The 54,479-nt window shown below is 70.3% G+C and carries 44 protein-coding genes, 1 other RNA gene and 1 pseudogene; 32 read left to right on the top strand and 14 right to left on the bottom strand.

The window, feature by feature from the left end; genetic code table 11:
• Positions 1 to 63: 63 nt before the first annotated feature.
• From MZTS_RS12245 to MZTS_RS12235, 3 genes are all read left to right on the top strand, one after another.
• A complete protein-coding gene (locus MZTS_RS12245) occupies positions 64 to 447 on the top strand; it encodes a hypothetical protein (RefSeq protein WP_210329255.1) in 384 nt (127 codons plus the stop codon).
• 63 nt (positions 448 to 510) lie between these two features.
• Complete coding sequence (locus tag MZTS_RS12240; RefSeq protein ID WP_009866346.1) at positions 511 to 1,638, top strand: carboxylate-amine ligase; 1,128 nt, start codon at positions 511 to 513, stop codon at positions 1,636 to 1,638.
• 86 nt (positions 1,639 to 1,724) lie between these two features.
• On the top strand, positions 1,725 to 2,267 hold the full coding sequence (locus tag MZTS_RS12235) for a DUF4142 domain-containing protein (protein ID WP_009866347.1): 543 nt from the start codon (positions 1,725 to 1,727) through the stop codon (positions 2,265 to 2,267).
• Between the two features lie 55 nt (positions 2,268 to 2,322).
• Here MZTS_RS12235 and MZTS_RS12230 read toward each other — a convergent pair whose 3' ends face one another.
• The gene (locus MZTS_RS12230) at positions 2,323 to 3,366 is read right to left on the bottom strand and encodes a threonine aldolase family protein (protein WP_192284053.1); all 1,044 of its coding nucleotides are present in this window, start codon (positions 3,364 to 3,366) and stop codon (positions 2,323 to 2,325) included.
• Between the two features lie 299 nt (positions 3,367 to 3,665).
• Between MZTS_RS12230 and MZTS_RS12225 the strand changes: the two genes are divergently transcribed.
• Entirely contained in the window at positions 3,666 to 4,343 is a 678-nt protein-coding gene (locus tag MZTS_RS12225; RefSeq protein WP_192284052.1) for a GntR family transcriptional regulator, read from the top strand.
• Positions 4,344 to 4,393: 50 nt separating this feature from the next.
• Here MZTS_RS12225 and MZTS_RS12220 read toward each other — a convergent pair whose 3' ends face one another.
• Entirely contained in the window at positions 4,394 to 5,218 is an 825-nt protein-coding gene (locus tag MZTS_RS12220; protein ID WP_192284051.1) for an enoyl-CoA hydratase, read from the bottom strand.
• A gap of 22 nt (positions 5,219 to 5,240) precedes the next feature.
• Positions 5,241 to 6,461: a CaiB/BaiF CoA transferase family protein gene (locus tag MZTS_RS12215; protein WP_009866343.1), complete on the bottom strand. Its 1,221-nt coding sequence runs from the start codon at positions 6,459 to 6,461 to the stop codon at positions 5,241 to 5,243.
• A 435-nt stretch (positions 6,462 to 6,896) separates the two neighbouring features.
• Between MZTS_RS12215 and MZTS_RS12210 the strand changes: the two genes are divergently transcribed.
• Positions 6,897 to 7,364 (top strand): hypothetical protein, encoded by a 468-nt coding sequence (locus MZTS_RS12210; RefSeq protein ID WP_009866342.1) that lies wholly within the window; start codon positions 6,897 to 6,899, stop codon positions 7,362 to 7,364.
• A gap of 69 nt (positions 7,365 to 7,433) precedes the next feature.
• The gene (locus MZTS_RS12205; RefSeq protein ID WP_192284050.1) at positions 7,434 to 7,856 is read left to right on the top strand and encodes an FKBP-type peptidyl-prolyl cis-trans isomerase; all 423 of its coding nucleotides are present in this window, start codon (positions 7,434 to 7,436) and stop codon (positions 7,854 to 7,856) included.
• A 221-nt stretch (positions 7,857 to 8,077) separates the two neighbouring features.
• Here the strand turns inward: MZTS_RS12205 and MZTS_RS12200 are convergent, their stop codons facing one another.
• The 3 genes from MZTS_RS12200 to MZTS_RS12195 all read right to left on the bottom strand — a co-directional run bounded on the left by MZTS_RS12200 (position 8,078) and on the right by MZTS_RS12195 (position 9,640).
• Positions 8,078 to 9,091, bottom strand: a complete 1,014-nt coding sequence (locus MZTS_RS12200) for an adenosine kinase (protein WP_192284049.1) — start codon at positions 9,089 to 9,091, stop codon at positions 8,078 to 8,080.
• Between the two features lie 76 nt (positions 9,092 to 9,167).
• Positions 9,168 to 9,290, bottom strand: coding sequence for a hypothetical protein (locus tag MZTS_RS25205; protein ID WP_343068731.1), 123 nt, complete (start codon positions 9,288 to 9,290; stop codon positions 9,168 to 9,170).
• 29 nt (positions 9,291 to 9,319) lie between these two features.
• Positions 9,320 to 9,640 (bottom strand): hypothetical protein, encoded by a 321-nt coding sequence (locus MZTS_RS12195; protein ID WP_192284048.1) that lies wholly within the window; start codon positions 9,638 to 9,640, stop codon positions 9,320 to 9,322.
• A 131-nt stretch (positions 9,641 to 9,771) separates the two neighbouring features.
• Here MZTS_RS12195 and ligA point away from each other — a divergent pair, with 131 nt between their 5' ends.
• The 9 genes from ligA (at position 9,772) to murD (ending at position 22,268) form a co-directional block, all read left to right on the top strand.
• Positions 9,772 to 12,216 (top strand): NAD-dependent DNA ligase LigA, encoded by a 2,445-nt coding sequence (gene ligA, locus MZTS_RS12190; RefSeq protein ID WP_192284047.1) that lies wholly within the window; start codon positions 9,772 to 9,774, stop codon positions 12,214 to 12,216.
• Between the two features lie 44 nt (positions 12,217 to 12,260).
• Positions 12,261 to 12,664: RNase P RNA component class A (rnpB, locus tag MZTS_RS12185), an RNA gene on the top strand.
• Between the two features lie 508 nt (positions 12,665 to 13,172).
• Positions 13,173 to 14,228: a 16S rRNA (cytosine(1402)-N(4))-methyltransferase RsmH gene (rsmH, locus tag MZTS_RS12180; protein ID WP_192284046.1), complete on the top strand. Its 1,056-nt coding sequence runs from the start codon at positions 13,173 to 13,175 to the stop codon at positions 14,226 to 14,228.
• Positions 14,225 to 14,656, top strand: coding sequence for a cell division protein FtsL (gene ftsL / locus MZTS_RS12175; RefSeq protein ID WP_192284045.1), 432 nt, complete (start codon positions 14,225 to 14,227; stop codon positions 14,654 to 14,656). Before rsmH ends, ftsL begins: the two co-directional genes overlap by 4 nt.
• A 33-nt stretch (positions 14,657 to 14,689) precedes the next feature.
• Positions 14,690 to 16,534, top strand: a complete 1,845-nt coding sequence (locus MZTS_RS12170) for a peptidoglycan D,D-transpeptidase FtsI family protein (RefSeq protein ID WP_210329253.1) — start codon at positions 14,690 to 14,692, stop codon at positions 16,532 to 16,534.
• A gap of 64 nt (positions 16,535 to 16,598) precedes the next feature.
• Positions 16,599 to 18,062, top strand: coding sequence for a UDP-N-acetylmuramoyl-L-alanyl-D-glutamate--2,6-diaminopimelate ligase (locus MZTS_RS12165; RefSeq protein ID WP_192284043.1), 1,464 nt, complete (start codon positions 16,599 to 16,601; stop codon positions 18,060 to 18,062).
• Entirely contained in the window at positions 18,059 to 19,522 is a 1,464-nt protein-coding gene (locus MZTS_RS12160; protein WP_192284042.1) for a UDP-N-acetylmuramoylalanyl-D-glutamyl-2,6-diaminopimelate--D-alanyl-D-alanine ligase, read from the top strand. The genes MZTS_RS12165 and MZTS_RS12160 overlap by 4 nt, the downstream gene beginning before the upstream one ends.
• Before the next feature lie 101 nt (positions 19,523 to 19,623).
• Positions 19,624 to 20,706 carry a phospho-N-acetylmuramoyl-pentapeptide-transferase gene (gene mraY / locus MZTS_RS12155; protein ID WP_192284041.1) on the top strand — a complete coding sequence of 361 codons (1,083 nt, stop codon included), beginning with the start codon at positions 19,624 to 19,626 and terminating at the stop codon, positions 20,704 to 20,706.
• A gap of 191 nt (positions 20,707 to 20,897) precedes the next feature.
• Positions 20,898 to 22,268 (top strand): UDP-N-acetylmuramoyl-L-alanine--D-glutamate ligase, encoded by a 1,371-nt coding sequence (gene murD / locus MZTS_RS12150; protein WP_192284040.1) that lies wholly within the window; start codon positions 20,898 to 20,900, stop codon positions 22,266 to 22,268.
• Positions 22,269 to 22,379: 111 nt separating this feature from the next.
• Here murD and MZTS_RS12145 read toward each other — a convergent pair whose 3' ends face one another.
• The gene (locus MZTS_RS12145) at positions 22,380 to 24,272 is read right to left on the bottom strand and encodes a cation:proton antiporter domain-containing protein (protein WP_192284039.1); all 1,893 of its coding nucleotides are present in this window, start codon (positions 24,270 to 24,272) and stop codon (positions 22,380 to 22,382) included.
• 325 nt (positions 24,273 to 24,597) lie between these two features.
• Here MZTS_RS12145 and MZTS_RS12140 point away from each other — a divergent pair, with 325 nt between their 5' ends.
• The 10 genes from MZTS_RS12140 to MZTS_RS12095 all read left to right on the top strand — a co-directional run bounded on the left by MZTS_RS12140 (position 24,598) and on the right by MZTS_RS12095 (position 37,441).
• A complete protein-coding gene (locus MZTS_RS12140) occupies positions 24,598 to 25,809 on the top strand; it encodes an ATPase (protein ID WP_192284038.1) in 1,212 nt (403 codons plus the stop codon).
• 24 nt (positions 25,810 to 25,833) lie between these two features.
• Positions 25,834 to 26,484, top strand: a complete 651-nt coding sequence (locus tag MZTS_RS12135) for a glycoside hydrolase family 25 domain-containing protein (protein WP_192284037.1) — start codon at positions 25,834 to 25,836, stop codon at positions 26,482 to 26,484.
• Positions 26,485 to 26,698: 214 nt separating this feature from the next.
• Positions 26,699 to 27,550 carry an AAA family ATPase gene (locus MZTS_RS12130; RefSeq protein WP_192284036.1) on the top strand — a complete coding sequence of 284 codons (852 nt, stop codon included), beginning with the start codon at positions 26,699 to 26,701 and terminating at the stop codon, positions 27,548 to 27,550.
• A gap of 93 nt (positions 27,551 to 27,643) precedes the next feature.
• On the top strand, positions 27,644 to 27,940 hold the full coding sequence (locus MZTS_RS12125) for a type II toxin-antitoxin system ParD family antitoxin (RefSeq protein ID WP_009864570.1): 297 nt from the start codon (positions 27,644 to 27,646) through the stop codon (positions 27,938 to 27,940).
• The gene (locus tag MZTS_RS12120) at positions 27,930 to 28,268 is read left to right on the top strand and encodes a type II toxin-antitoxin system RelE/ParE family toxin (protein WP_192284035.1); all 339 of its coding nucleotides are present in this window, start codon (positions 27,930 to 27,932) and stop codon (positions 28,266 to 28,268) included. Before MZTS_RS12125 ends, MZTS_RS12120 begins: the two co-directional genes overlap by 11 nt.
• 41 nt (positions 28,269 to 28,309) lie before the next feature.
• Positions 28,310 to 29,290: an aldo/keto reductase gene (locus MZTS_RS12115; RefSeq protein ID WP_192284034.1), complete on the top strand. Its 981-nt coding sequence runs from the start codon at positions 28,310 to 28,312 to the stop codon at positions 29,288 to 29,290.
• The gene (locus MZTS_RS12110) at positions 29,287 to 29,814 is read left to right on the top strand and encodes a SixA phosphatase family protein (RefSeq protein WP_192284033.1); all 528 of its coding nucleotides are present in this window, start codon (positions 29,287 to 29,289) and stop codon (positions 29,812 to 29,814) included. The genes MZTS_RS12115 and MZTS_RS12110 overlap by 4 nt, the downstream gene beginning before the upstream one ends.
• A gap of 79 nt (positions 29,815 to 29,893) precedes the next feature.
• Positions 29,894 to 31,135 (top strand): hypothetical protein, encoded by a 1,242-nt coding sequence (locus MZTS_RS12105; RefSeq protein WP_192284032.1) that lies wholly within the window; start codon positions 29,894 to 29,896, stop codon positions 31,133 to 31,135.
• A 237-nt stretch (positions 31,136 to 31,372) separates the two neighbouring features.
• Positions 31,373 to 34,882 (top strand): non-ribosomal peptide synthetase, encoded by a 3,510-nt coding sequence (locus MZTS_RS12100; protein WP_192284031.1) that lies wholly within the window; start codon positions 31,373 to 31,375, stop codon positions 34,880 to 34,882.
• A 9-nt stretch (positions 34,883 to 34,891) separates the two neighbouring features.
• Positions 34,892 to 37,441 (top strand): condensation domain-containing protein, encoded by a 2,550-nt coding sequence (locus MZTS_RS12095; protein WP_192284030.1) that lies wholly within the window; start codon positions 34,892 to 34,894, stop codon positions 37,439 to 37,441.
• Positions 37,442 to 37,886: 445 nt separating this feature from the next.
• Here MZTS_RS12095 and MZTS_RS12090 read toward each other — a convergent pair whose 3' ends face one another.
• The 5 genes from MZTS_RS12090 to MZTS_RS12070 all read right to left on the bottom strand — a co-directional run bounded on the left by MZTS_RS12090 (position 37,887) and on the right by MZTS_RS12070 (position 43,443).
• Positions 37,887 to 39,059 carry a glycosyltransferase gene (locus tag MZTS_RS12090; protein ID WP_192284055.1) on the bottom strand — a complete coding sequence of 391 codons (1,173 nt, stop codon included), beginning with the start codon at positions 39,057 to 39,059 and terminating at the stop codon, positions 37,887 to 37,889.
• A gap of 35 nt (positions 39,060 to 39,094) precedes the next feature.
• Positions 39,095 to 39,940 carry a WecB/TagA/CpsF family glycosyltransferase gene (locus MZTS_RS12085; RefSeq protein ID WP_246482095.1) on the bottom strand — a complete coding sequence of 282 codons (846 nt, stop codon included), beginning with the start codon at positions 39,938 to 39,940 and terminating at the stop codon, positions 39,095 to 39,097.
• Between the two features lie 20 nt (positions 39,941 to 39,960).
• Entirely contained in the window at positions 39,961 to 40,899 is a 939-nt protein-coding gene (gene fcl / locus MZTS_RS12080; protein WP_192284028.1) for a GDP-L-fucose synthase, read from the bottom strand.
• 238 nt (positions 40,900 to 41,137) lie between these two features.
• Positions 41,138 to 42,109: an NAD-dependent epimerase/dehydratase family protein gene (locus tag MZTS_RS12075; RefSeq protein WP_192284027.1), complete on the bottom strand. Its 972-nt coding sequence runs from the start codon at positions 42,107 to 42,109 to the stop codon at positions 41,138 to 41,140.
• The gene (locus tag MZTS_RS12070; protein ID WP_192284026.1) at positions 42,106 to 43,443 is read right to left on the bottom strand and encodes a nucleotide sugar dehydrogenase; all 1,338 of its coding nucleotides are present in this window, start codon (positions 43,441 to 43,443) and stop codon (positions 42,106 to 42,108) included. The genes MZTS_RS12075 and MZTS_RS12070 overlap by 4 nt, the downstream gene beginning before the upstream one ends.
• 638 nt (positions 43,444 to 44,081) lie before the next feature.
• Between MZTS_RS12070 and MZTS_RS12065 the strand changes: the two genes are divergently transcribed.
• From MZTS_RS12065 to mnhG, 6 genes are read left to right on the top strand one after another with little or no spacing between them, the layout of a single operon-like run.
• Positions 44,082 to 47,009: a monovalent cation/H+ antiporter subunit A gene (locus MZTS_RS12065; protein WP_192284025.1), complete on the top strand. Its 2,928-nt coding sequence runs from the start codon at positions 44,082 to 44,084 to the stop codon at positions 47,007 to 47,009.
• Positions 47,009 to 47,377, top strand: coding sequence for a Na+/H+ antiporter subunit C (locus MZTS_RS12060; protein ID WP_009866549.1), 369 nt, complete (start codon positions 47,009 to 47,011; stop codon positions 47,375 to 47,377). The genes MZTS_RS12065 and MZTS_RS12060 overlap by 1 nt, the downstream gene beginning before the upstream one ends.
• The gene (locus MZTS_RS12055) at positions 47,374 to 48,981 is read left to right on the top strand and encodes a monovalent cation/H+ antiporter subunit D (protein ID WP_009866548.1); all 1,608 of its coding nucleotides are present in this window, start codon (positions 47,374 to 47,376) and stop codon (positions 48,979 to 48,981) included. Before MZTS_RS12060 ends, MZTS_RS12055 begins: the two co-directional genes overlap by 4 nt.
• Positions 48,978 to 49,466, top strand: coding sequence for a Na+/H+ antiporter subunit E (locus MZTS_RS12050; protein ID WP_009866547.1), 489 nt, complete (start codon positions 48,978 to 48,980; stop codon positions 49,464 to 49,466). Before MZTS_RS12055 ends, MZTS_RS12050 begins: the two co-directional genes overlap by 4 nt.
• A complete protein-coding gene (locus tag MZTS_RS12045; protein WP_009866546.1) occupies positions 49,463 to 49,747 on the top strand; it encodes a K+/H+ antiporter subunit F in 285 nt (94 codons plus the stop codon). Before MZTS_RS12050 ends, MZTS_RS12045 begins: the two co-directional genes overlap by 4 nt.
• Positions 49,744 to 50,085: a monovalent cation/H(+) antiporter subunit G gene (gene mnhG, locus MZTS_RS12040; RefSeq protein ID WP_192284024.1), complete on the top strand. Its 342-nt coding sequence runs from the start codon at positions 49,744 to 49,746 to the stop codon at positions 50,083 to 50,085. Before MZTS_RS12045 ends, mnhG begins: the two co-directional genes overlap by 4 nt.
• 19 nt (positions 50,086 to 50,104) lie before the next feature.
• Here the strand turns inward: mnhG and aqpZ are convergent, their stop codons facing one another.
• Together aqpZ and MZTS_RS12030 are read right to left on the bottom strand one after the other, a co-directional pair.
• Positions 50,105 to 50,845, bottom strand: coding sequence for an aquaporin Z (aqpZ, locus tag MZTS_RS12035; protein ID WP_009861263.1), 741 nt, complete (start codon positions 50,843 to 50,845; stop codon positions 50,105 to 50,107).
• A gap of 496 nt (positions 50,846 to 51,341) precedes the next feature.
• Positions 51,342 to 53,714: a right-handed parallel beta-helix repeat-containing protein gene (locus MZTS_RS12030; RefSeq protein WP_192284023.1), complete on the bottom strand. Its 2,373-nt coding sequence runs from the start codon at positions 53,712 to 53,714 to the stop codon at positions 51,342 to 51,344.
• Between the two features lie 283 nt (positions 53,715 to 53,997).
• Between MZTS_RS12030 and MZTS_RS12025 the strand changes: the two are divergent.
• A pseudogene (locus MZTS_RS12025) lies at positions 53,998 to 54,479 on the top strand (sugar transporter); the annotation flags it as partial.

The raw sequence follows: 54,479 nt of genomic DNA, 5'->3' as shown, positions 1-54,479 counted from the left end.
CGACGGCAGCGCCGCGGGCGGGACCGGCGCGGGCGCCACGATGCCGGAGAAGAGGCCGACACCTTGAGACGTGCCGTGAGATCTGCCGTTCCGCTCGCCCTCGCCGCCCTGCTCGGCGGCTGCACGACCGCTGAGCGCGCGGCGCCGATCCCGGCACCGCCGCCGCCGAGCGCGGTCTTGTCCGCGCCCCCGGCCGGACCGCCCGCCGTATCGGGTCCGGTCCTCGACGGGAGCGGAGCCTGCACCGGCCCCGCGCCCGGCACGGCCACCGCCATCGAGCCGGGGATCGGCGAATGCGACCTCGTGCGCCTCAAGGGGCGACCGCCCACCGATGTCCTGGTCGGCGAGGGCCGGGCCGGCCGCGAAGTGCAGGTGCTCTACACCGAGCCCGGTGCCAAGGAGCTGTATTTCTTCGTGAACAACCGCCTCGACCGTATCGTTCGTTAGCGCGCGACCCGGCGGCCCTCAGGCCCGTTATCCTTCGGGTCGCTCGGGAAGGCGAGGCGCTGGATGGCTCACGGGTATCGGTTCGGCATCGAGGAAGAGCTGTTCCTGGCCAGCGCCCGCACGAGGGCGGCGCCCAGCGACTCGGTCTCGGCCTTCCACAAGGCGGCGCACAGCCGGCTGGAGGGGGTCGAGCGCGAGATGCTGGAGAGCCAGGCGGAGATCTGCTCCCAGCCTTCGGAGAGTTTCGCGGAGACGCATGAGGCGCTGGCGAAGCTGCGCACCGGGCTCTGCGCCATCGGGCGCGAGCACGGGCTGAAGGTCTTCGCCGCCGGCACCCATCCGACGGCGGTGTGGACCGACCAGCGCGAGACCGCCAAGGTCCGTTACCGCAAGATGATCGAGACGCTGCAGATGGTCGGGCGCCGCTCCATCGTCAGCGGCCTGCACATCCATGTGGAGGTACCGGAGCCGGCGCAGCGCATCGCCCTGATCAACCGGCTGATGCCATTCCTGCCGGTGCTGCTCGCGCTCTCCACCTCCTCGCCCTTCTATGAGCGCCACCGCACCGGGCTGTCCGGGTACCGCCTGCGCGCCTATGCCGAATTGCCCCGCACCGGCCTGCCGGAGCTGTTCGACGGCGGGGCCGATTTCGAGCGCTACATCCGGGTGATGACCCGGGCCGGGGCGATCGAGGACGCGACCTATCTCTGGTGGCACATCCGCCCGTCGATCCGGTACCCCACCCTGGAATTGCGGGTCGCCGACAGCTGCACGCGGCTCAGGGACACCCTGGCCATCGCCGCGCTCTACCGCTGCCTCGTGCGGCTCTGCGTCAGGCGGCCCGAGCTGAATGCCGGGCCGACCGGCGCCACACGGGGCTTCGCGATGGAGAATCTGTGGCGGGCGCAGCGCGACGGCGTCCACGCCGCGCTGATCGACGAGGCGGCGGAGGAGGCGGTGCCGGTGAAGCGTCTGGTCGAGCGCCTGCTCGACCTCGTGGCGGAGGATGCCGCCGCCCTCGGCTGCGCCGCCCAGGTCGCCCACGCGCTGACCATCGCCGAATGCGGCTCCAGCGCCGACGGGCAGATCCGCACCTACGAGGCGGCGCTGGCGGCGGGGCGCAGCGAGCGCAAGGCCCTCTCCTGCGTGATCGACTGGCTGGCCCGCGAGACGGCGGATTGCGAGGCGTGACGCTCGCCGTGACGCGACCCGGCCAGGAACATCGGCCGCCCGCTCCGGTTGCTCAGGCACGTACGGATTCGCCTGAGGAGACTTCCATGAGAACGCCACTCACCGCCGCCGCCTGCCTGCTGCTGCTGGGCGCGGTGGGGATGCCGGCCCATGCCCAATCGGTCGGCGAGAAGACCGGCGTGAACTCGCTGATCGGCGTCGCCCCCTCGTCCCAGGATTTCGTGACCCAGGCCGTGATCAGCGACATGTTCGAGATGCAATCGAGCCAGCTCGCCCTGACGAAGGCCGAGGGCAAGACCAAGGCCTACGCCCAGAAGATGATCGACGACCACAAGAAGGTGTCGGACGAGCTGAAATCAGTGGTTCAGACCGGCGATATGAAGCTCACCCTGCCGACGGCGCTGGATTCCGCGCATCAAAGCAAGCTCGACAAACTCAAGGGCTTGAACGGCGCCGATTTCACCAAGCAGTACCAGGACGATCAAGTGACGGCGCACAAGAACGCCACCGATCTCTACAAGCGCTATGCCGAGGGTGGCGACAACGCGGCGCTGAAGGCCTTCGCCATCAAGACGAAGCCACATCTCGACGAGCACCTCAAGCTGGCTCAAGACCTCGACAGGAAGTAGTTTCTGGTAAGCTCCGGGCCCGGACGGCGACGCGCCGTCCGGGCCCGGAGACGTCCTATCCCCGCGCCGCGAAGGAGGCGGCCTTGGCCCGGATCACCTCCGCCGCGCGATCAATCCCGGCCTGATCGACATCGAGATTGGCGGTGACACGAATCTGGTGCGTGCCGATGGCCCGCACCCGCACATTCTCTTCCAGGCAGGCGGCCGCGAAGGCGGAGGCAGTGACACCCAACCCCTCCACCGTGAAGCACAGGATGTTCGACTGCCCCGCCGTCGGGTCGAAACCGAGGCCCGGCACGTCGGCGATGGCCCGGTGCAGCCGCCCGGCATGGGCGTTGTCCGCCGCCAGCTGCGTCATGTGATGGTCGAGGGCGTAGAGCCCGGCCGCCGCGAGCACCCCGGACTGGCGCATGGCGCCGCCGAGGCGGTACTTCCACTGCCACGCCCGCTCCACGAAATCCCGCGTGCCGCACAGGACCGCCCCGACCGGGCAGCCCAGGCCCTTGCTGAGATCGATCCAGGCGCTGTCGAAGCCCGCCGCGTAATCCGCCGCCGGAATGCCCGTCGCCACCACCGCGTTGAGCAGGCGCGCCCCGTCGATATGGGCCTTGAGGCCGCGGGCCTGGGCATAGTCCCGGATCCGACGCATCTCGCCGATGTCCCAGACCGTGCCGCCGGAAAAGCTCGTGGTCTGCTCGATGGAGACCAGACGGGAGCGCGGCGCCGTGCGCTGCGGAACCCGGATCGCCGCCTCGACCTGGGCCAGGGTGAACAGCCCGACCCGCGTCGGCAGCGCCTTCAGCGAGACGCCGCCGATCGCCGCCGCCCCCGCCGCCTCGGTGTTGTAGATGTGGGACTGGTCGTCGACGACGATCTCGTCGCCCGGCCGGCAATGCACGAGGATCGAGGCGAGGTTGCACATCGTGCCGGAGGGCATGAACACGCCCGCCTCCTGGCCCAGCAGGTCCGCCACCCGCTCGCACAGGGCATTGGTGGTGGGGTCCGATCCCGATTGCTCGTCGCCGACCTGCGCCCGCGCCATGGCCTCGCGCATCCCCGCCGTCGGACGGGTCTGGGTGTCGCTGAACAGATCGATCATGGCACATCCATCCGCTGGCAGGCCTTCGCCCGCTCGGGCGACGGGACCGACCGGCCCTATCTCTTTCGTGCAACCCGGGCCCTAAGGGCGCCGCTTCTGCATGAAAAATACACTTTTCGGCGAGCCTGGGGAGTCGGCGCGCCTGGGAAGACCTGGCCGATCAGACCCCGACGAGACGCGTCATAGGCAAATTGATGTGCCTCACGAAGCTGCGAACGGCTGGATATCTCGACAGGCGCCACGGCTATGCCTAGAGCTAGTCGAACAATGTATCGCATTTAAAATTCTTTGAGTGCTCGATGAATAGAATTGAGCCCAGTATCGGGATCAGCCGACGCTACCTTCACGACGAGGTGGCGGACCGGATGCGTGAGCTGATCAACGATGGCGAACTCGAACCCCGTGCCCGCGTCAACGAGAGCGAGTTGACCGAGCGGTTCGGCATCTCGCGCACGCCCCTGCGAGAGGCGATCAAGATCCTGGCGACGGAAGGACTGCTGGAACTGCTGCCCAACCGCGGCGCGCGGGTCGCCAGCATCTCCCGCACCGAACTCGAGGAGATGATCGAGATCATCGCCGGCTTGGAGGCGACCGCCTGCGACCTCGCCTGTCGGACGATCACCGAGGAGGAGATCGCCGAGATCGAGGCCAAGCACCGGGAGATGGTGGCGGCGTGGCAGGGCCGCGACGAGGCGAACTATTTCCGCCTCAACCGTGAGATCCACGAGGCCATCATGGTGGCGAGCCGCAACACCAAGCTGCGCAGCCTCTATGTCGGCCTGACCGGCCGCATCCAGCGCTCGCGCTACAGCGCCCACCAGACCGAGGCGCAATGGGCCCAGGCGGTCGAGGAGCACGAGCGGATGATCCCGCTCCTGCGCGCCCGCGACGGCGAGGGCCTCGCCGCGCTGATGCGTCACCACATCCGTGCGAAGAAACCGGTCATCGCGGCGATGTACGGCGAGGAAGAGCACTGACGGGCATCATCGATGCCGCCCGCCCAACGAACGACGGGAAACGCGCGCCTTCAGCGGCCCTTGAAGGCCGGCGGGCGCTTGGCGAGGAAGGCTTCCATGCCCTCGCGAAAATCCTCGCTCATATAGGTCATCACGATCAGGTCGTCGCCGGGCCGCTCGTCCGCGACGGCCTCGGCCACGCCCTCTTCCGCGATGCGGCGCAGGCCTTCCTTGGTCGCCTGAAGCGTCAGCGGCGCGTGGCTCGCGAGCAGGGCGGCCAGGGCGGTCGCCCGCTCCGCCACGGCGGCCGCGTCCTCCACCATCTCGTTGACGAGGCCGATCGCCAGGGCCTCCTCCGCCCCGACGAGGCGGGCGGTGAACAGGATGTCCTTCACCCGGGGGGCGCCGATCAGGTTGGCCAGCCGCCGCAGCGTGTTCTGCGATAGGCAATTGCCGAGGGTCCGGGCGATCGGGATGCCGAAACGGGCGTCACGGCTGGCGATGCGCATGTCGCAGGCCGCCGCGATGGCCGCGCCGCCGCCGGTACAGGCCCCCGCGATCGCGGCGATGGTCGGGACCCGCAGACGCTCCAGGCTGCCGAGCACCCGGTCCATGAAGCGCTCGTAGCCGAGGGCATCCTCCGGCTTGTCGAAGCTGCGGAACTGGGCGATGTCGGTGCCGGCCGCGAACGCCTTGTCGCCGGCACCGGCGATGATGACCGCCTTGATCGCGCGGTCCTCCTCGATCCGCCCGCACAGCTCGACCAAGCCGCGATACATGGCGAAGGTCAGCGCGTTGCGCGCCTGGGGCCGGTTGAGGGTGATGCGGGCGATGCCGCCCTCGTCCACGGAGAACAGAAGTTCGTCGGTCGCGGCTGTCTCGGCGGCATTCGTCATCGGGCGGTCCTCGCAGCGGATGTCAGGCCGTCGTCTCGCGCACGACGCCACGGGCGATCAAGTCGTCGATCGCCGCGTCCTCATAGCCGGCCTGACGCAGGATGGCGCGGCTATGCTCGCCGAGCAACGGCGCCGGGCCGTGGACGCGCCCCGGGGTCGCCGAGAATTTCACCGGAAGCCCGAGGGTGTCCATCCGGCCGACGCGGCTGTGCTCGACCTCGACCACCATCTCGCGGGCACGGGCCTGGGGATCGGCCTGCATCGCCAGCACGTCGAGGACCGGCCCGGCCGGCACGCCGCCGGCCTCCAGCCGCGCCAGCCACTCGGCGGAGGAGGCGTTCCGGAAATGCGGGGCCAGCGCCTCGGCCAGGGCCTCGCGATTCGCCATGCGCTCACGGTTGGTCGAGAAGCGCGGATCGTTGGCGAGATCCTCGGCACCGAGGACGGCGAGCAGCCGCAGCCAGTTGGTCTGGTTGGCCGCGCCGATGGTGATCCAGCCATCTCCGGTCTCGAACGCCTCGTAGGGGGCGTTGAGGGGATGGGCCGATCCCATCGGGCCCGGCGCCACCCCGGTCGCCATGGCGATGGCCGATTGCCAGTAGGTGAGGGTGATGCCCGCCTCGAACAGCGAGGTATCCACCACCTGCCCCTGGCCGGTCTTCTGCTTGTGGGCATAGGCGGCGAGGACGCCCATCGCCGCCAGGATGCCGGCGGTGATGTCGGTCACCGGCGGCCCGCATTTCATCGGCGGGCGGCCCGGCCCCTCGCCGGTGATGCTCATCAGCCCGCTCATGCCCTGCGCCACGAGGTCGAACCCCGCCCGCTCGGCATAGGGGCCGGAGCGGCCGAAGCCCGAGAGCGAACAGTAGATCAGCCCCGGAAAATCCCGGCTCAGCACGTCGTAGCCGAGGCCGAGGCGCTCCATCGTGCCGGCGCGATAATTCTCGATCAGCACGTCGGCATCCGCGAGCAGGCGACGCAGAACGGCCTTGCCGTCCTCACTCTTGAGATCGAGGGCGATGCCGCGCTTGCCGCGGTTCATCATCATGTAGGCCGCGCTCTCGCCGGCGAGGGCGGGCGGGACCGAGCGGCGGGTGTCGTCGCCGCCGTCGATCTTCTCGACCTTGATCACCTCGGCACCCATATCGCCGAGCATCAGCCCGCAGACCGGGCCGGCCATGATGTGCGCGAGTTCGACGACCCGGAGGCCGGCAAGCGGCCCGAACGTCTTCGGCTTCTCCATCGCCTCGCCTCTCAGAAGCGGATGGAACTGGGGCGGCGGTCGGCGGGCGACACGAGTGTCCGGAATCGGCTCATCGGATCATCCTCCCTGGCACGCGGCGTTCGCTGACGACGCGTCGTTCTTTCGTATTATGAATTGACTTTACGGGCCTGGGCGGCCTGGAGGCAATCCGGCTGTATGCGGATTCCTTCGCTAGACCGGGTATGCCTCAGGGGCCGGAGCGGAGCAGTTGGACGGAGCACTTGGACGGAGCACTTGGACGGAGCACTTGGCCAGCCTCGCGATGGCCCGAACCTCTGGAAAGACGCTCGCGGCACCTCTCCGTATCAGGGCGATCTCTCGTTCCATGGAACGGCAGGCGCCGGCTCCCGGTTGACGGCCAAAGCGTGGCCGTCGGATCCGGTTCCGTCACGGCCCTGGCGTCTGGAGGGATCGATGCGCGGGTTGAGCACGGCACTCGGGATCGCGGCGGCCCTCGTCGCGGTCACGGCAGCGGCGACGTCTTCGGCGGAGGCCGGCTGCGCCCGCCGGATCGTCAACAGGTCGGGCACCATCGCCCTCGTCAGCCGTGACGGCGGCCCCTGGGTCGCGGTGCGGCCGAACCGCTCGCAGACGATCCACTACTACCAGTCCGGCAGGATCGACGTGGCCCTGACCTGCGGGCCGGGGGCGCTGCCGGAGCAGGCGAGCTTCCGCGCCAGCTACGACACGGTCGCGGTGATCGACCGTTGCTACATCCGCTTCGGCGACGGCTTCTTCGAGAACCAGCTCGGCGGCGGCTTCCTCGGCCGGAAGGAGACCGGTCCGCTCGCCCTCAACAATCCGCGCCAGGGCGACCTCGTCATCGGCCCCACCGCCGGCACCTGCCCGGCCGAGCGCGCGGCGATCAGCGCGCGCTATTAGGCAACAGGGGCGGGAGCGTGCTAACCCGCGCGCCCCGTCGTTCGAGACGAGATCGCAGAGACCAGATCCATGCGCTCGATCCTTCCCATAGCCGGAGCCATCGCCCTCGCCATGACCAGCTCAGCCTCCGCCGCCCAGCCCGTGACGCTGCCCTCCGGCCTCAGCTACACCGACGAGGTCGTCGGCACCGGCCCCGAGCCGAAGAGCGGCCAGCAGGTCACCGTCCATTACACCGGCTGGCTCGACGAGGGCGGCGGCAAGCGCGGCAAGAAATTCGATTCGTCCCGTGACCGCGGCCAGCCCTTCAGCTTCACCATCGGCGCCGGCCAGGTGATCCGCGGCTGGGACGAGGGCGTGGCCACGATGAAGGCCGGCGGCCGCCGCATCCTGACGATCCCGCCGGATCTCGGCTACGGCGCCCGCGGCGCCGGCGGCGTCATTCCGCCCAACGCCACGCTGATCTTCGACGTCGAGCTGATCGGCTCCCGCTGATTTTTTCAAAATGAACGCGGTCCCTTTCCGGGACTGCGTTCTCCCTCGGCCTGTGAGGGAGCTGACAGCCTCCCCCCGGCTCACCCTGGAGTGCCGGAGCGAACGCCTCGCAAGGTCTTCCAGCCCTCACACGGGGCTTGGACGGTGCCTTTCGAAGCCCGCCGATGCGGGCTCCTCAGGCGAAGGGTCGGACTGGGACAGCCGTCGAAGCGAGCAGGCCGTCAGACCAGCTTGTGCTCGCGGGCCAGCGCCAGCAGATCCCGCTGCGGCCGGGCGCCGATATGCTCGATCACCTCGGCCGCCGCCAGCGCCCCGAGACGGGCCGAGGCCACGTAATCGATGCCGCGGGTGTAGCCGGCCAGGAAGCCCGCCGCGAACAGGTCGCCCGCCCCGGTGGTGTCGATCACCTCGCGGGCCGGGAAGGCCTCCACCGACCGCACCTCGCCACCACGCACCACCAGCGCGCCCTCGGCGGAGCGGGTCACGAGGCCGAGCATGTGCTTGCCCTGGGCGTCCCGCTCGTCGCGCAGCGCGGCGATGGCGGCCTCCGGGTCGTCGGTCTGGTAGAGGCTCTGCAACTCGCCGATATTGGCGAACATGATGTCGATGCTGCCGTTGCGGATCAGCTCGAGGAATTCCTCGCGGTAGCGGCCGACGCAGAAGGCGTCCGACAGGGTCAGAGCCACGGCGTTGCCGGCGGAATGCGCGATCTTGACCGCCTTGCGGAAGGCGTCCTTGGCGGCCGGCGGATCCCAGAGATAGCCTTCGAGATAGGTGACGCGGGCGGCGCGCACGGTGGCCTCGTCGACGTCGTCGGGCGAGAGCGCCTGGCAGGCACCGAGATAGGTGTTCATGGTGCGCTCGCCATCCGGCGTCACCAGGATGAAGCAGCGGGCGGTCGCCGGCCCCTCGGAGGCGGGCGCAACCTCGAACCGCACCCCGGTCGCCTTCAGGTCGTGGCTGAACAGGCGGCCGAGTTCGTCCTCGCGCACCTTGCCGATGAAGCCCGTCTTGGCACCGAGCAGGGCGGCGCCGACCGCCGTGTTGGCGCCGGAGCCGCCGGAGACGACGGTGGCCGGCCCCATCACCTCGAACAAAGTCTCGGCGCGCGGCTCGTCGATGAGCTGCATCGCCCCCTTGGCCACACCCTGCTGGACGAGGAAATCCTCCTCGGCATGGGCGATGAGATCGACGATGGCGTTGCCGAGGACGAGAAGGTCGAGGGATTGGGACATCGGGCCGTCCAGTCTCGCGAAAGAATCGGACGGGGCCTGTCGCACCCTGCCTCCGGGGCGTCAAGCAACGGTCGCGTCAAGGTTCGTCGAACAGGGCCGCGACCGGGAGGGTGAGACCGGGCGGATCGAGGGTGAGATCGCCCGAGGCGGCGATGCGCGTCTCGATCAGATCGCCGCGCGCCGCTCGGCAGCCTCCCAATGACTTCCGTGACCCGCGAAGGTCGATTCCTATTGCTGCAGCGCCTTCACCTCGCATTGCGCGTACTCGCCGCTCGCCTTGACGTAAGCGTTGAGCTTCTGGACGTAAGCCTCGGCCAAGGGCCGGAAAACCTGGGCCTGGGCGTTATAGGCCTTGATCGCGTCGTTGTAGCTGTAGGCCTCCCAGCCGGGGCAGCCATCCTTCTTGTCGAGGCAGGCCGGCTTGTCCGGGAGTTTCGGCTTGTCCGGTCGCGCCTCCGCCGGAGGAGGGGTCGGCGGCGTGCAGGGAGCGGCCAGAACCGGGCCCGCGCTGCAGGCGAGAACCAGTGCCGAGAGAATGCGTCTTGCCATGATCCGTCCCCGAGCCGTCGTTTCGCCGGTTCTGTCCGACGAGTTGTGGCGGGAATGGGGTCGAACCGCCGCAGCGGCCGGCCCCTCCCGCGTTAAGACTCCGTCGTCCGGGATCGGCTAAAACGCGGCCCATGCCGCGCACGCCAGCAATTGCCGCCGTCGAATCCCTGAGCGAGGACGCCGCCCAGGCGCGCCATGCCGAGCTGTCGCGGGCGATCGAGCGGGCCAACCACCTCTACTACAACGAGGACGCCCCCGAGCTCACGGACGCCGAATACGACGCCCTGCGGCGCGAGCTGGAAGCGATCGAGGCGCGCTTTCCCGCCCTCACAGGCACCACCGAGGCCAGTGCCGGGGTCGGTGCCAAGCCGACAGAGAAATTCGCCAAGGTCCGGCACGCGGTGCCGATGCTGTCCCTCGGCAATGCCTTCGCCGACGAGGAGGTGGAGGAGTTCGTCGCCCGCATCCGCCGATTCCTCAATCTTCCCGCCGACGCACCCATCGCCTTCACCGCCGAGCCGAAGATCGACGGGCTGTCGCTCTCCCTGCGCTACGAGGCGGGCAAGCTCGTCACGGCGGCGACGCGCGGCGACGGCGAGGTCGGCGAGAACGTCACCGCCAACGCGCTGACCGTGAAGGACATCCCCGAGACCCTGTCCGGCGCGGACATTCCCGAGGTTCTGGAGGTGCGCGGCGAGGTCTACCTCTCGCACGCAGATTTCGCCGCGATCAACGCGCGCCAGGAGGCGGCGGGCAAGCCGCTCTTCGCCAATCCGCGCAACGCCGCGGCGGGGTCGCTGCGCCAGCTCGATCCGGCGATCACCGCCTCGCGCCCCTTACGCTTCTTCGCCTATGCCTGGGGCGAGGTCTCCGAGCCGTTCACGCAGACGCAATCGGCGGTCCTGGACCGGTTCGGGGGCTGGGGCCTGCCGGTGAATCCGCAGACCAAGCTGTGCCGCTCGGCCGAGGAGATGATCGCGCATTACCGCGCCATCGAGGCGGAGCGGGCCGATCTCGGCTACGACATCGACGGCGTCGTCTATAAGGTCGACGATCTCGGCTTCCAGCGGCGGCTCGGCTTCGTCAGCCGCGCGCCGCGCTGGGCGCTGGCCCATAAGTTCGCGGCGCAGGAGGCGCTGACCGAACTCCTCGCCATCGACATCAATGTCGGCCGCACCGGCTCGCTCAACCCGCTGGCGCGGCTCAAGCCCGTCACGGTCGGCGGCGTGGTGGTGTCGAACGCGACGCTGCACAACGAGGGCTATGTCCAGGGCGTCGGCGCCGACGGTGAGCCGATCCGCGAGGGGCGCGACATCCGCGTCGGCGACACGGTGATCGTGGTGCGGGCGGGCGACGTCATCCCCAAGGTGATGGACGTGCTGCTGGACAAGCGCCCGGCCGACGCGGTGCCCTTCGTCTTCCCCGAGACCTGCCCCGCCTGCGGCAGCAAGGCGGTGCGTGAACTCAACCCGCGCACGAAGAAGCTCGACGCGATCCGCCGCTGCACCGGCGGCTTGATCTGCCCGGCGCAGGGTGTGGAGCGCCTGAAGCACTTCGTCTCGCGCAACGGCTTCGATCTCGAAGGCTTCGGCCAGACCTATATCGAGGTGCTGTTCGAGGCGGGTCTGGTCAAACAGCCCGCCGACCTGTTCCGCCTCGAATTCGAGCCGCTGAAGGCCGCCATCGTCGCCCGGCGCGAGGCGCTCTCGGCCCAGCGCCGCGCCGAGGGCGAGCCCGCGCCGAAAAAGCCGACCAAGAAGAAGGGCGAGGAGGAGGACAAGGCGATCAAGAACCTGCTCGCCTCCCTCGAGGCGCGCCGATCCATTCCGCTCAACCGCTTCCTGTTCGCGCTGGGCATCCCGCAGATCGGCGAATCCACCGCCAAGGCCCTGGCCAAGCGCTTCCCCGACATGCCGGCGCTGATGGCGGCCGTCGACGCGGCGGCCAAGGCGCAGGCCGGCCTCGACTGGCTGGAACTGTCGGCGATCCCGCGCATCGGCCCCGGCACGCGGGACAAGCTGTTCGAGACGCTCGATCCTCTGCCGGGCGAGGCCATGAAGGAGCAGAGCCTCGGCGCGCGCCTGCTCGGGCGCCTCACCGCGGCCCAGCGCGAGGCGGTGCTCAACCATTACGGCAGCGCGGACGCCGCCGAGGCGGCCCTGGAGCGGGCGACGACGCAGCGGCCCGGGGACGCCTACAAGCTCTTCGCCGATGACGGCGAGATCGGCCCGGTGGCGACGGATTCGCTGATCCAGTTCTTCTCCGAGCCGCACAACGACGCGGCCGTGCGGGCGCTGCTCGAACAGGTCAACACCGAGCCCCTGGCCAGCACGCATTCGGCGGCGGCCTTCGCCGGCAAGACGGTGGTGTTCACCGGCACGCTGGAGAAGATGACCCGCAGCGAGGCCAAGGCCACCGCCGAGCGCCTCGGCGCCAAGGTCTCCGGCTCCGTCTCGGCCAAGACCGACCTCGTGGTCGCGGGGCCCGGCGCAGGCTCGAAGCTCAAGGATGCCGAGCGCCACGGGGTCAAGGTGGTGTCGGAGGATGCGTGGCTGGAGATGCTGGCGGAGGCGTAATTCGCTTGACCCCGGCCCGCCCCCGGCGCAATCCGGGCGCCGGATCAGCCGGCCGGGCGGCCGCTCCGCCTTCGGGCGGGGAGGAAAGTCCGGGCTCCATGGAGAGACGGTGCCGGATAACGTCCGGCGGGGGCAACCCCAGGGACAGTGCCACAGAGAGCAGACCGCCTTGCACAGGCTCGTTCTTCGCAAGGTAAGGGTGAAAGGGTGCGGTAAGAGCGCACCGCGGACGCGGTAACGCGGACGGCACGGCAAACCCCACCGGGAGCAAAACCGAATAGGGGCGACACGCTGTCCCCGCGAGGGGAGGGCAGGCCCGCTCTCCAGGCTCGTCGCCCGGGTTGGTTGCTCGAGGCGGCCGGTAACGGCCGTCCCAGAGGAATGGCTGCCACGTCCGTGGGCTTGCCCGCGGGCCCTACAGAACCCGGCTTACAGGCCGGCTGATCCACCGCGACGCATCCCCGCAACCTCCGTGGAGCGGAGGGAAGGGCGTTCCGGCCCTCACATGCGCCGTCTGCAAGACTTCTTTCCATCGGCGGCATCGCCCCGATGTCGAAACCCGGCGTCGAGATTTGCGCTCTCAGGAGCATGAGTTGCTCTCGAGCTCGATGGTAAATCTCAAGAAACCATACGCGACATTGACGCTCGGTTAACCTTGATGCGCTCAGATCGGGGCCGCCTGCATGGTCAAGCTCGTTGACGCGTTTCGAGGGCCCATGTTACCCCGCGCCATCCCGTTGACGCCCAATAGCGGTTCGGCCAACACTCGCTCAGGTTGCCGGGCGAGACTGCGCGCGCGTGGCCTGTGCCGGCCGCGGATCGGCGTTGCCACAACTGTCCGGGCCGCCGCGCGGCCCGCCCATGCAGCAGGCTTTCATGACTCATCGATCGCCGGATGGCGCCCGAGCTCTCTCCCGATTCCGCGTGAGGTCCGCGAGGATCGTGGAGGGGCGCCGATGAGCAGGACGCCGCGCCCGCCCCGGAACGAACAGGCCAGGAACGAGCAGGCTCGCCACATTCCCGTCCTCCTGGCGGAAGTCCTCTCTGCGCTCGCACCGGATCGGGCGGGGCTCGCCGTGGACGGCACGTTCGGCGCAGGCGGCTACACCCGCGCGCTGCTCGACGCCGCGCCCGAGGCGCAGGTGATCGCCATCGACCGAGACCCGACCGCGATCCGGGCCGGGGCCGATCTCGTCGCCGCGGCGAACGGGCGGCTGCGGCTGATCCAGGGACGCTTCGGCGATCTCGACACGCTGCTCGCCGAGCAGGGCGAGGCCCAGGCCGATTGGGTGGTGCTCGATATCGGTGTCTCCTCGATGCAGCTCGACGAGGCGCATCGCGGCTTCTCCTTCCGGCAGGACGGCCCCCTCGACATGCGCATGGGCGGCGAAGGGCCGACCGCCGCCGATCTCGTCAACGAGACGGAGGAGGGCATGCTGGCCGACATCCTCTATCATTTCGGCGAGGAGCGCCGCTCGCGGGCGGTGGCCCGCGCCATCGTCGAGGCGCGCCGCCGCGCACCGATCGAGACGACGGCGCAGCTCGCCGACCTCGTGGCCGGGGTGGTGCGGCCGGAGCCCGGCAGCCCGATCCACCCGGCGACCCGCAGCTTCCAGGGCTTGCGGATCGCGGTGAACGACGAACTCGGCGAATTGGTGCGCGGCCTGCACGCCGCCGAGCGGGTGCTCAGGCCCGGCGGCCGTCTCGCGGTGGTGACCTTCCACTCGCTGGAAGACCGCATCGTCAAGCAGTTCTTCTCGGCCCGCAGCGGCCGGGCGGCGCAGGCCTCCCGCCACGTTCCGGGTGTGGAGCAGCCGGCACCGAAGAGCTTCAAGCCCGTGACCAAGGGGCCGGTCCTGCCATCCGAGGCCGAGACCGAGATCAATCCGCGGGCGCGCTCGGCCAAGCTGCGGGCGGGCGAGCGGACCGATGGCCCGCCGCCGCCGCCGCTCACCGCGATCGAGACCCTGGCGAGCCTGCCCGCCGCGCAGGGACGGGGGACACGGCGGTGATCCGGCTGCTCAACGTCCTGGCGATCGTCGGCCTGATCGGCTCGGCGGTCTACGCCTACTCGACCAAATACGACACGCTCTACCAAGCGGGTCAGGTCTCCAAGCTCAAGAGCGCCCTGCACAAGGAGCGGCAGGCCATCGCCGTGCTGCGGGCGGAGTGGCAGCTCCTGACCCGGCCCGACCGGTTGCAGGCGGCGGTCGAGCGCCACCTCACCCTGGAGCCCATCGGCGACGGGCACCTCGCCCGGCTCTCCGACCTGCCGGAGCGTCCGGATCGCGGCGACGAGATCGGCCGGCTGCTCGCCTCGACGGCGACGCCGACCGCGACGCCGAAGGACAAGCCCTCCGCCGCCCGCGACGAGCCGCGCACCACCGGCTCCGTCACCACCCGCACCGTTTCCACTCGCCAGCCCGCGGCTACGAGGTAGCGTCCCGTGTCCCAGGACCCGTCGCACGATCCGCTGCAAGACCGGCAGGAAGGCCCGCCGCACGAGCGGCCGGAGCAGCCCCCGCACGATGACGGCGTGCCGGAGCCCGCCCCGGAGCGCGTCGTGACGAGCGAGCCGCCGGTGTCGAAGCTGGTCTGGTTTTACCGGACCATGTTCCGCCTCGCGATCGAGCGGTCCCATGCCCGCGTCGCCCTGGTCGGCCTCGCCTTCATGGCGGTGTTCGGCGCCATCAGCGTGCGGCTGATCGTGATGGCGGCGACGCCCGGCAACAACAGCGACGACCACCGGGTGGCGGCGGCTTCCACCACGGCGATCCGCCCGGACATCATCGACCGCAACGGCGAGATCCTGGCGACGGACATCCGCACCGTCTCGGTCTTCGCCGAGCCCAAGCGGATGGTGCGCACCTTCGACACAGACGAGGCGGTGGAACTGCTGACCGCCGTGCTGCCCGAGCTGAACGCGGCGGAGCTGCGGGCCAAGCTGTCGTCGAAGAAGGGCTTCGTCTGGATCAAGCGCGAGATCACCCCGAAGCAGCAGCTCGAAGTCCACCGCCTGGGCATTCCCGGCGTCGGCTTCCTGCCCGACCACAAGCGGGTCTATCCCAACGGCACCGCCGCCGCCCACGTGCTCGGGGTGACGAACCTCGACAATGTCGGCATCGCCGGCATCGAGAAGTACATCGACGGCCAGGGCAACAAGGCGCTCAACGAGTTCGGCCTCGTCGAGAAGCAGACCGACCTGTCGCCGGTCCAGCTCTCCCTCGACCTGCGGGCCCAGTTCGCCGTCCGCGACGAGCTCGTGAAGGGCGTCGAGCACTTCAAGGCCAAGGCCGGCGCCTCCATGATCATGGACGTGAATACCGGCGAGATCCTCGCGCTCGCCTCCTACCCGGATTTCGACCCGAACGAGCCAAAGGACGCGCTCTCCGACGACCGCATCAACCGCATGAATGTCGGCGTCTACGAGATGGGCTCGACCTTCAAGGCGATGACGCTCGCCATGGCGCTCGATTCCGGCAAGTACAACGTGAACTCGACCTTCGACACCCGCGGCGGCGTGCTGCATTGGGGCCGGCAGAAGATCCACGAGTATCACGGCACCAACCGCGTCATCACCATGCCGGAGGTGTTCACCCACTCCTCCAACATCGGCTCGGCCAAGATGGCCCTCGGCATCGGCGTGCCCGGCCACAAGGCCTTCCTGAAGAAGATGGGCCTGATGGACCGCATGCGGACGGAATTGCCGGAATCGGCCGCGCCGATCGTTCCGCCGCGCTGGACCGAGATCAACACCATCACCATCGCCTTCGGCCACGGCCTCGCGGTGGCGCCGCTCCAGGCGGCGGCGGCGGTGGCGGCCATCATCAATGGCGGCGAGCTGATGACGCCGACCTTCCTCAAGACCGACGAGGAGTCGGCCCGCGCCAAGGCAACCCGGGTGGTCAAGCCGGAGACCAGCGAGGCGATGCGCTTCATCATGCGCCTCAACGCCGTCGAAGGCTCGGCCAAGAAGGCGGCGATCCCCTACTACTTCGTCGGCGGCAAGACCGGCACGGCGGAGAAGGTGATCGGCGGGCGCTACAACAAGAACCGCCTGTTCACGACCTTCATGGCGGCCGCCCCCATGGACAAGCCGAAATACCTGTTCCTCACCATCATGGACGAGCCGCAGGGCCTGCCGGAGAGCGGCGGCTATGCCACCGCCGCCTGGAATTCCGGCGTGGTGACGGGCAAGGTCATCGAGCGGGTCGCGCCGATCCTCGGCCTGCCGCCCCGGTTCGAGCCGCCGGCCAAGCCGTTCCCGCTGATGGTCAAGCTCGGCGCCTATCATGCCACCCAGGTGGGCGGGCCGTGACGATGTGCGTGGGGCGCGGGGCGGGAATGCGGACCGGAGGGACGTTGTCGACGAGGAGCCGCGCATGAGCCAGCCGACACTCGGCCGCCTCTTCCCCGAGGCGGAAGCCGGCCTTGCCGACCGTGCGGTCGCGGGCCTCACCGCCGACAGCCGCAAGGTCGTGCCCGGCGGGGTGTTCGTGGCCGTGCCCGGCACTGCCGCCGACGGCCGTCTGTTCGCGGCCAGGGCCGCCGAGGCCGGCGCCGTCGCCGTGGCCGGGGAGGGCCAGCGCCCGGCCGATCTCCCGCAGGGCACCGCCTGGATCGCTGTAGCCGATGCCCGCCGGGCGCTGGCCCTCGCCGCCGCCCGGCTGTCGGGCCGTCAGCCGGAGACGGTGGTCGCGGTCACCGGCACCAGCGGCAAGAGTTCGGTCGCCGATTTCGTGCGCCAGATCCTCGCGCGCCTCGGCCGGGAGGCGGCCAGCCTCGGCACCGTCGGCATCGTCACGAACCGGGGCGCGGCCTACGGCTCGCTGACCACACCCGATCCGGTGACGCTGCACCAGACCCTGGCCCGGCTGGCCGAAGAGGGGATCACCGATCTGGCCATGGAGGCTTCCTCCCACGGTATCGCCCAGCGCCGCCTCGACGGGGTGGAACTGACGGCGGCGGCCTTCACCAATCTCGGCCGCGACCATCTCGATTATCACCCGACCGTCGAGGATTATCTCGACGCCAAGCTGCGCCTGTTCACCACGCTGCTGCCCAAGGGGCGCCCGGTGATCGTCAATGCCGACGGCGCCTATGCCGAGCGCGTCATCGGCGCGGCCGACGCCGCCGGGCATGCCATCCGCACCACGGGCCGGGCGGGGGATCACATCCGCCTCGTCGCGGCGCGGACGGAGGGCTTCGCCCAGAGCCTGACGCTCGCCCATGACGGCGCCGAGTACAGGGTGAGCCTCCCGCTGGTCGGCGGCTTCCAGGTCGAGAACGCCCTGGTCGCGGCCGGCCTCGCCCTGGCGACGCCGGCGGGCGCGGCCGATCCGGCCGGGGTGTTCGCCGCCCTCGAAAGCCTCACCGGCGTCCCCGGCCGCATGGAGCGGATCGGCGAGGCGCGGGGCGGCCTGTGCCTGGTCGACTATGCCCACAAGCCGGAGGCCCTGGAACACGTGCTGACGGCCCTGCGCCCCTTCGCCTCCGGCCGGCTGGTGGTGGTGTTCGGCTGCGGCGGCAACCGGGATTCCGGCAAGCGGCCGATCATGGGCGCCATCGCCGCGCGCCTCGCCGACCGGGTGATCGTCACCGACGACAACCCGCGCAACGAGGAACCCGCCAGCATCCGCGCCGCCATCCTCGCCGCCGCGCCGGGGGCGGAGGAGATCGGCGACCGGGCGCAGGCGATCCGCGAGGGCGTGCGGAGCCTGAAGGCCGGCGACGTGCTGGTCGTGGCCGGCAAGGGCCATGAAACCGGCCAGATCGTGGGAGATCGCGTGCTGCCGTTTTCGGATCACGACACGGTGCGCGCCGCGATCGCGGAGTTGAACGGATGACCGACGCCCCCCTCTGGATCCCGTCCGCCCTCGAAGCCGCCACCGGCGGGCGCCTGATCGGCGAGCCGCGGGCGATCCGTGGCGCCTCGATCGACACCCGCAGCCTGGAACCCGGCGACCTGTTCTTCGCCATCCGGGGCGAGGCCCGCGACGGCCACGACTTCGTGCAAGCCGCCCTGGACAAGGGCGCGGGCGCGGCGGTGGTCGCAGCCTCGCGCGCCGACGATTGCGCCGGCGCCGGCCCGGTGCTCGCCGTGCCGGAGGGCGGGGAGGATCCGGTCCTCGATGCCATGCGCCGCCTCGGCCTCGCCGCGCGGGCACGCAGCCGGGCCGCGATCGTCGCGGTGACCGGCTCCGTCGGCAAGACCGGCACCAAGGAGGCCCTGCGCCACGTGCTGTCGGCCCAGGGCGCGACCCACGCCTCGGTCGCCTCCTACAACAACCATTGGGGCGTGCCGCTGACCCTGGCGCGGATGCCGGAAGCCGCGCAGTTCGGCGTGTTCGAGATCGGCATGAATCACGGCGCCGAAATCCTGCCGCTCACCGCCATGGTGCGCCCGGACGTGGCGCTGATCACCACGGTGGAGCCGGTCCATATCGAGCATTTCCGCTCGCTCTCGGCCATCGCCGACGCCAAGGGTGAGATCTTCTCCGGGCTGAAGCCCGGCGGGGTCGCGGTGATCAACCGCGACAATGCGAATTTCGAGCGCCTCCTCGCCCATGCCCAGGCTTCGAAGGCCGGGCGCGTCATCACCTTCGGCGAGCACGCGGCGGCGGATGTGCGGGCCAACCGCATTCTGACCCGTCCCGATGTCTCGGTGGTGGATGCCAGCGTGATGGGCATCCCCGTCACCTACCAGCTCGGCACGCCGGGCCGGCACGTGGCGATGAACTCCCTCGGCGTCCTCGCCTGCATCCATGCGCTCGGCGCCGATCTCGCCCGCGCCGCCCTGTCGCTGGCGGGCCTGAAACCGCCGGTCGGGCGCGGCGAGCGCACGGCGTTGCGGATCGGAGGGGGCGAAGCCTTCCTCATCGACGAGAGCTACAACGCCAATCCGGCCTCGATCCGGGCGGCCTTCGCCACGCTCGCCGGCGTCGAGACCGGTCCCAAGGGCCGCCGCATCGCCGTGCTCGGCGACATGAAGGAACTCGGGGCGGCGGGCGAGGCGCATCACCGCGAGCTGGCGGAGGCGGTGGCGGCCAACGGCATCGACCTCGTCTTCACCGCCGGCCCGCTGATGGCACATCTGTTCGAGGCCCTGCCGGTGGCGGTGCGGGGAACCGCCGCCCCCAAAGCGGCGGAGCTGACCGACGCGGTCCTGGCGACCCTGCGGCCGGGGGATGCGGTGATGGTCAAAGGCTCGAACTCCATGCGCATGGGGCAGATTGTCGAAGCCGTCAAAGCTCGCTACGCGGTCGCGCCGGATCCGCGCGAAGCCTCGCTGAACGCGGTCCGCTAACCCTTCACCACGGGCCGGGCGCTCCCCGCCCGCCCACTCAGCCGGCCGCGCACGATGCCGCGCCGGGCGTGTCGACCAACCCTGCCGCGGGCGGACAACGCATGCTCTATCTGCTGTCGGAACTGAGCGGCACGCTCACGCCCCTCAACGTGTTCCGCTACATCACCTTCCGCACCGGCGGCGCGCTGTTCACGGCGGGCTTCTTCGTGTTCTGGTTCGGCCCCTGGATCATCTCCCTGCTGCGCCTGCGCCAGGGCAAGGGCCAGCCGATCCGCGAGGACGGCCCGGCCACCCACCTGACCAAGCGCGGCACGCCGACCATGGGCGGGCTGATGATCCTGGCCGGCGCCGTGGTCTCGGTGCTGCTCTGGACCAACCCGCGCAACCACTATGTCTGGATCACCCTGGCCGTGACCCTCGGCTTCGGGGCGATCGGCTTCTACGACGACTACCTCAAGGTGACGAAGCAGTCGCACAAGGGCTTTTCCGGCCGCTTCCGGCTGCTGCTCGAATTCGCGATCGCAGGGGCTGCCTGCCTGCTGATCTCGCTCTATTCGCCGGCCGCCCTGCAGAACCAGCTCGCCTTCCCGGTGTTCAAGGACGCGCTGCTCAATCTCGGCTGGTTCTGGGTGCCGTTCGCCGCCTTCGTGATCGTCGGCGCGGGCAACGCGGTCAACATCACCGACGGGCTCGACGGCCTCGCCATCGTCCCCGTGATGATCGCCTGCGGCACCTTCGGCGTCATCGCCTATCTCGTCGGCAACTCCTTCACCGCCGGCTACCTGCAGGTGAACTATGTCCGCGATACCGGCGAACTCGCCGTGGTCTGCGGCGCGGTGATCGGCGCCGGCCTCGGCTTCCTGTGGTTCAACGCACCGCCGGCCCAGATCTTCATGGGCGATACCGGCTCGCTCGCCCTCGGCGGCCTGCTCGGCGTCATCGCCGTGGCGGCCAAGCACGAGATCGTGCTGGCCATCGTCGGCGGCCTGTTCGTGCTGGAGATCATGTCGGTGATCATCCAGGTCGCCTCGTTCAAGCTCACCGGCAAGCGCGTCTTCCGCATGGCGCCGATCCACCACCATTTCGAACAGAAGGGCTGGAAGGAGCCGCAGGTCGTGATCCGCTTCTGGATCATCGCCGTGATCCTGGCGCTGATCGGCCTCGCCACGCTGAAGCTGCGCTGAGCTGTGATAGGACGGACGCAGAAAGCATCCGTTCCATCCAACCCCTCATCCTGAGGTCCGCGAAGCGGCCTCGAAGGATCCTCCAGATCCCTCGGCGTTCCCTGGACCCTCCTTCGCGGCCCGCCACGGCGGGCACCTCAGGAGGAGGGACCGGGGTGGGAGGGAACCGCGCCGCCCGAGTCGAAAGCATCATGACCCCAGCCACCACCTTCGCCGGTCAAAAGGTTGCCCTGTTCGGCCTCGGCGGGTCCGGGCTCGCCACCATCCGCTCGCTTCTGGCGGGGGGCGCCGACGTGCTGGCCTGGGACGACAATGCCGGCAGCCGCGACCGCGCCCGCGACCAGGGCATCACCGTCACCGATCTGCGGGAGGCCGATTGGTCCGGCTTCTCCGCCCTGGTGCTGGCGCCCGGCGTGCCGCTGACCCATCCCGAGCCGCATTGGACCGTGCCCCTGGCCCGCGCGGCCGGAATCGCGATCATCGGCGATATCGAGATCTATTGCCGCGAGCGCGCGGCGCTGGCGCCGGAGGCGCCGTTCGTCGCCATCACCGGCACCAACGGCAAATCGACCACCACCGCGCTGACCGCCCATCTCCTGCGCCATGCCGGCCGGGACGTGCAGATGGGCGGCAATATCGGCACCGCGATCCTGTCGCTGCAACCCCCGGCCCCGAACCGCGTCCACGTGATCGAACTGTCCTCGTTCCAGATCGACCTGACGCCCTCGCTCGCGCCCTCCATCGGCATCCTGCTCAACCTGACGCCCGACCATCTCGACCGTCACGGCACCATGGAGAACTACGCCGCGATCAAGGAGCGGCTGATCGCCGGGGCGGAACTCGCGGTCGTCGGCGTCGATGACGCGTATTGCGCCGCCATCGCCGAGCGACGCACGGGCGAGCGCGTCCGTATCCATGTCGAGGGCCACGGCGCAGCGGCGGGCGATGTCGTCTGCTCCGCCGGAACGGTGCGCGGCGCCGACGGCGCCGTGATCGCGCAGGTCTCCGGCATCGCCTCCCTGCTCGGCGACCACAACCTGCAGAACGCCGCCGCCGCCGTCGCCGCCGCCCGGCGGCTCGGCCTCACCGCCGATGAGATCGCCGCCGGCCTGCAGAGCTTCCCAGGGCTCGCGCACCGCATGGAACCCCTGCGCCGGATCGGCCCGGTGCGGTTCGTCAACGATTCCAAGGCAACCAACGCCGATTCCACCGAGAAGGCGCTGCTCGCCTTCCGCGACATCCACTGGATCGTCGGCGGCAAGGCGAAGGAGGGCGGGATCGCGCCGCTCGCGCCCCTGTTCGACCGGGTGGCCCATGCCTACCTGATCGGCGCATCGAGCGACGCCTTCGCCGCGACGCTGGAAGGGCGGCTGCCCTTCACCCGATGCGAAACCCTCGAAGCGGCGACCGCGGCGGCGGCGGAGGCGGCCCGCGCCTCCGGCACCGAAGCGCCGGTGGTGCTGCTCTCACCGGCCTGCGCCTCCTACGACCAGTTCCCGAATTTCGAGGTGCGCGGCGACCGGTTCCGCGCCTTGGTTGCTGCCCTGCCGGAACCGGGCTGAATCTCGATGACCCTTGTGAGCCCATCTCCCTTCCTGCTGAGGTGACGAGCGAAGCTTGCACCTCGGCAGCGGGAACGTGAGGCTGGCCGGACCAGGCGGCTCACACCGCGATCAGGCGCTCTTCTCCACCGGCACCGGTTCGGCGGGTTTGGCCTCCGCGGAATTCTCCCGCCCCGTCTCGCGCCCCTTGCCCACCGTGCGGCGGGCGCGGAAGACCGGGCGCGTCTGCGATTCCTTGCGCCGGAGCACGGAGCGGAATTCGTCGCGGCGCTCATGGATCGAGGCGATGACGAGCCCCATCGGGACGCCGACATCGACCAGCACCGCCTCCGAGAGCTGAAGCGAGGCCTCGATGGTCTCCGGCACCGCGTCGTCGACGCCCATCTCGTAGAGCTGCGTGGCGTGGCGGGCATCGCGGGCGCGGGCCACGATGGTGAGATCCGGCCGCTCGGCCCGGGCCGCCTGCACCACCGCCTCCACCGCCCGGGGAGAGTCGAGGGTGACGACGAGGGCGCGGGCGGTGGCGATGTCGCAGCGGCGCAGCATCTCGGGATTGGCCGAATCGCCGAAATAGACGGGATTGCCGAGCCGCCGCTGCTCTCCCACCCGGGCGGGGTCGGAATCGAGGGCGAGATAGGGGATGGCGTGGCGCTTCAGCATCTCGCCGACGAGGCGCCCGACCCGTCCGTAGCCCGCCACGATCACCCGGTTCTGTTGCGGGTCCGGCACCGGCTCGGCCCGCGCCCGGCCGAGTTGCTCCCGCGAGACGCGGCCGCCGATCCGGCGGGCGAAGGCGGCGAGGCCGGGAATCGCGATCATGGTCACGGTGGTGACGATCAGGGCGGCGCCGCCCACCGGCTCCGGCACCAGCCCCGCCGCCATGGCGCCGCCGATCAGCACGAAGGCGAACTCGCCCCCCGGCCCCAGCAGCAGCGCCGTCTCGAACGCCACGGGACGGGGCAGGCCCATGATGCGGGCCCCGGCCAGCACCACCGCACCCTTGATGGCGAGCAGCCCGACCGACAGGCCGAGGATCGCGCCGGGCGCGGCGACGAGCTGGGCGGGGTCGAGATTCATCCCGACCGAGACGAAGAACACCCCGAGCAGCAACCCCTTGAACGGATCGATGGTGGCCTCGATGGCCCGGCGGTACTCGGTTTCGGCGAGCAGCAGGCCGGCGACGAAGGCGCCGAGGGTCATCGACAGGCCGCTGCCCGCTGCCACCACGGCGGTCGCCACGATGACGAGCAGGCAGGCGGCCATAAACAGCTCCGGCGAGCGGGTGCGCGCCACGAGGTGGAAGAGCGGGCGCAGGGCCACGCGCCCGGCCACCACGATCACCGCCAGCGCGACAGCCGCCTGACCCAAGGCCAGGGCCAGGACGCCGCCGAGGTCGCCGCCATCCCGGCGGCCGAGCACGGCGATGGCGAACAGGATCGGCGCCACCGCCAGATCCTGGAACAGGAGAACGGCGAAGCTGCTGCGCCCGGCCGGGGTGCCGAGCCGCTTCTGCTCCGCCAGAACCGGCAGCACCACGGCGGTGGAGGAGAGCGCGAGCGCCAGCCCGACCAGAACCGCCCCGGCCACCGGCTGATTCAGGGCGACGAGGATCGCCGCGATCACCGCCGCCGAGGCGCCGACCTGGATCGCGCCGAGGCCGAAGACCAGCCGCCGCAGCACCCGCAGGCGCTCCCAGGACAACTCGATCCCGATCATGAACATCAGGAAGATCACGCCGAACTCGGCGAGATGCGCGATCGCCGCCCGGTTGCCGATGGTGAAGGGGGCGAGCCACGGATGCGCCTCGGCGAAGCGGCCGAGGCCGAACGGCCCGAGCAGTGCCCCCGCGCCGATGAAGCCGAGCACCGGGCTCAGCCGCAGGCGGTGGAACAGCGGCACGACGATGCCGGCGGTGACGAGGAAAAGGATCGCCTCCCGGTAGCCGCCCGCATGCGCGCCCGCCTCCGCGGCGATCTGGGTTCCGGCCTGCACGGGGTCGGTCATCGGTCGGCTACGCTGACGCCTGGAAAGGATCGTGGGGTGAGGGCTCTTGCAGCTTCGATGCCGAAAGAGAGGCAGACCCGCATCATGGGCGGTGAGCCGGCGGCGGAGCAACCGGTTTCGGCAACGCGCGTCGGATTTCACGCCACGGTCGCAAGCGTGGCGGTGCGGCGATCCGCGCCGGGCGCCATCCACCGCTGATCGCGAGAGCCGGCACAACTTCGGCACAATACGCGCATACGCTCAGGTAACGCGATGTTAGGAGGTGGCGGAATCCGCCGCCTCCGGAGGCGTGCAACACTCCAAGGCCCAAACCCGTCCAAGGCCCATGAGATTCTTTCGCAGACAGCCTCCGAACCGGGACGTGCAGCGCGAGCGGCGCGAATGGGTTCTCGACCAGCAGCGCTGGAAGCACGAGCGCGACATCGAGCGCGGTTACCGCATCAAGTGGGGCTACGTCGCCATCGCCTATCTCGTCGAGTTCATGGTGATCGGCGCGTCGCTGGCCGGGGCGTGGCTGTTCGCCGGCTATTACAGCGACGGCGACAGCCGGGCCTTCTACTTCATGCTGCTGGCGCCGCTGGTCTACGCGGCGGTGGAGCTGTGCCGCGTGCCGCTCGGCATCCTGGCGCGGACGCAGCGCTCGTGGTTCGTGAAGGGGCTCGCGATCATCGGCATCGTGTTCGCGGCGGGCGTGACCACCAAGTCGGTGTCGCAGCTCGGCGAGATGATGTTCCATCCCCGCCTGATGGATGCCGCCAAGGCCAAGACCGCGCTCAAGGACGCGCAGGCCGACCGCGACAGCATCGACACCCGCATCGCCGCCGCCAATGCCCGGGTCGAGCAATACACTAACGAGCTGGAGCAGATCGAGAAGCGCTCCGCCGAGAACGCCTCCCAGCTCGCCGGCCTGCCGGCGCAGCGCTGCGAGCGCGTCTACGGCACCAACAGCCGGGGCATGCGCTACTCGAACCTGAAATGCGTGACCGACCCGCGCACCGCTACCCTCAACGCCGCCGTCGCCAAGGCGGGCAGCGACCGCAGCGCCATCGTCAAGGAGCTGGAGGAGGCGCGCAAGGCCCGCGCCGCCGTCGACCGCGGCGCCGCCGACCGCCGGGTCGCGGATGCGGAACAGGCCTATCGCAACGCGGTCAACCGCTCGCAGCTCCACTCCTTCACGGCCATGGTCTACGGCGTCGATCCGATCGATGTGAGCGACGCGCAGGTCCACGCCTTCCTGCGCATCTTCGTGTTCGTGCCGGCCCTCTGCGCCGCCTTCGCCTCGACGATCCTGGCGCTCTCGGCGGTGTCGGTGCGCAAGACCTTCATGGACGAGGACGATCTCGGCGCCGCCGTGAACCCCGAGGCGACGCCCTACCTCCTGGCCTCCATCGCCGAGGGCGTGCGCCAGGAAATGGCTTTGGCCCAGCCCAAACCCGTCGCGCGGGACGCGTCGGTGATCCCGCTCGAACGGCGCACCGCTCCGGTGGTGCCGCCGCCCCCGCCCCCCGCCAACGCCCCCACGGGCGCGACCGCGTAGAGTCTGCCAAGTGAGCGCCCGGTCATGAGCATCCACACCGACGGCACGCATGAGAACATCGTGCTCGCCCAGCACGTGAACGGCCGCCTGCGGTCGGAGGCGCGGATGAACTTCGCCCGGGCCTTCCTGCTGCGGGCCATCGGCGCGGGCGTGTTCACGGCGCTGGCGGGAATCGGGTTCGGCGCCGCCTCCTACGGCTACGCCTACATGAACCAGTTCGACTCGGCCGCCGAGAAGATCGCCAGCGCGATGCAGACGGCGCTCGCCGACGTGACCCTGAAGACCAAGGGCGAGGTGACGCTCACCGACAACACCCTGAAGCTCGAAGGGCTGCCGGCGCAGAAGGCCGGCGTGCCGACGCCGACCAAGGCGCAGCTCGGCGCCGACGCCGCCCCCGCCTCGCAGGCGCCGGTGAACACCACCTTCACGGTGTTCAAGCAGGTGCCCTATCTCGACGGGCAGATCGTGACCGGCTGGAACTTCAAGGCCAACGAGGACCGGCCGTTCCAGCAATATTGCTACTTCTCCCGCCGCTCGAACGAGACGAAGGGACAGGTCGAGATCAAGATCGATCTCGCCATGGACGGCAAGACCCTGCCGCAGCCACAGAAATCCGACGTGAATCTGGGCATTCTGGCCACCAACTGCGTGTGGCACGACGGCAAGACGCTCTGACCGGAAGCCTCTGACGCAAGCGGCGGACTGAGACGGTTTCCGCTTGATGGGAGCGGGAACCGTCTCGGCAAGCCTGCGCGGCACCTGAGCGCCATCATTCCGGGCTGCCCCAGGCGAACCCGGAATGCAGATCGGCATCGGCCCCGCGGCCCGTTGCCGAGCCGCTCCGCGCCGGGTTAGTCCAGCTCAGACCCTCCTCCCGACGCGAGGCCCCATGCGCTTCACCGGAACCGAGTCCTACGTCGCGCCGCCCGATCTCACCACGGCGGTCAATGCCGCCATCGTGCTGGAACGCCCGCTGCTGGTGAAGGGCGAGCCCGGCACCGGCAAGACGGTGCTGGCCGAGGAGATCGCGAAAGGCCTCGGCGCGCCGCTGCTGACCTGGAACGTCAAGTCGACCACCAAGGCGCAGCAGGGACTCTACGAATACGACGCGGTCTCGCGCCTGCGCGATTCGCAGCTCGGCGACCCGCGCGTCTCGGAGATTGCGCACTACATCCGCCGCGGCAAGCTGTGGGAGGCCTTCGTCGCGCCGGTCCGGCCCGTGTTGCTGATCGACGAGATCGACAAGGCCGACATCGAGTTTCCCAACGACCTTCTGACCGAACTCGACCGGATGGAGTTCCACGTCTACGAGACCGGCGAGACGATCCGTGCGATCAGGCGCCCGATCGTCATCATCACGTCCAACAACGAGAAGGAATTGCCGGACGCCTTCCTGCGCCGCTGCTTCTTCCACTACATCAAGTTCCCCGACGCGGAGACGCTCAAGGCCATCGTCGAGGTGCATTACCCCGGCATCAAGCATCGCCTCGTGGAGGAGGCCCTGCGGGTCTTCCTCGAAACCCGCGAGGTGCCGGGCCTCAAGAAGAAGCCCTCGACCTCCGAACTTTTGGACTGGCTGAAGCTCCTCGTCGCGGAGGACGTGTCTCCCGAGACCCTGCGCGAGCGCGACGGCCGCAAGCTGATCCCGCCGCTGCACGGCGCCCTGCTCAAGAACGAGCAGGACGTGAGCCTGTTCGAGAAGCTCGCCTTCATGATGCGCCGCGAGGGGCGGGGCGGCTGACGAGACATGGGTCGGCCCAGACCACACGTCGGTGCGTGTCGGACTGATTGTGATAAGGTGCCGTCCGTTCTCATCGGTGACTGACGGAGGGCCGTGGCCTTGGCCGTGATCGAACGCATGACGGTCGTGTTACCGGAGCCCATGGCGGCGCAGCTTCGCGCCGCGGTGGAAGCGGGTGAATATGCTTCGACCAGCGATGCCATGCGGGATGCCGTTCGGCTCTGGTCGGAGCGCCACAGGCTGCGAGACTTGGAAACCGAGCGGCTCCAGCAGGCTTGGGACGCCGGCAAGGCATCCGGGCGGCATGGTACGCTGGATTTCGAGGAGCTACGCCGGGAGGCCCGCTCGCGCCTGACGGCGCAGGACAACGAGAGCGGCCGTGCCGGTTGAGGTCGTCTGGTCCCGTCTTGCACGGTTGGACCTGATCGATCTCTATCTCGCCATCGGCAGCCGCGATCCGGCGGCGGCGGAACGGATCTATGACAGGCTTGAGGAAAGGGCCACTCAACTCGCCCGACAGCCTCGCATGGGTCCGCGCCGCCCGGACATCCGGCCGAGCACACGTGTCCTCGTCGAGGCACCCTTTCTCATCCTCTACGAGACGATCCCCGACGCCGACGCGTGTCCCGTGGAGGAAGTCGAGATCGTCCGCGTTCTCGACGGGCGCCCCGACCTGCGCGTGCTTCTGCGCACAGTCGATCCCGATGGGGATCGGTGACGATCCTCCCGCACTCCGCCGAAAGCCGTGTGAACCTCCCCATGCAGACCAGAAAGCTCGGCCGCACCGGCCTCGACATCTCTCCCCTCTGCCTCGGCTGCATGACCTACGGCGTGCCCGAGCGCGGCCCCCATCCCTGGACGCTGCGGGAGGAGGAGAGCCGGCCGCTGATCAAGCGGGCGCTCGACCTCGGCATCAACTTCTTCGACACGGCCAATTACTACTCGGACGGCACGTCGGAGGAGATCGTCGGCCGCGCCCTGAAGGACTACGCGGATCGCGACAGCATCGTGCTCGCCACGAAGGTGTATTATCCGCTGAAGAACCAGCCCAATGCCGGCGGCCTGTCGCGCAAGGCGATCTTCGCGGCCATCGACGCATCGCTGAAGCGCCTCGGGACCGATTACGTCGATCTCTACCAGATCCACCGCTGGGATTACGGCACCCCGATCGAGGTGACGCTGGAGGCGCTGCACGACGTCGTGAAGGCCGGCAAGGCGCGCACCATCGGCGCCTCGTCGATGTTCGCGTGGCAATTCTCCAAGGCGCTCTACACCGCCGACCTGAACGGCTGGACGCGCTTCGCCACCATGCAGAACCACCTCAACCTGCTGCACCGGGAGGAGGAGCGGGAGATGCTGCCGCTCTGCGCCGATCAGGGCATCCCGCTGCTGCCCTGGAGCCCGCTCGCCCGCGGCCGCCTCACCCGCGCCGTCGATGCCGGCAGCACCCGTCAGGAGAGCGACCTCGTCGGCAAGAACCTCTACGACGCGACCGCCGAGGCCGACCGGCGGGTGATCGAGGCGGTGGCCGAGATCGCGACGAAGCGCGGCGTATCGCGGGCGCAGGTGGCCCTGGCCTGGGTCCTGCAGAAGCCGGGTGTCGCCGCGCCGATCGTCGGCGCCTCGAAGCCGCAGCATCTCGACGATGCGGTGGCGGCCCTCGACCTCGCCCTGACCGAGGACGAGATCGCGAAGCTCGAAGCCCCTTACGTCCCGCACTCCGTCGTCGGTTTCCAATGATGCGCCGCCTGCTGCTCCTGCGTCACGCCAAATCCGCCTATCCGACCGGCGTGGCCGATCTCGACCGGCCGCTCGCCCCCCGCGGGCAGGAGGCGGCCCCGCTGATGGGCGCCTACATCGCCCGCGAGGGGCTGCGCCCCGACCACGCCATGGTGTCGCCCGCCCGGCGCACGCAGGAGACCTGGGATCTGGTGCGGGTCGAATTGCCGGATACGGGGATGGAGACGGTGCCCTCGCTCTACGAGGCACCGGCCGGGCGCATCCTCGACGCGATCCGCTCCGCCCCGGCGGGGGTGGAGAGCCTCCTCGTGATCGGCCACAATCCCGGCCTCGGCGATCTCGCCCTGCGGCTCGTCGGCGACGGGCCGAAGGGCCTGCAACGGGATCTGCGGGAAAAGTTTCCGACGGCGGCCCTGGCCGTGCTGGACTTCGCGACCGAGGGTTGGGAGGGCATCGCCTATGGCGAGGGCAAGCTCCTGCGCTTCGTCCGTCCGCGACAGCTCGCGGCGGAAATGGAGGAGTGACCGCCGCCGAACCCTTCGGCGCCTGAGCCGTTCCCTCACGGGACGGCGAAGCTGACGCCGCTTCAGGGGGATTTTCGGCGTGCTCCTCGAATCGCTCCTCGCCCTCACGATGCTGGTGCCGCGGATCGAGGGCGCGGCGGAAGCGGCGCGGGCGCGCCTGCCGGCGCTTCCCCGCGTTGCCGAGGCGGCTCCGGCCGCACCGCCGAGCTTCAGCCTCGTGGCCCGGGCGGTGTCGAACTGGCGCGATCAGGCGGGCGACAACCTCGCGCCGACCTCCCTGGCCTTCGTCGTCCGCCACGCGGCGGCCGAGCCGGGTTTCGTCGCCCGCTGCGTGCGGCTCAACAATTACTGGTGCATCAAGCAGGCGCGCTGGAGCGGTGAGCTCGGCGGCGATGCCGAGGGACATACCGGCTTCGCCACCGCTGCGGACGGCGCGGATGCGGCGGTCCAGCTCCTGCGCCGTTACCAGCGCGATTACGGCCGCCGCACGGCGCTCGCCATCGTCCGGCGTTGGGCTCCGGCCGAATGCGCGGCCGCCCCGGCCAGAGTCGCGCGGGGACCGGCCGGCGGATCGGGAGAGCGGGCGCGCGCGCCGGCGGTGTCGAGCGCATTGGCGCCGCAGGGGATCGGCCGCACCCTGCGCGCCCGTTTCCTCGCCCGGCACGGCCGGGGCGGAGTGGCGCGGGCGGCGCCTCCGCCGACGACGGGAGGCCTGCGGGTCCAGCCCTGGTCGGCCCGCGCGCGGCTCGCCGGACATCCCGGCCGGGCCGTCCGCAGCGCCGTGAGGCCGGCCACCGCCCTTCTGAAGCCGACCGCCGACATCGCCACGGGCCTCGTGGCGGCCCCGCCGAGCCGAGCGGTCAGAACGGCGTCCGTCGCCGCACCGACGCCGGCGCAAGCCCGCCCCCCGAGCCGGGCTCCCATGCAATCCGGTGCGGCCGATCCCGCCGCCCTCCTGGCCCCCGACAGGCTGGTGGCGGAGGCAGCGGCCCTGCCGTCGATCGCGGCCTCGCTGCCGAAGGGCAGCCTGCTCGATCTCAGCCTCCCGGCCCCGGTCTGCGCCAATGACGAGACCCGGATCCGCAACTACGCGGCGCGGATCGCCGGCAGCGTCGGCCTCAAACCCGAGGACGATCTGACCCTGTTCCGGGAGGACGGCAGGCCGACGCAAAATCTCCTGCCGGTGATGCTGGCCATGTCATCGGTCGAACTCGGCACGCTGCACGCCGCGCGGGCGCTTGTCGCCGCGGCGATCGAGCGGTTCGAGGCGCGGATATCCGGCACCGCCTCGTCGGAAACGACACGGAACTCCGCTCTGTAAAATCCCCTTCGCAGGAAGGCTGCCTCCGATTGCCGACCAACCATAATCTCTAGCGGAGAAGAACTAATCCCAACGAGGCAGATGATCGCCTCGTCCCCGGTGGTATCCTCGCGAGAACTTACTTCGGGGCACCCGGAACTCGGTCGATATCCCGTTTCCGATCCCAACGACGCGACGATTTTTCCGCTCATCGCGCGGTGGCGTACCGGTGAGCCGCGCGGCCAGACGGGGATCGGAATGTCCTGCATCGACGGCGAGGCTGTGTTTCAGGCGATGCCGGGCTGCGCTTCCGCAGCCGATGCGAGCAGGGGGACCGAACAGGCCGCCCCTTCCTCGCGACCGCTGACGCCGGAGGAGTTGCAGGAGGTGTTCCGGCACCAGCTCGACGCCGTCTGCCGCATCGTCGAGGAGCAGCTTCGCACCCTGCTGACGCAGACCGTCGCGGCGGCGCGGACGGCGCCACCGGAGCGGGTGTCGCCGGCCGCGATGGAGAGGGCATGCGAGGCCGGTTCCAGGCCGCTGACCGATGGCGAGGCCGAAATCTGGCTCGCCGCGCAGTTCGGCGCCGATGCCAACGCCGCCATGACCGAGATCGTCACCCTGCGCCTCGACGGCGCGCTCGATGCAGAGCGCCTCCTGGCGAGCACGCGCACGGTGCTCGGCCGGCATGGGGCCCTGCGCGGCCGCATCTCACCCGGCGGCGAGACCGTCACGATCGATCCTGCGGGGCGGATCCCGGTCGCCTTCGCCGACCTGTCCGGCGAGACCGAGCCGGAGGCGGCCCTTTCCGATGTCCTGCACGAGAGGGCCGGCCATGGCTTCGATCCCGTTGCCGGCCCGGTGGCGCGGGCGGACCTGCTTCGGCTGGGACGCGAGGCGCATGTCCTCGTCCTCTCGGCGCATCACATCTGCTGCGATGGCTGGTCCTTCGCCGTCCTGGCCGACGAGATCGCCGCCGCCTACCGTGCCGGTGCGGAGCGGCTGACGCCGGCCCCGCGCTTCGGCGACGTGCTGCGTTCGGCACCGGAGGCGGAGCGGGCGCTCGCCCACTGGGCCGACCTCTATGCCAGCCCGCCCGAACCGCTCGACCTTCCCCTGGATCACCCGCGGCCGAAGCTCCGCGGCTATGCCGGGGCAGCGGAAAAGGCCGCTTTGCCGACGCCGCTGGCTACCGCCCTCCGGGCCCTCGCGGCCCGACAGGGACAGACGCTGACCGCAACCCTGCTCGCCGCCTTCCAAGTGTTGCTCGCGCGGCTTTCGGGGCAGGACGACCTCGTCGTCGGCGTGCCGGTGGCCGGGCAGCCGCGCTTCGGCGAGCCCGGGCTGGTCGGCCATCACGCCGATTTCCTGCCGCTGCGGACCCGGCTCGATCCGGCGGAACCGTTCCCGGCGCATCTCGCCCGCACCGGCACGGCTCTGATGGAGGCCGCCTGCCATGCCGATTGCACCCTGGGCCGGCTGCTGCGCCATCTCGACCTGCCGCGCGATCCCGCACGCCCCCCTCTGGCGCAGGTGCAGTTCAACCTCCAGAGCCTCGGGGACGCCCTCGATTTCGGCGGCGATGTGCGCGGTGCGCTGGCCCTGGCGCCCAAGCGCTTCTCGACCTTCGAGCTGACCTTCAGCGTCAGCGAGGCGCCCTCCGGGCTCAGCCTCGACGTCACCTACAACCGTGCCCTGTTCGAGCCGGTGACGGTGCGGCGCTGGATCGGGCATTACCTCACCCTGCTCGCCGAACTCGCCCGCGACCCGGACCAGCCGGTCGGGCGCATCCCGCTCCTCGACCCGGCGCAGCGGCGGACCATGCTGGTCGAGTGGAACGACACCGGCCGGGCCCATCCGCTGAATGTCGGGGCGCTGCGCGCCTTCGCGCTCCATGCCCGCCGCCGCCCGGACCGGATCGCGATCGGCTTCGGCGATCGGACGGTGAGCTACGGCGCCCTCGACGCCTGGGCCGACCGCGTCGCCGGAACGCTCCTGGCCCGGCGCCTGCCGGCGGGGGCGCGGGTCGGCATCCTGATGCGCCGTTCTCCCGCCCTGGTGGCGGCGATGCTCGGCGCCCTGCGGGCCGGCATCGCCTACGTCCCCCTCGACCCGCTGATGCCCGCCGCCCGGCGCGCCGGCATCGCCGCCGACGCCGACATCGCGGCGATCCTCACCGTCGCGGCGGACCGCGCCCTCCTGCCGGATGGGGGCTCCGGCATCGTCGAGGTCGATCGCCTCGACGGACAATCGCGGGAGCCGGATCTCGACGCGCTCCTGTCCGCCGAAGCCGCGCCGGGGCGCCTGCCGCGCGTGCCGGCGGACCGGGCCGCCTACCTGATCTACACCTCGAGCACGACCGGAGCACCGAAGGGCGTCGAGGTGCTGCATGGCGGCCTCTCGAACCTGCTCTTCAGTATGGCGCGGGCACCGGGGATCGGGCCTGAGGATTGCCTGCTCGCGGTGACCACCGTCACCTTCGACATTGCCGGCCTCGAATTGCTGCTGCCGCTGATCCGCGGCGCCCGGATCGTGCTCGCTTCCGCCGAGGAGGCCCGCGACGGCCACGCCCTGCTCGCCCTGCTGGAGCGCAGCGGCGCGACGATCCTCCAGGCGACGCCGATGACCTGGCGGCTCCTGCTGGAGGCGGGCTTCCGCTCCCGCCCCGGCTTCAAGATGCTGTGCGGCGGCGAGGCCCTGCCGCTCGAACTGGCGCGGCGGCTCACCGAGGGCGGCGGCGAGTTGTGGAACCTCTACGGCCCGACCGAGACCACGATCTGGTCCTCGGCCGCACGCATCGACCCCGCCGAGGAGATCGTCACGGTCGGGCGGCCCATCGACAATACCGGCTTCTTCATCCTCGACGAGCGCGGCGAACCGGTGCCGGTCGGCGTCACCGGAGAGTTGCTGATCGGCGGGGTCGGCCTCGCCCGGGGCTATCTCGGCCGGCCCGATCTCACGGGCAGGAGCTTCATCGACAGCTCCCTGCCGGAATGCGCTGGGGCGCGGCTCTACCGCACCGGCGACCGGGCCCGCTACCGCCCGGATGGCCGGGTCGAGATCCTGGGCCGGGCCGACCACCAGATCAAGCTGCGCGGCTACCGGATCGAACCGGGCGAGATCGAAGCGGTGCTGCTGCGCCAGACCGGGCTGCATTCGGTCGTGGTGCTGAGCCCCGATGCCGGGGGCGAGGAGCGCCTCGTCTGCTACTTCGTGCGCTCGGAGCGCGAACCGGCCCCGACGCTCCGCGCCCTGCGCTCCGCCCTCGCCCGCGAATTGCCGGATTACATGATCCCCTCGGAATGGGTCCGCCTGTCCGAGCTGCCCCTGACGCCGAGCGGGAAGGTCAACCGCCGGGCGCTGCCGGCGCCGGGATCGCGGCCGCACGGCATCGCCCCCGAGCCGGCGCCGGCGCCGACGCCGCTTCCGCTCAAGCCGGCGCAGCCGCAGGCCCCGGCGCCGGAGGAGGTCCTGGCGGCGATCTGGCGCGACGTGCTGGGGAAGGCCTCCATCGACCGGGACGACGACCTGATCGCCCTCGGCGCGGATTCGCTGAGCGTGTTCCGGATCACCGCCCGGGCCCGGCGGGAGAACCTGCCGCTCAGCGCGGGAGACCTGTTCCAGGAGCGCACCATCGCCCGGGTCGCGGCTCTGCTGCGCGCCCGCGCGGGGGAGGGCGGGGAAGCACCGCTCCCCCGCGCGCCGATCCAGCCGATCCCGCGCCCTCGGCCGCCGGACGGGGACCGCGCGGCGGTCGGTCAGGCGTGAGGCGGGGTGATGCGGCATTTCACGCAGGAGACACCCGCCTTGACCGGCGAGCCGGTGGCCGGCGCCGACTTCACCGCCCGCTGCTCCCATAGCCAGACGCGGTTCTGGCTGCTGGACCAGTTGCGGCCGGGTGATCCGAGCCTGCATGTCGCCGCCCGCTGGCGCATCGCCGGGCGGCTCGATGCGGACACCCTGGTGCGCAGTTTCCGCCTCCTGCTCGACCGGCACGAGGCGCTGCGCACCTCCATCGTCGCGGAAGGGGGCCGGCCGGTGCAGCGGATCGCCGGTCCGGTGCCGCTGCCCTTCTCCGAGATCGACCTGTCCGGCCTGCCCGGCGACCGCCTCGAAGAGGCGCTGACGCTGGCCGACGCGGAGGCCGGCAAGCCATTCGACCTGACGCGTGCGCCGCTCCTGCGGGTGACGCTGCTGCGGCTCGGGCGCGGCGATTCCCTGCTCCTCGTCACCGCCCATCACAGCATCTGCGACGGCTGGTCGATGGTCGTGCTCGCGCGGGAATTCATCGCCGTCTACGGCGCGCTGATCCGGGGGCAGGCGCCGAACCTGCCGCCGCAGGCGCTGCACTATGCCGATTTCGCGGAGTGGGAGATCTCCCCCGCCGTCGCGGCGGCGGCGGAGCGCGACCTCGCCTTCTGGGCGCGGTCCCTGCGCGATCTCACGCCCCTCGAATGGCCGCCGGACCATCCGCGGCGCCCCGGCCGGGAGCGCCGGTTCGCGGCCCGGAGCCGCCGGATTCCAACCGAACTCGGCCTGCGCATGTCGGCCTGCGCGCGGGAGCACGGGGCAACGGTGTTCGCCCTCGCCTGCACCGTCCTCCTCGGGATCCTCGGGACGCGCACCGGGCGCGGCGACGTCGCCATCGGCACCCAGGTGCTCGGGCGCGACGAGGTCGATTTGGAAGGCATCGTCGGCAGCTTCGTGAACACCCTGGTCCTCCGCACCGATCTCGGCGCCGGGGGAGCCAGCTTCGCCGAGCGGCTCGCGGCGACGCGGCAGACCATCCTCGATGCCTGCGACCACGCCCTGGCCCCGTTCGACCGGGTGGTGCAGGCGCTGGCTCCCTGTCGCGACGGCCTGCGCCCGCCCCTGGTCTCGGTGAACTTCCGGCTGCGGCCGACGGTGGAGGCGACACAATCCGCCGGCGCCTTCCCGGAGCCGGACACCGCGCCCCGCGAGCGCATGGCCTGCGGGCCGATCCGGCTCACCGACCTCGACTATGCCGCCACCGGCAGCTTCTTCGACATCGATCTCGAACTGGCGTTGACGGAGGCAGGCTGGCTCCTGACCTGCGAATACGATTCCGGCCTCTACGAGGCGCGGACCATCGCCGGTCTGCTCGACGACTTCGAGCGCTCCGCCTGCGCCGCGGTCGGCATGCGCCTGCCCGATCCGATCCCCTTCGCCGAGACGGCCGGGCGGTCCTCCGCGACGGGGGCGGCGAACCGGGCCGGCGCCGCCACGGCGGCGGACCCGGCCGCCGATCATCACTCCCCGGACGACCTCCTCCCCGTCCTGCGCGAGATCTGGCGCGAGATGCTCGGCCAGCCCGATCTGACCGACGAGGACGATTTCTTCGCCTCCGGCGGCCACTCACTCCTCGCCGCCCGCGTCGTCGCCCGGATCGAGGCGGCGACGGGGCGGCGCGTCCCGCTCTGGTCCTTCTTCGAGGCGGGCACGGTCGCGCGGCTCTGCGCATTACTGGGCGGCGAGGAACCGGCCGGCGTGCGGCACCATGCGCTGCAGGAGGCGCCGCAGGCGGAGGGCCGCCCGGGCTTCACCGCGATCCATCACGCGGCGGCCGATCAGGAACTGTTCCGCCCCCTGGCCGAGGCCCTGGGCGAGGACCGGCCCTTCGCCACGATCCAGCTGGAAAGCCGGCTTCCACCGCAGGAGGACACGCTGCAGCGGCTGGCCGGCGCCTATCGCGAGGCGATCGATGCGGCCCAGCCGGAGGGGGCGATCCGCCTCGTCGGATTCTGCCGCTCGGGCGTCCTCGCCTTCGAAACCGCCCGTCAGCTCGCGGCGGCGGGGCGGGACGTGCCCCTCGTCGTCCTGATCGATTGCTGGGAGCCCGGCTATTTCCGACGCCTCAGGCCCCTCGCGCAGCTCCGGGCCAGGACGGCCTACCGGCGGGGACGGCTCGCCGCCCTGCTGCGCCACGCCCGCCGGGACGGCGCCGGCTACATCGCCTCGCGGGCGGGGCTCTGGCTGCGCGCGAACCCGGCTTGGCGCGGGCTGCTGCGCGGGCTGCACCGGATCGGCCTCGCCTCGGCGAACCCGGAAGAGGCCTTCTGGCGGGTGACGGACGAACTCGACGCGCTCGCCTTGGCCTACACGCCGCAGCCCTATGCCGGACCCGTCCTGATCGTACGCAGCGAGAGCATCCCCGTGGCCGCCGCCCTCGACCCGATGCTCGGCTGGCGCGCCTATGCCGAGCGGGCCGAGACTCTGACCATTCCCGGCTTCGGGCATGAAGGCGCTTTCTCCCTCACCGGATGCCGGGTGATGGCGGCCAAGATCCATCTGATGGGGTGGCGCTGAAGTCGCGCCTCCAAGCGAGGCCGCGCCGATCCGGCCCTTGCCTTCCAACCGTTGCCGCGCTTAACTTTCGTTAACCCGAAGAGCAATCGAGCAAGGGGACGATGGGACACACGGCGCTGATCATCTATGGAGCCGTCGGCTTTGGGCTGCTCGCGCTGCTCTTCCTCTTCCACGAACTCAGGAACGCCCCGTATTCCGATGCGCCGGAGCCCGAGCCGGTGCCGTCCCAGCCCGAACGGCACGGAGCAGGGCGGACGGCAGGTTAGAGCATTTTCCGCGGAAGTGGTTGCCGGTTCCGCGAGAGAAAATGCGGCACGATCAAGCGCCTAGAGCATTTTTCGTGATCCAAGGATCATGGAAAATGCTCTAGTGTCTTTCACGACACTCCCGCCGCGCCGTCGCGGCCGAGGGGACACGATGCGGGATCGGGAGCTTTGTGAGGGCTCTAAGCGCTCGCCCGGTCCGCCCCCGCCCGCGCGGCGAGCGCCGTCCGGTAGATGGCGAGCAGCGAGGCGGTCGTCGCCTCCTCGGTCCAGTGCCGCAGATAGGCTTCCCGCGCGGCCCTACCCATCCGGCGCGCCTCGTCGGGATGGCTGGAAAGCCGCTCGATGGCGCGGGCGAGATCCACGGGATCGCCGGGCGTCACCAGCAGGCCGGTGACTCCGTCCTCGATCAGGTGGGCCAGGGCGCCGAGGCGCGAGGCGATCACCGGCGTGCCCGCCGCATAGGCCTCGGCCACCACCATCGGCAGCCCCTCGTACCAGAGCGAGGGCACCACCAGGGCCGCAGCCCGACCCATCCGGGCCCGCAAGTCGGCCTGGGGCAGGGCACCGAGGAGCGTCAGTCCGGGCGCACCCGCCAGAGCGTCGCGCAGCGGCCCCTCTCCGGCGATCGCGACCGGCGCGGCGAGCAGGGGCGCGGCGGCCTTCAAGATCTCGACGCCCTTCTCGGGACTGAGGCGGCCGGCGAACAGGATGCCCTCCCGCGGCCCGTCCCGGGGCGGGCCCGGATCGGGCAGGCCGTTCGGCTTCACGAAGAGACGGTGCGCCGGCAGCCCCGCCGCAACGAAGCGGCCGCGGGCGAAGTCGGTCAGGGCGATGAAGGCATCGACATCCCGCCTCCAAGTGCCGGCCTTGCGGTGGCGGTCGATCATCCGCGCCACCGCCAGGGTGCCGAGGCGCGAGCCGCGGTAGCAGGCATGGCGCACCGATTGGTAGGCGGAGCCGGTCAGGCAGGTCTCGCAGGGGGCGCCGTCGCGCATGAGCATGGCGCCGGCGCAGGCGAGGCGGAAATTGTGCAGCGTCTGCACCGTCACCGGCCCGAGCGCCCGCACCGCCCCGTGCATGGCGGGGGAGACCAGCGGAAAGGTGTTGTGGGCGTGGACCACGTCCGGCCGGAAGCGGCCCACCGCCTCTACCACCCGGGCGACGCCGCGGGGCGCATGCGGCGCCTCGAAGGCCGTGCGCAGGCGGTCGAGGGGGGAGCGGATGTCGTCGTTGTGGAAGGCGAGCACCTCGACCGCGCAGCCGGCCCGGGCGAGGGCGGCCGCCTCGTTCGCCACCACCGCGTCCTCGCCACCCCGGATCTGGTAATGGTTGTGGACGATGAGGACGCGCAAGGGATCCGTGCCCGGCTCTGCGAAGGGGGGCTGGCTCACGGCCGGCGCGGCTCGGGCTGCCGAGCCATCTTCCACAGGTAGACCGGAGCCATGACGAGGTAGCGCCGCCAGAGGCGCCGGGGTTCGCTGAACAGCCGGTGCAGCCATTCGAGGGCGAGGACCTGCATGAATTTCGGGGCCCGCTTGACCGCGCCCGAGTGGAAGTCGAAGGCCGCGCCCACCCCGATCAGGACCATGCCGGGCAGGCGGTCCAGATGGTCGTTCATCCAGGTGTCCTGCTTCGGGGTCGACATGCCGACCCAGACGATGTGCGGTTCGGCCCGCCTGATCGCCTCGGTGAGCTGCGCGTCGCGTTCGGGAGGAACCGTTCCGAAGGGCGGGCAGGCAAGACCGCAGACCTCCGATCCGGGATATTTGCGGGCGAAGTTGGCGGCGACCTGTTCGGCCACGCCCTCCTTGCCGCCGTAGAGATAGTGGCGGATGCCGGTCCCCTGGGTCGCGGCGAACATCTCCTCCATCAGCGACGGCCCCGGCACGCGGCCGGTGCCATGAGCCCGCAGGAAGCGGCTGATGATGGTGAGCGGCGCTCCGTCCGGCACGATCATGCTGGCCCGCTCATGCGCGGCCCTGAGGTCGGCCTGCTCCTGGGCGCACATGATCCCGTGCACGTCCCGCACGCAGACCATACTGGTGCGCCGCGCCTTGGCCCAGGCGATGAGGGTGCGTACCGCCATCGGCATGTCGACGACGCTCACCGGCACGCCGAGGATGCGGGTCGCCGGCAGGCGGTGCGCCGCCGGACCGTCCGCCACGAGATAGGGATCGTTCCGGTTGATCCTGAGCGCGTAGGGCTCGGAGACCGTCACGGCGGCATCACTCATCACGCGGGCTCCCATCGATCTCACGCGTCGGCGACGTTCTGGCGGAACCAGTCGTAGGTCGCCGCGATGCCATCCCGCAGGGGCACCTTCGGCGCCCAGCCGAGGCCGCGCAGCCTGTCCGCCGACATCAGCTTGCGCGGCGTGCCGTCGGGTTTGGTGGTGTCGCGGACGATCTCGCCCTCGAAGCCGACGACGTCGCAGACGAGACGGGTCAGGTCGTAGATCGGGATATCCTCACCCGACCCGACATTGACGTGCTCGGCCTCGGAATAGGTCTTCATCAGGTGCAGGCAGGCATCGGCGCAATCGTCGACATGCAGGAATTCCCGGCGCGGCGAGCCGGTGCCCCAGATCACCATCTCCTTCGCACCGCTCCGGCGCGCCTCGTGCGCCTTGCGGATCAGGGCGGGCAGGACATGGCTCGAGGTCAGGTCGAAATTGTCGCCCGGCCCGTAGAGATTGGTCGGCATGGCCGAGATGAAGTCGCGGCCATGCTGCTGGCGATAGGCCTGACACAGCTTGATCCCGGCGATCTTGGCGACCGCGTACCACTCGTTGGTCGGCTCCAGAGGTCCCGTCAGGAGACTCGACTCGACGATCGGCTGCTCGGCGAATTTCGGATAGATGCAGCTCGAGCCGAGGAACAGAAGCTTCTCGACCTCCTCGCGGAAGGCGGCCTCGATGAGGTTCGCCTCGATCATCAGGTTCTCGTAGAGGAAATCGGCCGGGTAGGTCACGTTGGCGAGGATGCCACCGACCTTGGCCGCCGCCACGAACACGGCGTCCGGCCGCTTGTCCCGCATCCAGGCCCGCACGGCCGCCTGATCGCACAGGTCCAGCTCCGCGCGGGTGGCGGTCAGGACCTCGCAGCCCTCCTGCGCCAGGCGGCGCACCAGGGCGCTGCCGACCAGGCCGCGATGTCCGGCGACGAAGACGGTCTTTCCCGCCAAGCTGTACATGGATCGTCCTTATGACATCGATCGAGACAAGGGCGCTCGGCCCGCCGGGAAGGCCGAGCTTCGGGGGTGCGTCACTCAAACGCCGTCCACCTCTTCAAAGGTTGCTACGGCGCGGCGGAGGCTCGCGGATCTTTGGGAGATCGCGCGCGAATCGGAAGGATCGCTCCAAAGGATCGATCCGAGCCGCGGCGCCCCCGCGAGGAAGTGTCTGGTGGGATGGCCCCCGTCGAATGGCGGTTCAGAGCAGGGGGTTGGACTCCGTCGGAGCCGGGTTCTCGCGATACCATGCCACCGTCCGCTCGATGCCCTCCCGGAGGGAGACAGCGGGGGCGTAGCCGATGCCCTGCATCTTGCCGATATCCGGGCAGCGGCGCGGCGTCGCCCCGGCGGCGGCGGGGCCGGCGACGAGGCTGACGCGGCGGCCCAAAGCCTCGGCCGTCACCTGCGCCAGATCGCGGATCGCGACCTCCTCCATCGAGCCGATATGGTAGACGTTCATCGTCTTCCCCGCCCGCCACATGCGGACGATGCCGTCGACGACGTCGCTGACGTAGCAGAAGGCCCGCGTCTCGCTGCCATCCCCCTGCAGCGTGATCGATCCGCCGTCGCCTGCGGCGACGATCTTCTCGATCAGCTGCGGCACGACGTGCTTCCAGCCCATGTCGGGACCGTAGACGTTGTGGGGCCGGAAGACCTGGACCTTCCTGAGCTTGTCGCGGCAATAATTGAACGCGATCAGCTCCGAGATCAGCTTCGACCCGCCGTAGGAATAGCGCGGGTTCAGCGAGTCGGGGATGACCATCTCGATGTCTTCCGCCGTCGGCACCACCCGGGGCGTCTGGTAGACCTCCGCCGAGGAGGCCACGACGAGATCGGGCACACCCGCCTCGATGCAGGCCTCGGAGACGGCGAGAGCCCCGCGCACGCCGACATCGAGAACGAGCTGCGGCTGCGTGTAGAAATTCTCGGTGCCGTTGATGGCGGCCAGATGGAAGACGCACTCGACGCCGGCCAGCACCTGCTTCAGCGCGTCCTTGTCACGCACGTCGAGGGTGGCCCGCTGGATCGCCCCCTCCGCATCGGCCAGGCGCGAGGCCTGCCCGCGGATGTAATTGTCGATGGCGACGACCTCGTGCCCCTCGGCAAGGAGGGCACGGGTCAGATGCGCGCCGATGAAGCCACCGGCGCCGGTGACGGCCAACTTGCTCATTGAAACTTACCCACGAGGTTGCCCACGGTGACGTAGCGATTTTCCAGCACTTCCGCCGGCATCTCGCTGAGGTTGTTCCAGTAATCGTAAACGAAGGCATCGGCGGACATCGTGCCGACGATCGCCTCCAGATCGATCTTCGAATATTCCGGATGGTTGTTGGCGATGACGAGCACGTCCGCTCCTTCGCAGGCGGCGGTCAGGGTCTCGTAGGGCGTGATGCCCGACGAGATCGCCCGGATGTGATCCATCGGCACCACGCCGTCATAGACCCGGATCTCGGAGAAGTGCTCGGTGGCCATCATCTCACGGATGACGTGGAGCGACATCGACCCGCGCAGGTCGTCGGTCTCCGGCCGTCCCTTGAAGGCGAGACCGGCCACCACCGCCTTGTAGGGCCCGGACCGCCGCGCCTGCAGCCGCTGGACCAGGCTCGCCACGGTCTCGGCGGGCTGGCGCTCGTTGACGAGCCGGGAGGCCGCCGTGATCTCGAGGCTGATCCCCTGTCCGGCGACGGAGGAGAGCAGGATGTGCGGATCCTTCTCCAGGCAGGGGCCGCCGACCAGACCGGGGGCGGCGACGTTGGTGCGGGCATAGCCGAGCTTGCCGTAGCGGATCACATCGTTGGCATTGATGCCCAGGGCGTCGCAGGCCCGCGCCACCTCGTTGGCGAAGGCGAAGTGGACGTCCCGCGAGGTGTTGTCGACGAGCTTGATCATCTCCGCCGTCTCCGGGCTCGCGACCCGGACGATGGTGTGGGTCAGCCGGCTGAACAGGGCCGCCGCGTTGTCGGAGGCCTCCGGCGTCTCGCCGCCGATGATCTGGGGCAGGGTGATCAGCTCGCGCATGGCGTCGCCCTCCAGCGTCCGCTCGGGGCACATGGCGAGGTGGTAGGCTTTGCCGGTGCGGTCGAGGATCGGCTTCACCACCCCCGTCGTCGTGCCGATGCGCACGGTCGAGCGCAGGATCACCGTGGCGCCGTCGGTGAAATGCTCGGCGACCTCGCGGGAGGCCTCCTCGATCATGTCGAGCCGGGGCTCGTAGGATTGGGGGAATAGCGGCGTGCCGACGGTGATGATGTAGTACGACGCCGTGGGCACGTCCCTGGTCGTGGTGCTGGCGACGAAGCGCCCCTTCTTCACCACGTCGGCCAGGGCGGCCTGAAGCCCGATCTCGGCAAAATGCGGGATGCCGGCATTGGTCTTCTCGACCACCTCGGGCCGCTTCTCGATGCCGTAGACCTGGACGCCACGGCGCGCGAGGGCGACGGAGAGGGTCAGGCCGACATAGCCGAGACCGATGATAACGACGGTGGGGGCTGACTTCGCGTCCATAACATGGTCCCGCATTCGGATGGGTCTTCGACGGAGTATCCTGACGATCAGACCGGCACCGGGCCTCCGCGAAAAGCGGCGCGACCGGTCAGCTGAAGATCATGGCTGCTTGAATTCAGTGACGGCCGACGCCGATATGGTCTTCATCCTGTTTTTGCGTCACAGCCGAACCCTCCTGGCCTCCACACCGGAGAATTTCCGTGCAGATGGCCCGATCGCCTCGGCTGAGGATCGAACGTTCCCTGGTTCAGCAAGGTGCGTGCCTTGGAAAACCCGTTCCAAAACGAGAGCAATGCCCCGTTCGCGGACACTTTGACCGCGGCGCATGAAGATTTCGGGACTGGCGAAGGTAAACACTCTCGCAGACCGCACGGGGTGCCGAACAGGCACCGCGCAGCGAGGCGGGAACCGGCCCGCCGTGAGCGCGGGCGAAGCCTACGGAAGCTGGCGGAGGAAGGTGCGGTTTCTCACCCGGCGCGAGCCGCAGGGCCATTTCCCCTTTTCCTTGCAGCCGAATCCTGGGCCATGCCCTACATGGACGATGTGAGCGCCGCGCCCGGCAGGTGGCCGGCTTCGCTCGCAGCCGCCACACCATTCATCCTTCAGGCCGCTCCCGAGCCTGCACCTCGCCCGGGTTGATGTCGTCGAACACGCTTCTCGCCGCCGCCGCGATCCTGCCCTTCCTCGGTTCCGTGCTCGCGGGCGCCTTGCCGAGCCGCGCGCGCAATGTCGCCGCCGCCCTGGCCGGGCTCGTCACGCTGACGAGCCTGGGCTGCATCCTCGCCCTCACGCCGCAACTCGCCGGGGGGAGCAGCGTCGTCCACGCCATCGATTGGCTGCCGAGCCTCGGCGTCCGCTTCGTGCTGCGGCTCGACGGGCTGGCTTGGTTGTTCTCGGTGCTGGTGCTCGCCATCGGCGCGCTCGTGGTGCTCTACGCGCGCTATTACATGTCGCCCGCCGATCCGGTGCCGCGGCTCTTCGCCTATTTCCTCGCCTTCGTCGGAGCGATGCTCGGGATCATCCTCTCGGGTAACCTGATCCAGCTGGTCCTGTTCTGGGAATTGACCAGCATCGTCTCGTTCCTGTTGATCGGCTATTGGTACGACAACGCCGCCGCCCGCGACGGCGCGCGCATGTCGCTGACGATCACCGCCGCCGGCGGCCTCTGCCTGCTGGTCGGCACCATCCTGATCGGACGCATCGTCGGCAGCTACGATCTCGAAACGGTGCTGGCCTCCGGCGACACGATCCGCAACAGCTCGCTCTACCTTCCGGCGCTGGTGCTGGTGCTCGCGGGCGCGCTGACCAAGTCGGCGCAGTTCCCGTTCCACATCTGGCTTCCCCGGGCGATGGCGGCGCCGACGCCGATCAGCGCCTATCTGCATTCGGCCACGATGGTGAAGGCCGGCATCTTCCTGATGATCCGCCTCTGGCCGGTGCTCGCGGGCACCGATGCCTGGTACTGGATCGTCGGCACCATCGGCATGGCGACCATGCTGATCGGCTCGTGGAGCGCGATCTTCCAGCACGATCTCAAGGGTCTGCTCGCCTATTCCACCATCAGCCATCTCGGGCTGATCACCCTGCTGCTCGGGCTCGACTCCCCCCTGGCCGTGGTCGCCGCGATCTTCCACACCGTGAACCACGCGACCTTCAAGGCCTCGCTGTTCATGGCGGTCGGCATCATCGACCACGAGACCGGCACCCGCGACATGCGCCGTCTCTCGGGCCTGTGGCGGGCCATGCCCTACACCGCGACCCTGGCGATGGTCGCGGCGGCGGCGATGGCCGGGGTGCCGCTCCTCAACGGCTTCCTGTCGAAGGAGATGTTCCTGTCGGAGGCGGTCGACAACATGGGCGACCACCCGATCCACCTCGCCCTGCCGGTGCTGGCGACGCTCGCGAGCGCCTTCACCATGCTCTACTCCCTGCGCTTCATCCGGCAGACCTTCTTCGGGCGCCCCCCGCACGACCTGCCGGAGGAGCCGCACGAGCCGGTGCGCTGGATGCGCATCCCGATCGAGATGCTGGTCCTGACCTGCATCGCCATCGGCCTCGTGCCGAACCTGACCATCGGTCCGGCCCTCGGGCGGGCCGTGCGGGCGGTGCTCGGCGACGCGACCCCGCCCTACAGTCTCGCGATCTGGCACGGCTTCAACGCGCCGCTGGCGATGAGCGTCGTCGCAATGGGCGGCGGTATCGCGCTCTACGTCCTGTTCGGGCGGCGCATCAACACCAACCCCCGGGGCGGCCCCTGGCTGATGGACCGGCTCGACGGGGGCTGGCTGTTCGAACGGTCGATGACCGGCCTGACCAAGGGCGCCCGCGCGCTGGAACTGTGGTTCGGGGCCGAGCGGCTCCAGCCGCAGCTGCGCATCCTGTTCCTCGCCGCCCTGCTCTCGGCCCTCGCGGCGGGCGTGGCCCGCGGGCTCGACCTGTTCGCGCCGGGCCGGCTCACGGCCTTCGATCCGGCCTTCGCGCTGATGTGGCTGGTCGGCGCGGCCTGCGCCGTCGGGGCGGCGGAGCGGGCCAAATACCACCGCCTGTCGGCGGTGATCTTCGCCGGCGGGGCGGGCCTCGTCAGCAGCCTGACCTTCCTGTGGCTCTCGGCGCCCGACCTCGCGGTGACACAGATCCTGGTGGAGATCGTCACCACCGTACTGCTGCTCCTCGGCCTGCGCTGGCTGCCGAAGCGGGACGAGGCGATCCCCGCGCCCGCCTCCGAGAAGGCCCGGGCGCGCCGCCGCCGGATCATCGATTTCTGCATCGCCTCCTTCGCGGGCCTCGGGCTCGCCGGCTTTGCCTACGCGGTCATGACCCGGCCGGCGAGCGACGGCATCGCCCGCTGGTTCGTGGAGGAGGCCTATCCGCAGGCGGGCGGGCGCAACGTCGTCAACGTGCTGCTGGTGGATTTCCGCGCCTTCGACACCCTCGGCGAGATCTCCGTGCTCGGCGTCGTCGGCCTGACGGTGTTCGCGCTGCTGCGCCGCTTCCGCCCGGCACCGGACAGCCTGGAGCGGCCGAAGCAGCAGCACCACCACGACGCCTATGACCGCGCCCGCGAGGGCCGCAAGCCCGGCGACACCGCCGCCGACGCCCTGCTGGTGCCGCGGGTGGTGATGACGTGGCTGTTCCCCTTCATCGTCCTGCTGTCGCTGCACCTGTTCCTGCGCGGGCACGACCTGCCCGGCGGCGGATTCGCGGCGGGCATCGCGCTCACCATCGCCTTCATCCTGCAATACATGGCCTGCGGCGCCCGCTGGGTGGAGGAGCGGCTGCGCATCCAGCCGATCAGCTGGATCGGCCTCGGCCTGCTGATCGCGGTCCTGGCCGGCGCGGCCTCCTGGGCGTTCGGGCGCCCGTTCCTCACCGCCTATTTCGCCTATTGGGAGCTGCCCCTGATCGGGAAGGTGCCGGCGGCGAGCGCCCTGGTGTTCGATCTCGGGATCATGGTCCTGGTGGTGGGCGCGAGCGCGCTGATGCTGGTGGCGCTGGCGCACCAATCCCTGCGCCGCACCCGCAGCGCCGAGGCCGAGGCCGAGCGGACCGGGGAGGAGGCGGCGTAATGGAGATCGTGCTCGCTGCCGGCATCGGCGTGTTCGCCGCCTCGGGCGTCTGGCTGATGCTGCGCCCCCGCACCTTCCAGGTGGTGCTCGGCCTGTCGCTGCTGAGCTACGCCGTGAACCTGTTCATCTTCTCCATGGGCCGGCTGACCGTCGGCGCGCCGCCGGTGCTGGGGAAGGGCGCCGAGGTCGTCTCGGTCGACGATCCGGTGCCGCAGGCGCTTGTGCTCACCGCCCTGGTGATCGGCTTCGCCCTCACCGCCCTGTTCCTCGTCGTGCTGCTCGCGGCCCGCGGCGTCACCGGCAACGACCATGTCGATGGCCGCGAACCCCACCACGCCGAGCCAACCCCCGAGAACCCGCATCCATGAACGCGCCCGTCATGAGCGCCACCGTCACGAGTTCCTGGCCGGATCACCTCGTCGTCCTGCCCATCGTCCTGCCGATCGCCGCCGCCGGGGCGATGTTCCTGATGGACGAGCGGCGGCGGACCCTGAAGGCGGCGGTCAGCCTGGTCACGGTGCTGGTGATGCTCGCCGTCGCCATCCTCCTGCTCGGGCGGGTCGGCGAGGCGCCGGAGGTGTACCGCCTCGGCAACTGGGCCGCGCCCTACGGCATCGTGCTGGTGGCCGACCGGCTCTCGGCGCTGATGCTGGCGCTCGCCGGAACCCTGGGACTCGCCGCCCTCGTTTTCTCCTTCGCCCGCTGGGGCCAGGCGGGGCCGCGCTTCCACGGCCTGTTCCTGCTGCTGCTGATGGGCGTCAACGGCGCCTTCCTCACCGGCGACGTGTTCAACCTGTTCGTGTTCTTCGAGGTGATGCTCGCCGCCTCCTATGGGCTGGTGCTGCACGGCTCGGGTGAGACGCGGATCCGGGCGGGGCTCGGCTACATCGCCGTCAACCTCGTCGCCTCCCTGTTCTTCCTCGTCGGCGTCAGCCTGATCTACGGCACCATGGGCACCCTCAACATGGCCGACCTCGCCCGGCGCCTCGCGAGCCCGCCGGCGGAGATCGCCCTGTTCGAGGCCGGCTGCGCCGTGCTCGGCATCGCCTTCCTGATCAAGTGCAGCGCCTGGCCCCTCGGCTTCTGGCTGCCGACCACCTATTCCGCCGCCAGCGCCCCGGCGGCGGCGATCCTGGCGATCCTCAGCAAGGTCGGCATCTACGTGGTCCTGCGCCTGAGCCTGCTCCTGTTCGGGGCCGGCAGCGCGCAGGGCTTTGGCCAGAGCTGGATCCTCGCCACGGGGCTCGCGACCATCGCCTTCGGCACCCTCGGCATCCTGGCGGCGCGGGAGCTGACGCGGGCGGCGGGCTACGGGGTGATGATCTCCTCGGGCACCGTGCTGGCGGCGCTCGGCACCGGCAACCAGGGCGCGCTGTCGGGGGCGCTCTACTACCTGCTCGGCTCGACCTTCGCCGCCGCCGCCCTGTTCCTGCTGGCCGAGATCCTGCAGCGGGGCCGCGACCCGGCGGATGCGGCGCAGCCGGTCTTCGCCGACGAATACAGCGACCCGTTCGACGATGCCGACTCGACCGAGATCGGCCGGGCGATCCCGGCGGCGGTGGCGATCATCGGCGGCGGCTTCCTGCTCTGCACGCTGATGCTCGCCGGCATCCCGCCGCTCTCGGGTTTCGTCGGCAAGCTGGCGATGTTCACGGGCCTCGCCAGCGGGGCGATGACCGCCTCGGCCTGGGGGCTGATCGCCGCCCTGACGCTGTCCAGCCTCTTCACGCTGATCCCCCTGGTGCGGCTCGGCATCTTCAGCCTGTGGGTGCCCCACGACGACCCGCCGCCGGTGCTGCGCGCGCCCGAATTCGCCGCGCTGGCCATCCTGCTGTCGGCCTGCATCGCGCTTGCCGTCTGGGGCGGGCCTGCCTTGTCCTACGCCGAGGCGACGGTGCGCTGGCTGTCCCAACCGCACGACTATGTCCGCGCCGTCCTCGACGGCGCCGCCGCGCCGGGAGCGGGCTCATGAGCCGGATCCTGCCCTATCCGCTGCTCTCGGCGGCCCTCGTCCTGACCTGGCTGCTGCTCAACGCGCCGCCGACGCCGGGCAGCGTGCTGCTCGCGCTTCTCGTCGGGCTGGTCGTGCCGGCGGTGATGCTGGCGCTGCGTCCCCGCCCGGTGCGGGTGCGCCGGCCCGGAACGATCGCCCGGCTCACGGCCACCGTCCTCTACGACATGCTGCGGTCCAACATCGACGTCGCCAAAATCATCCTCGGACTGCGCCGCGGCGAGCGGCGGACGGGCTTCATCTCGATTCCCCTCGACATGCGCGCGCCGTTCGGGCTGTCGGTGCTGTCGATCATCCTCACGGCCACGCCCGGCACCCTCTGGGTGCAATACGATTCCCATACCGGACGTCTGCTCATGCATGTCCTCGACTATACGGACGGGGAGGAATGGGTCCGCCGGGTCAAGGACCGCTACGAGCGCCCGCTGATGGAGATCTTCCCATGAGTGCCGCCACCGTCCTCGATTGGGGCCTCGGCCTCGCGCAAGGCATGCTGGTGCTGGCGATGGCGCTGGCGGCGTGGCGGATGCTGCGCGGCCCCCGCGCCCAGGACCGCATCCTCGGGCTCGACACGCTCTACCTCAACGGCATGCTGACCATCGTGGTCCACGGCATGCGCACCGGCAGCGGGCTCTATTTCGAGGCCGCGCTGATCCTCGGCATGATCGGCTTCACCGCCACCGTGGCGCTCGCCAAGTTCCTGATGCAGGGCGAGGTGATCCAGTGACCGGCCCCGACCTGCCCGCCTGGGCCGCCTGGATCGTGGTCGTGCTGGCGCTGACCGGCGCCGGCTTCGCGCTGACCGGGGCCCTTGGGCTCATCCGCCTGAAGACCTTCTACGAGCGCGTCCACGCCCCGACGCTCGGGGCCACCCTCGGCGCCGCCCTGATCCTTGCCGGCTCGATGCTGCTGCTGTCGCTGGTGGAGGGCCATCTCGTCCTGCGCGACACGCTGATCGGCCTGTTCATCACCGTCACCACGCCGGTGACGATGCTGCTGCTCGCCCGCGCCGCCGCCCACCGCGACCGCACCGAACAGAATCCGAAGGCGCCGCCGGAGCCGTAGCGACACCGGGCGCCGGCGCTCACACCTCGGCGCGGCGCTCGACGATGGTGGTATCGACCACATCCGCGGGCTCGTAGAGCCAGCGTGCCATCGCCCCGGCCGCGATCGCGCCGACGATGGGGGCGAGCCAGAACATCCAGAGTTGGGCAACGTATTCTCCGCCGGCGAACAGGGCCGGGCCGGTGCTGCGGGCCGGGTTGACCGAGGTGTTGGTCACCGGGATCGAGATCAGGTGGATCAGCACCAGGGCGAGCCCGATGGGAATGCCGGCAAAGCCGGTCGCGGCCCCCTTCGAGGTCGTGCCGACGATGATGAACAGGAAGATGAAGGTCGTCAGCACCTCGGTGAGCAGGCAGGCCGCGAGGCCGTACTTGCCGGGGCTGAGCGCGCCGTAGCCGTTCGAGGCGAAGCCGTTCGGAACCCAGCCGGCCTTGCCGGACGCGATGGTGTAGAGGGCGAAGGCCGCCACGATTGCGCCGATCACCTGGGCAACGATGTAGGGCAGCACGTGCCGGTTGGCGCAGCGCCGGGCCGACCACAAGCCCAGCGTGACCGCCGGATTGAAGTGGCCGCCGGAGATGTGGCCGACGGCATAGGCCATGGTGAGCACGGTGAAGCCGAAGGCGAAGGCCACCCCCAGGAAGCCGATCCCGAGTTCCGGAAAGGCGGCGGAGAGCACGGCGGCGCCGCAGCCGCCGAAGGTCAACCAGAAGGTGCCGAAGAACTCGGCGGTGGTCCGACGCAGCGTATCGTGATCCATGGCGACACCTCTCGTTTCGTGGGGTCGCGAGGCGCTCATCGAGCGGTCGGTGCGGAGGCTCCGATGGGCGTGACGCGGGGCGGGATTGTCTGCGTCGGCATCCGCCGGGACGCGTCCGCGACCATTTCACGGGCGCGCCGGGGCAACAACCAGCACTACCCAAGGGGCGAGGATCTCAAGAGGTGTAACTCTTTGTGATGCGGTCCACCGCCGGCCGCGGTTTCGCCTCTTCCATGGCCCCTCGACGACCTCGGCCTCGCCCGACGTCCTCGCGAGGCTGAGAGCCTGTTCGGGCTCACTGGCTAGGCCCAATCTCACCGTCCTCATGCTGAGGCGCTCGCGAAGCGAGCCTCGAAGCACCCTGGAACGGTCGATCCCATGACACCCATCCGGTCGGAGAAGCGTCGCGGGGTGCTTCGAGGCTGCTGCGCAGCTCCTCAGCATGAGGAGCGTCATGGTCTTGTCGGCAGCGCCATGGCAGGCGCCGCCGGCCGGTTCACCGCGCGGCTTCCTTCGGGGCTCCGGCCTTCGGGCCTCCGGTCTTCGGGATGTCGATCCTGGGGGTCTCGGTGGCGCCCGTGCGCCCCGCGCTCCGGCAGGCGCAGGACGGCTGCACCGCCGTCTCGCGCGCGGGATCGAGGGGAAGGGTGCGATTCAGGGACCACAGCGTGCCGGGGCAGTTCTTCCCGTCCCACCAGGGATTCGCCCGTCCGGTGCGGGCGCGCCAATCGACGATGTTCCGGCTCACCGTCACCGTGTGGCAGGGCTCCGGGTACTGGTTCCAGACCGAGATGCCGACATTGGTGAAGGGTTGTGGGCGGGCGATCACGACGTTGTCGGCAATCGTCATATGGTCGCCGCTCGCCACCGCGATCCCGTACTGGCCGGGATCGATCAGGAGATTGTCGCGGGCTTCGAGATAGGAGCCGCCGGCATCACCGAGCATGATCCCGCCGCCGGACTGGCTCGGGCCGCCGCCGACGAGCCGGTTGCGGCTGACCAGGATCGGCGAGGCCGGCTCCCCCTGGGAGCGGTACAGGCTGATGGCATCCTCCGGGACGCCGTGGCCGGGCTCGTTCTCGCCGATATTGCAGGCGATGCCGTTGCCGGCGCCCGTCACCTTGTCGAACTGCACGAATTGCCCGGCGGGGACCGGCCCGCGCACGTTGCGCACGCTGTTGCAGCGAACGGTGACCCCGGTGGAGGACAGGGCACGGATCCCCGACAGCGCGTTCTCGATCCGGTTCTCCTCGATGGTGATCCCCTCGCCGCTCTCGACATAGATGCCGACATTGCCGGTATCGCGGACGGTCAGGTTGCGGATCGTGACATTGCGGGCGCGCTCGATCCGCAGACCCTCGGCGCCGCAGGGCCCGAGATCGAGATTCTCGATCGTCCGGTCGGCGATGTCGCGCAGGACGAGGCAGGGACCGGAGGGATTGGAAAGGGCGCGGCGCCCCTCCTCGGCGCGGGCGGGGAAGGCGCCGGGAATCGGCCCCATGGGCAGGGCCGCCAGGAGGAGGGCGCCAGCCCCCCATCCGCGCCGCGTCCGCGGCTTCGGCGCAGGAGCGGAGGAGAGGCCGGGGCGCGCCGCGAAGATCATCGCCGCGCCGATGCCGATGCCGATCAGCGTCCAGAACGGCACCGCCAGCATCGGACCCTCCAGGGCGACGTCGAAGCTCGCATCGATCACGATCGAGGCGACGTAGCAGATCAGGAACAGGAAGAAGCCCGACCATTCCGGCTCACCGCGCCGCCGCGCCCGCCAGAAGGCGGAGGCCATCGCCCCCATCCAGACCGCGCAGGTGAGGATCCACAGGGCCAAGCCAGGCACACCGGCGCGGGCGAGATAGGTCATGTGGATGCTGTGGGGGCTGCGCAGGGTCGGCCCGCCGCCTTCCAGGCCGACCACGAAGCCGTCGGTCTCGGCGAGGTTCGGGCCGAATCCCTTGCCGGTCCAGAAATAGGGGCCGTCCACGGTGTAGCCGACGATGGTGCGCCACCAGCGCAGCCGCCATTGCTTGGTGTCGTCGAGGTTGTTGGCCGTGCTCGGCGCGACGATGCTGGTCAGGTTGTTCACCATGGCCGCCGCGCTGACCGGCCGGTCGCTGCCCGGCGGGGTGACCTCGAGGTTGAGGGCGGCGGCCCCGCCGAGGATGCCGGCGCCGAGGACGAGGATCGCGGCCAGCCGCTTCCATTGCCCGACCGCGACGAGGGCGAAGCCGACCGGCACCAGGATCGCCAGCATGGAACCCCGGTTCTGGATGGCGGCGAGCAGGGCGCCGAGGGCGGTGAAGGCGATCCAGCCCGGCCCGACCCGCACGAGGCCGACCAGGGCCAGGACGACGGCGCCGGTGAGATGGGCCGAGAGCTCGCCCGCCCGGCTCGCGAAGAACGGGACGTCGCCGAGGATGAAGGCGATGATGGCCAGCGGAAGCACGACGCGGGCGAGCCAGCGGAAGATCCGCAGCAGGGTGGCGAGCCGCCGGGGATCGTCGAGGAGCAGGGCGATCATGACGAAGGCGTAGGCACCGTAGAGGGCGACCGCGCCGTCCCGCAGGGCATCGACCTTGTACTCGCGCAGGCCCGCCAGCGTCCGCAGCAGCACCCAGCCCATCAGCGCGGCGACGCAGAGCGCCGGAGCGGTTGCGAGCGTCGCCCCGAGGCGCAGACGCGACGTGCCGGCCGCCACGGCCAGCAGCCCGAGCAGGAACAGCAACTCGCCCGCGTAGAGCGGCGGCAGCCCGAGATAGGCGAAGGTCTTGCCGAAGATCATGTAGCCGGCGAAGACGAGCCCGACCGCCGCCAGGAACAGGTCGGCGAGCCGGCTCTCCCGCGGCAGGGCGCGGACGGTCGTCGTCATTCCCATCGGTTCTCGCTCGCCCGCTGGCCGGCTCGAACCCCTCGCACCCTCTTCCCGACCCTCGTGCGGCCGGGGAGGCTCTCGCGGGGAGCGCCGGATCGGCCGGAAGTCTTGCGGGCGCGGCAATTCCTGACAATCGAGGCCGCCGGATCATCCGGGGCGCGGCAGCCCGTACTTCGGATGTACCTCGAACGACCGGCGAAACGCCGGAGCCCCTCCCGATGTCCGCGTGGTGCGCCTCCCGGTCTCGTCTAGGGTCGCCGGGCTTCTCCCCATCCACCGGATGCCCATGCCCGCCTTGCCACGCGACCTCCGGGGGGATCTCCGTGCCCTGGCCGGAGCCGGCCGCTCCGCCCTGGTGCGGGGCGGCGCCGGCCCGGTGCTGTCGCTGGCCGATCAGGCGCTGGTGAGCGCGTGCAACTTCGCCACCACCATCGTGCTGGCCCACGCCCTCGGCCTCGAAGCCTTCGGCCTGTTCTCGACCGCCTGGATCGCGGTGCTGCTCACCGTGAGCCTGCAGCTCGGCCTCGTCGTCTGCCCGATGGCCAGCATCGGTCCGGGTTTGCGGGGCGAGGCGGGGCATGCCTATTACGGCATCGTCCTCGTTCACGAGGCCGGCTTCGTCGCCCTCGCCGCCGCCGCCGTCGGGACGGGCCTGGCCCTGACCTTCGGGGATCCGACGCTCGGACTCTCGACGGGAGCGGCCTGCGCCGCCCATCTCGCCCAGGACTTTACCCGCCGCTACCTGTTCGCCCGCGGCCGGCCGCGGGC

It is taken from the genome of Methylorubrum zatmanii (assembly GCF_014845115.1).
Lineage (GTDB): Bacteria > Pseudomonadota > Alphaproteobacteria > Rhizobiales > Beijerinckiaceae > Methylobacterium > Methylobacterium zatmanii.
This window is presented reverse-complemented; position numbering and strand designations above follow the sequence as displayed.

Bases quoted from the DNA above. Each gene is read 5' to 3' on its own strand.
- MZTS_RS12030 (WP_192284023.1), bottom strand. From the start codon at position 53,714: ATGGGAATGACGACGACCGTCCGCGCCCTGCCGCGGGAGAGCCGGCTC.
- MZTS_RS12240 (WP_009866346.1), top strand. From the start codon at position 511: ATGGCTCACGGGTATCGGTTCGGCATCGAGGAAGAGCTGTTCCTGGCC.
- MZTS_RS12205 (WP_192284050.1), top strand. From the start codon at position 7,434: ATGCGCTCGATCCTTCCCATAGCCGGAGCCATCGCCCTCGCCATGACC.
- MZTS_RS12230 (WP_192284053.1), bottom strand. From the start codon at position 3,366: ATGATCGATCTGTTCAGCGACACCCAGACCCGTCCGACGGCGGGGATG.
- MZTS_RS12165 (WP_192284043.1), top strand. From the start codon at position 16,599: ATGAGCCAGCCGACACTCGGCCGCCTCTTCCCCGAGGCGGAAGCCGGC.
- MZTS_RS12045 (WP_009866546.1), top strand. From the start codon at position 49,463: ATGAGTGCCGCCACCGTCCTCGATTGGGGCCTCGGCCTCGCGCAAGGC.
- MZTS_RS12100 (WP_192284031.1), top strand. From the start codon at position 31,373: ATGTCCTGCATCGACGGCGAGGCTGTGTTTCAGGCGATGCCGGGCTGC.
- MZTS_RS12200 (WP_192284049.1), bottom strand. From the start codon at position 9,091: ATGTCCCAATCCCTCGACCTTCTCGTCCTCGGCAACGCCATCGTCGAT.
- MZTS_RS12060 (WP_009866549.1), top strand. From the start codon at position 47,009: ATGGAGATCGTGCTCGCTGCCGGCATCGGCGTGTTCGCCGCCTCGGGC.
- murD (WP_192284040.1), top strand. From the start codon at position 20,898: ATGACCCCAGCCACCACCTTCGCCGGTCAAAAGGTTGCCCTGTTCGGC.
- mraY (WP_192284041.1), top strand. From the start codon at position 19,624: ATGCTCTATCTGCTGTCGGAACTGAGCGGCACGCTCACGCCCCTCAAC.
- MZTS_RS12145 (WP_192284039.1), bottom strand. From the start codon at position 24,272: ATGACCGACCCCGTGCAGGCCGGAACCCAGATCGCCGCGGAGGCGGGC.
- rsmH (WP_192284046.1), top strand. From the start codon at position 13,173: ATGAGCAGGACGCCGCGCCCGCCCCGGAACGAACAGGCCAGGAACGAG.
- MZTS_RS12070 (WP_192284026.1), bottom strand. From the start codon at position 43,443: ATGGACGCGAAGTCAGCCCCCACCGTCGTTATCATCGGTCTCGGCTAT.
- MZTS_RS12055 (WP_009866548.1), top strand. From the start codon at position 47,374: ATGAACGCGCCCGTCATGAGCGCCACCGTCACGAGTTCCTGGCCGGAT.
- MZTS_RS12115 (WP_192284034.1), top strand. From the start codon at position 28,310: ATGCAGACCAGAAAGCTCGGCCGCACCGGCCTCGACATCTCTCCCCTC.
- MZTS_RS12065 (WP_192284025.1), top strand. From the start codon at position 44,082: ATGTCGTCGAACACGCTTCTCGCCGCCGCCGCGATCCTGCCCTTCCTC.
- MZTS_RS12050 (WP_009866547.1), top strand. From the start codon at position 48,978: ATGAGCCGGATCCTGCCCTATCCGCTGCTCTCGGCGGCCCTCGTCCTG.
- MZTS_RS12075 (WP_192284027.1), bottom strand. From the start codon at position 42,109: ATGAGCAAGTTGGCCGTCACCGGCGCCGGTGGCTTCATCGGCGCGCAT.
- fcl (WP_192284028.1), bottom strand. From the start codon at position 40,899: ATGTACAGCTTGGCGGGAAAGACCGTCTTCGTCGCCGGACATCGCGGC.
- MZTS_RS12130 (WP_192284036.1), top strand. From the start codon at position 26,699: ATGCGCTTCACCGGAACCGAGTCCTACGTCGCGCCGCCCGATCTCACC.
- MZTS_RS12095 (WP_192284030.1), top strand. From the start codon at position 34,892: ATGCGGCATTTCACGCAGGAGACACCCGCCTTGACCGGCGAGCCGGTG.
- MZTS_RS12110 (WP_192284033.1), top strand. From the start codon at position 29,287: ATGATGCGCCGCCTGCTGCTCCTGCGTCACGCCAAATCCGCCTATCCG.
- MZTS_RS12195 (WP_192284048.1), bottom strand. From the start codon at position 9,640: ATGGCAAGACGCATTCTCTCGGCACTGGTTCTCGCCTGCAGCGCGGGC.
- MZTS_RS12140 (WP_192284038.1), top strand. From the start codon at position 24,598: ATGAGATTCTTTCGCAGACAGCCTCCGAACCGGGACGTGCAGCGCGAG.
- MZTS_RS12235 (WP_009866347.1), top strand. From the start codon at position 1,725: ATGAGAACGCCACTCACCGCCGCCGCCTGCCTGCTGCTGCTGGGCGCG.
- MZTS_RS12210 (WP_009866342.1), top strand. From the start codon at position 6,897: ATGCGCGGGTTGAGCACGGCACTCGGGATCGCGGCGGCCCTCGTCGCG.
- MZTS_RS12215 (WP_009866343.1), bottom strand. From the start codon at position 6,461: ATGGAGAAGCCGAAGACGTTCGGGCCGCTTGCCGGCCTCCGGGTCGTC.
- ligA (WP_192284047.1), top strand. From the start codon at position 9,772: ATGCCGCGCACGCCAGCAATTGCCGCCGTCGAATCCCTGAGCGAGGAC.
- MZTS_RS12135 (WP_192284037.1), top strand. From the start codon at position 25,834: ATGAGCATCCACACCGACGGCACGCATGAGAACATCGTGCTCGCCCAG.
- MZTS_RS12220 (WP_192284051.1), bottom strand. From the start codon at position 5,218: ATGACGAATGCCGCCGAGACAGCCGCGACCGACGAACTTCTGTTCTCC.
- MZTS_RS12225 (WP_192284052.1), top strand. From the start codon at position 3,666: ATGAATAGAATTGAGCCCAGTATCGGGATCAGCCGACGCTACCTTCAC.
- aqpZ (WP_009861263.1), bottom strand. From the start codon at position 50,845: ATGGATCACGATACGCTGCGTCGGACCACCGCCGAGTTCTTCGGCACC.
- MZTS_RS12160 (WP_192284042.1), top strand. From the start codon at position 18,059: ATGACCGACGCCCCCCTCTGGATCCCGTCCGCCCTCGAAGCCGCCACC.
- MZTS_RS12085 (WP_246482095.1), bottom strand. From the start codon at position 39,940: ATGAGTGATGCCGCCGTGACGGTCTCCGAGCCCTACGCGCTCAGGATC.